Here is a 54,688-nt window from a genome sequence, read left to right on the forward strand (position 1 = left end):
GCACCACATCGACCCGCGCCATCCTTCTCGTGGATCACCTCGCCAAACGAGAAACAGAATGAGCCGGATTGGGCGCGACACGCTCTGGCCGGCGCCTGCGGGCCTCACGCCTTGTAGACCACCTGCCGCACGTCGATGTACTCGGCCCGGAAGCCGGCTTCGCAATAGTGCAGGTAGAACTCCCACAGCTTGCGGAAGCGGTCGTCGAAGCCGAGCGGCACGAGCTTTTCCCATGAGGCCCAGAAGCGCTCGCGCCAGTCTGCCAGCGTCCTTGCATAGTCCTGCGCGAAGACGCGTTCCTTGAGGAAGGACAGGCCCTGGTCGGAACCGAGCGTCTTCAGGAGGCTCGGCGTCGGCAGCATGCCGCCGGGAAACACGTAGCGCTGGATGAAGTCCGGCCTGCGGCGATAGGCGTCGAATGCGGCCTCGTTGATGGTGATGATCTGCATCGCCGCCGTACCGCCCGGCTTCAGGCTGTCCTTCACCTTGCGGAAGAACACCGGCCAGTATTTTTCGCCGACCGCCTCGAACATCTCGATCGAGGCGATGTTGTCGTAGCGGCCGGTCTCGTCGCGATAATCCTGCAGCTTGATTTCGACCTTGTCGGAGAGGCCGGCCTTGTGGATACGCTCGCGCGCGAAATCATGCTGCTCGCGGCTGATCGTCAGGCCGGTCACCTTGCAGCCGATCTCGCGCGCGGCGAACTCGGCGAACCCGCCCCAGCCGCAGCCGATCTCGAGCACGCTGCTCGACGGTCCGATGCCGCCGTCGCGCGCCAGCGCGCGATACTTCGCCGCTTGTGCCGATTCCAGGTCGTTGGCGCCGGTGTCGTAGAGCGCCGACGAATAGGTCATGCTCGGGTCGAGCCATTCGCGATAGAAGGCGTTGCCGAGGTCGTAATGCGCGGTGATGTTGCGCTTCGAGCCCGTCCGCGTGTTCTCGTTCAGCCAGTGGCGGATGCGCTGGATGGTGGTCAGCAGCCAGTTGGCGCCGCCGGCCACCTCCTCGCCCGTCTCCTGGTTGACCACGAAGAGCTCGAGGAAGGTCGTGACGTCGCGGCTGTCCCAGTCGCCGTCCATGTAGGATTCGGCCACCCCGATGGTTCCGCCGGCGAAGGCCCGGCCCGGCAGTCGCCAGTTGCGCAGTTCCACATGCGCGTCCGGTCCCGGGCCGTTGCCGCCGACGAAAATGGTCCGGCCATCGGGCAACTGGGCCGTCAGCGTGCCCTTCGGCAGGCGGATCGCCGCCGAGAGCACCAGCCGGACCTTCGCGGGAAGCCCCCTGGTGAACTCGCCGATGTTGGCGTCCGTGAGCCGGATCGGCCTCTGTTCCTGCGTGGTGATCGTCGTGTGTTCGTTCATCGGTGCCCGCCTCCTGTGCCCGCTTGGCGGCGACTGCGTCTCACTCCCCCGGCTCGATCGCCGGACCGTCACGATAGCTCGCCGTCCGGGGCGCGGGGGGACTCGTGTTGAACCGCGCGCCCTTCAGCCAGAGCTTCAAGGCCTCCCAGTGGATGCCGGCCACGATTTTCCATGTGAGGAGCGGAAACCGCAAGAGGCAGGCGCCAAGAGTCAATGAATCCAGTGGGCGCGAGGTTCCAGCAAACGTCGCCGCGAGCAGCGGCTCCCCGCCTTCGGTCTCGTGGATCCGGACCCGTACGGACCGGCCGGGCGGGAGAATGCGGAAATGATAGCGTGCGTCCATGCCGACGAAGGGCGAGACATGGAAGAGCTTGCGCCTTGTCTGCCGCACGCCGGCAGCGCTCACGTCGCCCGGCTCGATCAGCGCGACGTAGGAATGGCGCTGGCCGAACGTGTTGCGCACGCCGTAGATCAGCGCGACGAGTTCGCCCCCCGCGTCATAGGCGAAGTAGACCGATATCGGATTGAACACGTAGCCGAGAATGCGCGGGTAACACAAAAGCAGGATGCGGGCCGCCCGCTGCTCCAGCCCCGCCTCGGCCAGAAGCCGGTCGGCATAGGCCCGCGCCGTTTCGCCTGGCCTTTCGCCATGGTCCGAGTCGCGAAACGACACCACGTTCGGCCTGTTCACCGACAGCAGCGGGGTCATGCGCCCCACCTCGTCGAGGCGATCCAGGTCGACCAGCAGCGAGAACACCGAATAGGCGAAACGATGCCCGAACGGCTTCAGGCGCTGGTGCATCACCTCGCCACGGTAGAGCACGGCCGCGGCCTGCGGCGGCGCGCCGTTTCCAGCCATGGTCGTGGCTCGTTCTGTCCTTGGCATCTGCTTCAACTATTCAGCCGCCAGCGGCAGGTTCGCATCGGCTGCCTCCACTCGGCGCCACGGTATCACACCGCCGAGCGCTTCGGCGACCTTCAGGCCGGACCGCAGGCCGTCCTCGTGGAAGCCATGGCCGGTCCAGGCGCCGGCGAACCAGGTGTGCCGCACGCCCTGGATGTCGTCGAGACGCGCCTGCGCCGACAGCGCCCGCGAATCGAACTGCGGGTGCGAGAAGCTCCACTCGCCGAACACGGTTCCCTCGGCCGGCTCGACCACCGGGTTCAGCGACACGAACAGCGGCTTTGCGGGATCGATGCCCTGGAGCGCGTTCATCCAGTAGGTGACGCACACCTCCTTTTCCATGTCCATCCCGCTCGAGCGGATGTAGTTCCAGGCCGACCAGGCCGCGCGCCGCTTGGGCATCAGGCGCGCGTCCCTGTGCAGGATCACCCGGTTCGGTCGGTAGGCCACGGCGCCAAGGATTCTGTGCTCCATCGGCGAGGCGTCGCCGAGCATCGCGAGCGCCTGGTCCGAGTGGCTGGCGATGACGACGTCGTCGAAGCGCTCCGGCGCGGCGCCGCGGGCCGTCACCGTCACCCCGTGCTCGTCGCGGAGCACGCGCTCGACCGGCGCCCCGACCCGAAGCCGTTCGCCGAGGGGTGCCAGCAGCTTGTCCAGATAGGTTCGTGAACCGCCCGTCACGGTGCGCCACATCGGCCGCTCATTGTGGATGAGACGGTGGTTCTCGAAGAAGGAGACGAAGGTCGCGGCGGGAAAGTCCAGCATCTTGACGCGCGGCGTCGACCAGATCGCCGCCGCCATGGGAATCAGGTAGTCGTCGCGGAATTCGGCCGAGAAGCGGCGGGTCTCCAGGTATTGCCCGATGGAGACCCCGCCCAGAAGGCCGGCCTCGCGATCCTGGATGCATTGCCGGTTGAAGCGCAGGATCTCGCGCAGCATCCACAGGAACGAAGGCGAGAACATGTTGCGCCGCTGGGCGAAGATGGAGCGGTAGGTCTGGCCGCTCCATTCGCGCCGTCCGCCGTCGAGCGAGAGCGAGAAACCCATGTTGCTCTCGTGGGTGGCGACGCCGAGATGCGAAAACAGCGCCTTGAGCTCGGGATAGTTCAGCTCGTTGTAGACGATGAAGCCGGTGTCGACCGCAATCCTGGTTCCGTCATAGTCGACGTCGACCGTCGCGGTATGGCCGCCGGGTCGCGCCTCCGCCTCGAAGAGCGTCACGTCATGGCTTGCGTGCAGCGCCCAAGCCGCCGACGCGCCCGAAACGCCGGATCCGACCACGGCGATTCTCTTCCGGCCGCGGTCGTTCGTGCGGTCCAGTTTGACGATGCTCATGCGGATCCTTTCATCGCATTGTAGGCGCTCATGGCCCTGTCGCGGGCATGGGCATGCTCGATCACAGGTACGGGATATTCGCGGCCGAGTTTCACGCCGGCCTCCTCGAGCACCAGCGCGGGCGCTTCGTTCGGCTTGTGCAGGAAACGGTTCGGCAGGCGCGACAGCTCGGGCACGTATCGGCGGACATAGTCGCCATCGCCGTCGAACTTCTCGCCTTGCAGGATGGGGTTGAAGATGCGGAAATAGGGTGCGGCATCCGCGCCGGAACCCGCCACCCATTGCCAGCTGGCGGCATTGCTGGCCGGGTCGGCATCCACCAGCGTGTCCCAGAACCAGCGTTCGCCTTCGCGCCAGTCCTGCAGCAGATGCTTGATGAGGAAGGAGGCGCAGACCATCCGCACCCGGTTGTGCATCCACCCGGTCTGCCACAGCTCCCGCATGCCGGCATCGACGATCGGATACCCGGTGCGGCCCCGGCGCCAGGCCTCCAGCAGGTCCTCCGACCGGCGCCATGCAAAACCGTCGAAGTCGCTGTTGTAGTTCTTCTCCGCAAGGTCGGGATTGTGGAACAGCAGGTGGTAGGAAAACTCGCGCCAGACCACCTCCTTGAGGAACTTCTCCGCATCGTGCCCGGGAGCGCTGTCTGCGGCATCCTTCACCGCCTGCCAGATCTGGAACGGCGTGATTTCGCCATGGGCCAGGTGGGGCGAAAGCCGCGACGTCGATTCGAGCCCCGGGCGATCCCGGTTTTCGCCGTAGCCGTCGATCGCGTTCTCCAGAAACATCCGCAGCCGGGCGGTCGCCCCGGCCTCGCCGGGCGTCCATTCGTTGCGCAGTCCACCGGTCCAGTCCGGTTTCGTCGGCAAAAGCGCCCAGCTGGCGAGACTGTCGCTCGCCAGCGCGCCGTCATGGCCGCGGATCGATTTCGGTGCCTCGAGCGGCGGCCTCGGCGCCGGCTCGGCGACGAGCGCGCGCCAGAAGGGGGAATAGACCCGGTACGGCCCGCCGGAACCCGTCTTCAGCCGTGTCGGTTCATGCAGGAGCTGTCCCTCGAAGCTTTCGCAATCGATGCCGCGCCCGCGCAGATGGTCCTTCAGCGCTGCGTCTGTCGCGGCGCCCGCCGGATCGTAGCGCCGGTTCCAGAGCACGCGCCCGGCACCCGTTTCCGCGACCACCGAATCGACGATCGCGCGGGTCGGTCCGCGACGGAAGAGAAGGCTGGCCCCCCTGTCGGCCATGTCGCGGCTGAGCGCGGTCAGCGAATGGTGCAGCCACCAGCGGCGCGCGGCGCCGATGGGCCGCACGCCCTTGCTCTCCTCGTCGAGGATGAAGACCGGAATGACGGCCCGGCCCGATTGCACGGCGGCATCGAGCGCGCGATTGTCGGCCAGCCGCAGGTCATGCCTGAAGAGAACGAGGACGGGATCGTCGCCGTCCCCGGATCGCGAGGCTGTCATCTGGAATTCCGCAGGCTGGCACGAAGGATATCGATCATTGCTGGCGATACGCAGTATTGCCGCCACTGGATTAGGCAATCGGTCGTCTTCTCGGCGAATGTCCGTGAAAAAACGGCGGCGACAGGCCGTCGCCTCGCGTGTTGGACAAGCCGGCCGGGGATGATACCATTCAGGACGTGCAGCGAAACCGTGGAGGAACACATGAAACGCATTCTTTCCGCCTGCCTCGCATTTGCCCTTTCCCTGTCCGTCACCGCAGTTGCGGTCGTTCCGGCGACGTCGGCGCCGCTCCGGCTTTCGACCCCGGCGACGGCCGAGGTGCCGAACGATGTGGTCCAGGCTGGATATCGGCATCGCAGGTACCACCGGCACCATCATCACCGACCGCATGCCAGATATCATCACCGGCGCAACCATGCAGGTCCGATCGTCGGTGGTCTCGTCGCCGGCGCCGTCATCGGCGGCATCATCGCCACCCAGCCGGCCTATCGCTACCGCAGCGTGCCCAGCGCCCACATCGCCTGGTGCCATAGCCGCTACCGGTCCTACGATTCCCGTTCGAACACCTTCCAGCCCTACAACGGTCCGCGACGCATCTGCCGGTCGCCTTACGCCTACTGAAGCGCACCCGCTTCCCGTCGCCGGTCCCGCATCGAGGGCCGGCGTCGACGTGTGCGCCCGCGCATGTTGTGCGCAGGGCGTGCAAATCCGTCGCCTGTTGTCGCGTGCTTGCGCTATAAGCGGCCAGATGAGGGGTGACGGGACAATCGCAAGTGACGCATGAAGTGACGAACCAGGCCCCCCCGCTCGCAGGTTCGAATGCATGGCGGGGCGATCCTCTCCTCGTTCAGTTGTCGGAAGAGTTTTCGCCGGTCGTCCGCAAGGATCTGGATACGGCCGGCCGGTTCGCTTTTTCGGCGGAAGCCCAGGAACTGGCCCGGCTGGCGAACTCCGAAATGCCGAGACTGCGCACCCACGACCGTCATGGCCGGCGCATCGATCAGGTGGAGTTCCATCCCGCCTACCACGCCTTGCTGCGCCGGTCGGTGGCCACTGGCCTCCACTCCTCGGTGTGGGAGAACGACGAGGCCGAGACAGGCCGCCGTCACCAGATTCGCGCCACGCGATTCTACATGATGGCGCAACTCGAGAGCGCGCATCTCTCTGCCCTGTCGACGACCAGTGGGGCGCTGGCCGCGCTCATGGCCTCGCCCAAGCTCTTTCGGGAATGGGCGCCGCGAGTCACCACCCGGAAGTATGATCCCGCCCAGAAGCCGCCGGTGGAAAAGACCGGCCTGCTGATCGGCATGGGCCTGACCGAGAAGCAGGGCGGGAGCGACGTCGAAAGCATTTCCAGCCGCGCCGAGCCCGCCGAGAACGGCTTCTTTCGCCTGACCGGACACAAGTGGTTCCTGTCGGCCCCGATGTGCGACGCCTTCCTGATGCTTGCCCAGGCGCCGGAGGGCCTGTCCTGTTTCCTCGTGCCGCGAATCCTCAGTTCGGCACAGGCCAACGGCCTGCGCATTCAGAGGTTGAAGGACAAGCTCGGCAACCGGTCGACCGCGACCGCCGAGGTCGAGTTCAGCGGCGCGATCGCCGAGCGGGTTGGCGCGCCGGGCGCCGGACAGAAGACGATCATGGACATGGTGACGCTGTCGAGGCTCGACGGCGCGCTGTCGTCGGCCGGCATCATGCGCGCCGCACTCGCCGAGGCGATCCACCATGCCCGCCATCGGCGGTCCCAGGGGCACAAGCTCATCGACAAGCCGATCATGCAGCGCGTGCTCGCCGATCTGGCGCTCGACGTGGCGGCGGCAACCGCGCTTTCCTTGCGCCTCGCGCGGTCGTTCGACCGCGCGGCCGGCGATCGGAGCGAGGCCGCCTTCGCCAGGGCGATGACACCCGTCGTCAAGTACTGGGTCTGCAAGCTCGCCCCGAGCGTCGTCGCCGAAGCGATGGAATGCTATGGCGGCAACGGTTACGTGGACGAAAGCCCGATGGCGCGCCTGTTTCGCGACTCCCCGGCCAGCGCCAACTGGGAAGGGCCGGGCAACACGCTGGCGCTCGACATGCTGCGGGTCTTTAGGCAAGCGCCCTCGCTGTTTGCCGACGTCATGGGAATCGTCGAGCGCGACCTCGGGCCGGGAGGCAAGGGAACCGTCGGGGTGCTGCGCGCCGCACTGGAGGTGGCGCTGTCGGACGAGGGGTCGGCCCGCATCCTTGCCGAGCAGCTGGCCTTGTCGACGGCGGCCGCGGAGCTGAAGCGGCTGGGGGCAGGGCGGATCGCCGACGCCTTCATCGAGACACGGCTGGCGGGGCAGTGGCGCAGCACCTACGGGATGCTGGACACGCGCCACGATTCCAGGCTGATCCTCGATACGCTCTACCCGGAAACGACGTAGCCGGTGATCGCCAGAACGGCCGGGATCGTGAAGAACGCTGCGGCGGTCTGGACCGTCGTGACGGCGGCATAGAGTTCGGCGTCGCCGCCGAGCTGGCGCGCCAGAAGATATCCGTTCATGGCCGTCGGCACGGCGGCGCAAAGGGCGAGATACTCGAGCTGGGGACCGGTGACGCCGAGGCTCCAGGCCAGGCTGATCAGCAGCGCCGGAAAGGCGACCAGCTTGATCGCGACCGGCAGGAGGACGGGCAGGCGCGGCCGCAGCGTATCCGACAGCCGCAGCCCCGCGCCGATGGTGAGCAATCCCATTCCCAGGGCCGCGCGGCCGATGAGGCCGAGAGTCTCGTTGAGCGGTTCGTAGAGGCCTAGGGGGAAAAAGCGCAAGATCACGCCAGCCAGCGATGCGATGATGAGGGGATTGAGCGCAATCGTTCGAAGAATGCGGCCCCAGTTGGCGTCGCGATTGGCGAACCGGCTGACGACGATCACCGATTCGATGTTGATCGGCACGATGATGAACGCCATGACCAGGGCCACCACCGCCGCGCCTTCCTGCGGGAAGATCTTGTCGGCGATCGCCAGCGCCATGAAGCCGTTCCAGCGCACGCTGGTCTGGAAGATCGACGAGAACTCACCCGCCGTCGCCAGGCCGTATCGACGCAATGGCAGCCAGAGGAGGGCGGTCAGGACCCCCGTCACCGCGACCGCGATGGCCAGCGCGGCGAGCATCCCGTTCCATTCCAGCCCCGAGAAGTCCGCGTTGTAGATCGTGACGAAGAGCAGCGCGGGGTAGAGAAACCAGTAGCCGAGCTGCTCGAGGCCGGGCCAGGCGGCGTCGTCGACCAGCCGGATACGGCGCAGCAGATGGCCGGCCGCGATGAGCAGGAAGATCGGCAGGATGCTTTCGAACGTCGCGATCATGGGCTGGCAAGGGTCCGGCGGGAATGAGGCCGGCTTAGTGCCTTTGTCGTCCGGATGGAAGCCGTGGCCTGTCGATCGCGATGGCCGGACGGCTGCATCCCCGTGACGCCTGCGGCTCAGGGTTCGTTAACCTTAACGAATGGTTTCCGTTGATCGGGGGCAGCCATGCCCCCATCGTTGGGGTTGAGGTGGGACAGTGGTTCCGGCCCCCCGAGATTCGTGCCTGGAATAGAGGTTCCGATGCGTTACATCATCCTGTTCTGGGCGTTGCCGATGGGACTGTTCTGGTCCTGGTTCGGATTGTCGTACCACGACATCCATTTCGGCCAGCTGTTCTTCAGCCGCGTGCTGCACGACGAGGTGTTCCGGCTTTACGGCGACATCCTGGGGCTCGATCCGTCGATTCTGCCGGGGATGGTGGCGCGGGCCTGCATCGTGGACACCGTGCTCATCTTCGGCATCCTGGCCTTCCGCCGCCGCAAGTCGATCGGCGCCTGGATGCGCGAAAGACGGCGCGGCCCGGCCGTTCAGGACGTCGCGTCGCCGAGCGCCTGAAGCCGGTCGAGCGCGCCCTGGAGGATGAAGGCGGCCGCCGCCGAATCGATCCGCCCGCTGCGCTTCTTGCGCGACACGTCCATCTCGATCAGCGCCCGCTCGGCCGCCACCGTCGACAGCCGTTCGTCCCAGAAGGCGAAGGGCAGGGCGGTGAGCCGCTGCATGTTGCGCACGAAGGCGCGGCTGGCCTGCGCGCGCGGCCCCTCGGATCCGTCCATGTTGATCGGCAGGCCCATCACGAAGGCGCCGACGCCGTCCCTGGCCGCCTGAGCCAGGAGCGCCTCGGCGTCGAGGGTGAATTTCCGCCGCATGATCACCGGACGGGGATTGGCGAAGCTCAGACCCTTGTCGGACACGGCCAGGCCGATCGTCTTGTCGCCGAGGTCGAGCCCCGCCAGCGTATGGCCGCCGGCAAGCACGGCCGGCAGGTCTTCCATCGAAATTACGGGCATGGCCAGACGGGGCCTTTCTTCCAGGTCAGGCCGCGTTCTATCTTCCCGCCGACCAATAGCAAGGAGAACCATCCATGAAGATCACCTGGCTCGGCCATTCGGCCTTCCGCATCGAGGTCGGCGACGCCCGGATCCTGATCGACCCGTTCCTGACCGGCAATCCGTCCTGGGGCCAGGGCTGGGAGGAGATCGCGGAGGGGGTGACCCACGTGCTGCTGACCCATGGCCACAACGACCATGTCGGCGACACGGTGGCGATCCACAAGGCGACCGGCGCCATGGTGGTCGGCAATTACGAGCTCTGCATGTTCCTGGTCGGCCAGGGCGTCGACCCGAACCGCATCAACCCCGGCAATGCCGGCGGAACGGTCGATTGCGGCGGCTTCACCACCACCTTCGTGCAGGCCCTGCATTCCTCGTCCTTCGGCGGCGAGGGCGGCCAGAACACCTATCTGGGCAATCCGCTCGGCCTCGTCCTGCATTTCCCCGGCGACAGGACGCTCTACCACATGGGCGACACCGACATCTTCTCCGACATGGCGCTGATCGACGAGTTGCACGAGCCGAAGATCGGCCTGGTGCCGGTCGGCGACCGCTTCACCATGGGCGGCGCGGTGGCCGCGCTCGCCTGCCGCCGCTTCTTCAAGTTCGAGACCGTGATCCCCTGCCATTTCGGCACCTTCCCGATGCTCGATCAGAACGCGGAGAAATTCGTCGCCGGGATGGATGGCTCGGGCGTCGCCGTGAAGACGCCGACGGTCGGCGAGGCGATCGCCCTCTGACGGCGCTCGTATGGAGGCGCGGCGGGCGGGCGGCAGCGGACCGCGCCCGTTGCGCCTTCGGCATCCGACCGCTATAGCCGCAAACGGCCCCGGGCGAGCCGCGGGGCCGGTCCAATCCCGGAGAAGTGAATGTCCGTCGATCTCGCCACCGTCAAGCGCGTCGCGCATCTCGCCCGCATCGCCGTCACCGAGGACGACGCCGAGCGGATGACCGGCGAACTCAACGCCATCCTCGGCTTCGTCGAGCAACTGGACGAGGTGGACGTGGCCGGCGTCGAGCCGATGACCTCGGTGATCCCGATGGCGATGCGCAAGCGCGACGATGTGGTGACCGACGGCGGCAAGGCCGCCGACGTGGTCGCCAACGCGCCGGCTTCGGCGGAAAACTTCTTCCTGGTCCCGAAGGTGGTGGAGTAGGCCGTGGCCGTGACCATCGCCGCCGAGACGCCGTTGCAGGACGAGGTGCGCCGGCTGGTCGCCGAGCTCAACGCCTACATGATGCCGCTGACCCCGCGCGAATTCCAGTTCCAGCTCACCGTCGAGCAGATGGCCGAGCCCTCGGTGACGTGCTTCGTCGCCCGCGACGAGGCGGGCAGGGCCGTCGGCATGGGCTCGCTCAAGGACCATGGCGACGGGCTGGGCGAGGTGAAACGCATGTACACGCTGGCGGAGGTGCGCGGCCAGCGGGTCGGCTCCCGGCTGTTGCAGCGGATCGAACGGCTCGCGCGCGAAAAAGGCCTGACGCGGCTGGTGCTCGAAACCGGCGAGGCGCCAGGCTTCGAGGAGGCCTGGCGCGTCTACGAGCGCGGCGGCTTCACCGTCTGCGGCGCCGTGCTCGACTATCCCGATTCAGGCTATTCGCGCTTTTACGAAAAGAAGATGCTTCCATGACCGACCTGACGAAACTCACGATCTCGCAGGCCCGCGACCAGCTCGCCGGCAAGGAGATCACGGCAACAGAACTGACGGACGCCTATCTGTCGGCGATCGATGCGGCCAACGGCGCCTTGAACGCCTATGTGAAAGTCACCCATGACAAGGCGCGCGCCATGGCGGCGGCATCCGACGCGAAGCTGTCGAAGGGCGAGGGCGGCGCGCTGGAGGGCATTCCGCTCGGCATCAAGGACCTGTTCGGCACCGAAGGTGTCCACACCCAGGCCTGCAGCCACGTGCTGGACGGCTTCGAGCCGCGCTACGAATCCACCGTCACGGCCAATCTCTGGGCAGACGGCGCCGTGATGCTGGGCAAGCTCAACATGGACGAGTTCGCCATGGGCTCGTCCAACGAGACGTCCTACTACGGCCCGGTCAGGAATCCCTGGCGCAGTTCGCGCGAGATGATCATGACCGGCAAGCCGGTGACGCATGCCGGCGAGGGCGGTTTTGCCGGCGAGGGCAGCAGCGTGCGCCGCGAGCGCGTGCTCGACAATGTCGACCTGGTGCCGGGCGGGTCGTCCGGCGGTTCGGCGGCGGCCGTTTCCGCCTGGCTGTGCGCCGGCGCGACCGCCACCGACACCGGCGGCTCGATCCGCCAGCCGGCCGCCTTCACCGGCACCGTCGGCATCAAGCCGACCTATGGCCGCTGCTCGCGCTGGGGCATCGTGGCCTTCGCCTCCTCGCTCGACCAGGCCGGCCCGATCGCCCGCGACGTGCGCGACGCGGCGATCCTGCTCAGGTCGATGGCCTCCGTCGACCGCAAGGACACGACCTCCGTCGATCTGCCGGTGCCGGACTACGAAGCTGCGCTCGGCCGATCCGTCCGCGGCATGAAGATCGGCATTCCGAAGGAGTATCGGGTCGACGGCATGCCGGCCGAGATCGAGGCGTTGTGGCAGCAGGGCATCGACTGGATGCGCGACGCCGGGGCCGAGATCGTCGACATATCGCTGCCGCACACCAAATACGCGCAGCCCGCCTATTACATCGTCGCGCCGGCCGAGGCCTCGTCCAATCTCGCGCGCTATGACGGGGTTCGCTACGGCCTGCGGGTGCCCGGCAAGGACATTGCCGAGATGTACGAGAAGACCCGTGCCGCCGGCTTCGGCCGCGAGGTCAAGCGCCGCATCATGATCGGCACCTACGTCCTGTCCGCCGGCTATTACGACGCCTACTACCTGAAGGCGCAGAAGGTGCGCACGCTGATCAAGAAGGACTTCGAGGACGTCTTCGCAGCCGGCGTCGACGCCATCCTGACCCCGGCCACGCCATCGGCCGCCTTCGGCATCGCCGACCAGGACATGGCCAGCGATCCGGTGAAGATGTACCTGAACGATATCTTCACGGTGACGGTGAACATGGCCGGCCTGCCCGGCATCGCCGTTCCGGCCGGTCTCGACGGCCGCGGCCTGCCGCTCGGCCTGCAACTGATCGGCAAGCCCTTCGAGGAAGAGACGCTGTTCCGCACCGCCCATGTCATCGAGCAGGCGGCGGGACGGTTCGAGCCGACGAAATGGTGGTAGCGGTGCCGGTGCGTAACAGGGGCCGATGAAAGGCATCCACTCCGATATCGTGCGCGACCGGCGCGATGGGGCGCCGTGGCGCGTCACCTTCCGCAAGACGCAGGACGGGATCGGCGTCTACAATCCGACACGTCGCAACATCGGCCTGGTGATCTTCATGCTGGTCTGGCTCTGCGGCTGGGCCATGGGCGAGTGGTTCGCGCTGGCGCAGCTTTTCGGCTCCGGCGGCCCGTTCGCCGTCGACCTGTTCCTGCTGGTCTGGGTCTCGTTCTGGACGCTCGGTGGTCTCGCCGCGCTTGCGGTCCTCGCCTGGAACCTCGTCGGCGTGGAGAAGCTGTTCCTGATCGAGGGGGGCGGCATCGTCACCGAGCGTGGCTTCGGGGCGATCACCCGGCGCAAGGTCTTCCGCGTGGACCAGTTGTCGGGCGTGGAACTTGCGGAACAGCAGGGCAGGCATGCCGCGAACGGCGCCTTTAGCGGCGGTGCGGTCCGTTTCGTCGCCGATGGCAAGCCGCAGTCCTTCGGCATTGGTCTGGACGACGAAGAGGCTGACCGGGTCGTGACGCTGATGCAGGCGTTCCTCGAGCGGCACCAGCCCGAGCGGGACCGCGCGACGTCAGGAGCCCGCATCGATCGGCCGGGAGACGCTGCCCCGGATGCCGCGCCCGTCTGACCGGCCCGCGCAGGCGCCGGCCATGGCCTGAAACAGGGGAACGACCACGCCTTGTTCTTCATTGCTTCCAAAATCTTCTGGATGTTCGCCAACCCGCTGACCCTGGCGGCGATCCTGGCTCTTGCCTCGTTCCTGCTGATCCTCGCCGGCTGGCGGCGGCTGGCCGCATCGGCGGCAGGGCTCGGCTTTCTGGTGCTGGCCGTCTCCGGCTGGACCACGGCGGGCGCGCTTCTGCTGCATCCGTTGGAGGACCGCTTCCAGCGGCCGTCGGACATGCCGGCGCGCGTCGACGGCATCGTCGTGCTCGGCGGCGGCTTCGAGGGCGGGGTCAACCGCGTGCGCGGCGGCTACGAACTCAATTCGTCCGGCGACCGGTTCGTGGAAACGGCCGCGCTGGCCTTGCGCTATCCCGAGGCGCGGGTTCTTGTTTCGGGAGGGGCCGGCGCGCTGCTCCTCGAAGGCGAGGGAGACGGGGAAACCGCGCCGCGGCTGCTCGAGGCGCTGGGCGTCGATCGCAGCCGCCTGCTGCTCGACAACGAGGCCCGCAACACGCAGGAAAATGCGCTCTTCTCGAAACGGCTGGCGGATCCCCAGGAAGGCGAAACCTGGCTGCTGGTGACGTCGGCCTTTCACATGCCGCGCTCGGTCGGCCTGTTCCGCAAGGCCGATTTCGCCGTCGTGCCCTGGCCGTCCGACTACCGGACGTCGGGGGTTGAACGGATAGGTCCGGCCGAAGACAACGTCTTCGATTCGACGCAGAACACGGCGCTCGCGATCCGCGAGTGGATCGGGCTCCTGGTCTACTGGCTGACGGGCCGGATCGACACGCTGCTGCCCGGCCCGGACGGGCAGGGCACACCCGTCATCCGTTGAGCAGGGCTGCCCGCGCGGTCGAGAAGAACTGCCGGCGCACCAGCACGATCAGCACGAGCAGCGTCGTCATCACCAGGACCGCCGGACCGACGAACCAGCCGAGATAGCCGATGGAGAAGAACAGTCCGCGCAGGCCGGAATTGAAATGGCCGCCCGCGATCACGTTCATGTTGGCCGCGCGCAGGACGGCCGTCTCGATCGTCGCCTCGTCGCCGTCCTTGGCCATCGGCACCGCGCCGACCAGGATCGAGCAGTAGTTGAACAGGCGATAGGCCCAGCCGAACTTGAAGAAGGCGTAGGCGAGCACGGTCATCAGGCCGAGCACCTTGACCTCGTAGACCGCGCGGTCGGGCGTGCCGGCCAGCGGCAGGTCCGCCAGCAGCATCAGCACCTTGTCCGACGACTGGAGCAGCGCGAAGCAGCCGCCGAGCGCCAGGAGCGCGCTGGAGGCGAAGAAGGCCGTGCCCTGCTGCAGGCCGAGCATGATGCCGGTGTCGATCATGCGCAGTTCGCGCCGCGCCATGGTGCGCATCCACGCCTCGCGGTGCGCATTCATCAGCTGCGTCAGCGACTTGCGGCGGACGAAACGGCCAGACGTCGCCTGCGAGAACAGCACCCAGAACAGGATGAAGGCCGCCAGCGCCGAAGCGTCCGTCCAGTGGAAGGAATCGATGTCCATCGCGCCAGCATAGCCTCGTCCGCGCCGGGAAGGCAGGGTGTGCCATTGGTGGCCATGATTTGGACAAAACGATTTAAATTGCGTTGAGAAAGGCGTCGATCTAACCCGTTGAAAACATTGTACCGGCTCGAACAAAGTGCGTTTCGTCCCGGGGAAGTGCCGCTGGAAAGCCTTTTTTGCGGTTGCGAAGGGGCGCCCGAAGCCTTACAGGGAAGCCGTGAATTGGAGCGTCCTGGCCTTGCGCCGCGCGCTCCGGGGCAACCAAAACACGGAAGATCATGGACAATACGGTACCGAAATCGTGCTGGGGCGTCACCGCCAAGGCGATCGTGGGTTTTGCAGGTCTCATTCTTCTGGCGTGGCTGGTCGGCGGCGCCGAACACGCAACGGTCCTCGCCTCGAGCTGAGGGCAACGGCCAGTCGGACAATGACAAGGGCGCGGCGCGATTGCCGCGCCCTTCGTGTTTTGCAGGGGCCGTCTTCGCGCCGGGGTCGGTGCGTCGATCATGTCGCGGCAGGATCAGCCGACGTCGGCCCGCGCGCAGCGAAACGCCGACGAACGGCGGAAACTCCAGCAGCATTCCGGAGACCGTCCCGTGTTCCTTTCCGTGTTCGACCTCTTCAAGATCGGCATCGGGCCGTCGAGTTCCCACACGATGGGGCCGATGACCGCCGCCGCGCGCTTCCTCGACGAGATCGCCTCGGGCGACTGGCCCCGACCGGCGGGCGCCAGGGTGGCGCGCATCGCCGTCAGCCTGCACGGGTCGCTGGCCTATACCGGCATCGGCCACGGCACCGACCGGGCCGTCGTCCTGGGCCTTGCCGGGAACACGCCGACGACGGTCGATCCGGACACGGTCGACGCCATCCTCGCCGACATCGCCGCCGAAAAGCGGGTGCGGCCCGACGGGCATGGTCCCTATCGCTTCGATCCGGCGGTCGATCTGGTCATGGACCGCAAGACGCCGCTCGCGGGCCACGCCAACGGCATGGCTTTCAACGCGCTCGACGCCGACGACCGGGTGCTCCTGCGCCGCATCTACTATTCGATCGGCGGCGGCTTCGTCGTGTCGGACGAGGAGTTGCAGCGGATGCAGTCGCGCAGCGAGCCGGAGGCTGGCCCGGCCGTGCCCTACCCGTTCCGAAACGCCGCCGAGATGCTGGCGATGGCGGCAACGAGCGGCCTGTCGATCGCCGAGATGAAGCGCGCCAACGAGGAGACGCAGTCGAGCCCGGCCGAACTGGACGAGCGGCTGGACGCGATCTGGGACGCGATGCGTTCCTGCATCGACCGGGGCCTGTCGCAGGACGGCGTCATGCCGGGCGGGCTGAAGGTGCGCCGGCGCGCGAAGATGCTCAACGAGCGCATGCAGAACGACTGGAAGGAGAACCGCCCGAACCCGCTTCTCGCCAACGACTGGCTGTCGGTCTATGCGATGGCGGTCAACGAGGAGAACGCGGCCGGCGGGCGCGTGGTCACGGCGCCGACCAACGGCGCGGCCGGCGTCGTGCCGGCGGTGATCCGCTACTGGACGCACTTCTTCCCGGAGGCGGGGCGGGAGGACATCCGCACCTTCCTTCTGACGGCCGCGGCCGTCGGCGGCATCATCAAGCACAACGCCTCGATCTCGGGCGCCGAGGTCGGCTGCCAGGGCGAGGTCGGCTCGGCCTCGGCGATGGCGGCGGCCGGTCTCGCCGCCGTCATGGGCGGCACGCCCGAGCAGATCGAGAACGCGGCCGAGATCGCGCTCGAGCATCATCTCGGCATGACCTGCGACCCCGTCGGCGGACTGGTCCAGGTGCCCTGCATCGAGCGCAACGCGCTCGGCGCGGTCAAGGCGGTGACGGCGGCCTCGCTCGCCATCAAGGGCGACGGCCAGCATTTCGTGCCGCTCGACGCCGCCATCGAGACCATGCGCCAGACCGGGCTCGACATGAACGAGAAGTACAAGGAGACCAGCCTCGGCGGGCTGGCGGTCAACGTGGTGGAATGCTGAGGCCGCGACACCGCGCCCTGTGGAGAACCGCCGGGATCGATTGACCGCCGGTCTCCCGGCGCTACACCTGCCGGCATGTCGCTCAACCTGATCAAGCTCTGCGTCGGCGCCGAGAGCATCGAGGACCTCGAGACCTGGATCGCGTTCCGGCTGGGCGAGATGCGCCGGGCGGGCGAGCCGGCGGAGCAGTTCCACACCACGCGCATGGTGCCCAAGCGCGCCGAGGCGCTTCTCGACGGCGGCTCGCTCTATTGGGTCATCAAGGGCAACGTCCAGTGCCGGCAGCGGCTGGTCGACATCCGCCCGTTCACCGACGCCGACGGCATCGGCCGCTGCCACCTCGTGCTCGATCCCAGGGTGGTGCCGACCGACTGGCAGCCGCGCCGCGCCTTCCAGGGCTGGCGCTACCTCGAGCCGAAGGACGCCCCCCGCGACCTCGGCGAAGGGCGCGCCGGATGGACGGCCCTGCCGACCGAACTGCGCCGCGAGCTCGCCGACCTCGGCCTCATCTGAGCGCCGCCTCGTCCGACCCCCGACGCGCGCGGCGCGCCGTTCCATAAACATTTGATCGGCTTGTACAAAGGCCCGAAAGGGAGCATTCTTCGCGCAGGGCGCGGATGGTGGAACAATGCTTGTAACGGGATTGGCCGGTCCCCCGGAAAGCCGCACGCGCGAGAGCGCGCACGTGATCGTCTGCGGGAACGAGAAGGGCGGGTCGGGCAAGTCGACGACCGCGGCCCACATCGCCGTCGCCCTGCTGCGCGCCGGCCATTCGGTTGCGACGATCGATCTCGACGGGCGCCAGCTCACCCTGACGCGCTATTTCGAGAACCGTCGCCGCTGGTCGGCCAAGGCGCGACTGTCGCTGCCGATCCCGCACCACTTCCATGTCCCCCCGGCCTACAAGGAAACGGTCTCCGCCGCCGAAAGCGAGGAGTTCCGCCGGCTGACCGACGGCCTGGCCGACATCGAGAACAGCCACGACTTCGTCGTCATCGACACGCCGGGATCCGACACGTTCCTCAACCGGCTCGCCCATCGCATCGCCGACACGCTGGTCACCCCGATGAACGACAGCTTCATCGACTTCGACGTGCTGGCGCGCATCGATCCGATCAGCAACGAGATCCTCGAGACGTCGCAATATGCCAATGCCGTGCGAGAGGCGCGGCGCGAGCGGCGCAGCGCCGACAATTCCATCCTCGACTGGGTGGTGGTGCGCAATCGCCTCTCCAGCATCGCCTCGCGAAACGCGCACAGGATGGATGCCTGCCTCAGGAACCTGTCGGCCAGGATCGGCTTCCGAATCGCCGAGGGAATCTCGGAGCGCGTGATCTTCCGCGAGTTCTTCCCGATCGGACTGACCGCCCTCGACGATTTCGAGGCGCATGTCCTGGGCACCCGGCCGACGCTTTCGCACCTGGCGGCCCGCCAGGAAATCCGGCAACTGATCACGGCGCTGCGGCTGCCCACCGACGCCGTGGGCCGCCGCCGCGCCGACATCCGGCGCCAGTTCCTGGAAACGTCCGGCCGGCCGCTGCTGCTGCCCGACATCTTCGCCAAGTGATCGCTGCGCGGGCGCGACGTCATGGGGCTTGCATACCGGCCCTGACCGCCACATCTTCATCGCCATGAGCGACAAACGGCTACAGAAGACCGACGATCCGCTCGCGCCCAGGGAGGGCACGAACGCGAAGGGCAACGACGTGGAAGCGTTCGTGCGGCAGGTGCGCGCGCTCGGCGCCATGAAGGGCGCCACCGCGAAGGGCCGCCTCGTGCTGGCGCTCGACGCCACGATGAGCCGCCAGCCGAGCTGGGATCTTGCCTGCCGCCTCCAGGCCGAGATGTTCGACGCAGTCGGCCGCACCGCGCTCAACGTCCAGCTCGTCTATTTCCGCGGCTTCGGCGAATGCCGCGCGTCGAAGTTCGTGAACGACACGGGCGAACTGACGCGGCTGATGACCGGGATCCACTGCCAGGGCGGTCACACCCAGATCGGGAAGGTGCTCTCGCACGCCTTGAAGGAGAATGCGCGCGAGAAGGTCGATGCGCTGGTCTATATCGGCGATGCCATGGAGGAGGACGTCGACGACCTCGCGGACAAGGCAGGCCAGCTCGGCCTTCGTGGCGTGCCGGTCTTCGTCTTCCAGGAAGGGCGGAACGCGGCCGTGGAAACCGCCTTCCGCGAGATTGCGCGGCTGTCCAGGGGAGCCTGGTTCCGCTTCGACCACCAGTCGGCCGCGACGCTCGCGCGCCTCCTGTCGTCCATTGCGGTCTTCGCGACGGGCGGGCTGCGCGCGCTCGAAGCCCGAGGCAGCGCCAGCGACCGGCTTCTTCTGGAAAATCTCGGCGGGACGGGGCAGGGCGGGTCCGCGCGATGACGGTTCTGTTCTACGCGACCGGCATTCTCCTGGTCGCGCTCTTGCTGGCCTTCGCCTTCGTTCGCGCCGATGCGGCCACCGTGGCCCGAACCATCGGCTTGCTCGGTCCGGCGCTGCTCGCCCTAGCCAGTCTCGGCCTGTTGGCGGTCGGCCGGGTCGGCCTTGCGGGCGCGGCTTTCTCCGGCGCCGCCGCCTGGTATCTGTCCGGACGGCAGCGGCGGGCGGCGCAGCCGAGCCCGGGCAAGCGTTCGACCGTGCGCACGGCGGCCCTGGAAATGGAACTCGACCACGACAGCGGCGTGCTTGCCGGCCTGGTGCTGGCCGGCCATTTCGAAGGTCGCGAACTTGCCGGCCTGTCGCGCGAGGATCTGCTTTCCCTGCATGCCGAGCTGTCGAGCGACGCCGACAGCCTACAGCTTCTGGAAGCTTATCTTGACGGCCGTTTCCCCGGTTGGCGTGACGGCATGGACGCGCACGTTGGCGGGGGGGAGAGACGCGCGCCAGGCTCTGGCGCCATGACTGAGCAGGAGGCCTACCAGATCCTTGGTCTTGAAGCGGGCGCCAGTACGGCGGACATCCGCAAGGCGCATCGCCGCCTGATGCAGCGCGTGCACCCCGACCTCGGCGGCTCGTCCTTTCTTGCGGCGCGTATCAACGAGGCCAAGGACGTTCTGCTGAATGGTCATGACTAACTCTCCGTCGACTCACTGACATACCCGGGAGGCCGGGGCCGACATGGCCCCGCGTTAAGACTGGCTGCAGCTCACTGCTGCACGGCGTAGCAATCGATCTTCTTTCGCTTGAGGGCCGAACAGGCATCGAAGGCGGCCGTCTTGGTGGTGAAACCGCCATAGCGCGCGCGGTGGAACACCGTGCCCTTCAGTTCGAAGAGCTCGGTGAACGGCAACGCGTTGGACAGGATGTTGCCGGCGCGCGACGAGGTCGATTCCAGCACGGCGAGCGCCTGTTCCTTCGACGGCGTCGAGGCAACCTGCACGACCCAGCCGCCGGTGGCGATGATGGACGCGGTCCGCACCGGATCGACGCCGACACCGGGCGACACCGTTTCGATTGCGGCTCCGGCGACTGCCGCGGTGGCCATGGCCGCCGGCTCCGGCGCGTAGGCTGCGACGGCTTCGCCGTCGGGCCGGAAATCCGGGGTCGGAATGGCGACCTTCGGCAGGGAGATGGCGGCGGTAGCCACCGGCGCGCCACGGTTGATCACCCGGCTGGCGATCAGCGGGCCGCTGCTGCGGGTCGAGGCCTTGGGGAGATATTCGCGGATCAGCTTGGTCATCTGTTCGTCGCGGCTGGCGCCCGTGCGGCCGCCGATCACCACCGCGACGATGCTGCGGCCATCCGTCTTGACGGAAGACACGAGGTTGAAGCCCGACGCGCGGATGTAGCCGGTCTTGATGCCGTCGACGCCCTTCACCCGGCCAAGCAGCTTGTTGTGGTTGCCCATGCGCGTGGTTCCGAGCGTATAGGACCGGGTGGAAAAATAGTCGTAGTGGTGCGGGAAATGCTCGCGCAGCGCGATGCCGAGGATGGCCATGTCGCGGGCCGTCGTGCGCTGGTTCGGATCGGGCAGGCCCGAGGCGTTCTGGAAGGTCGTGTTGGCCATGCCGAGCTGGCGCGCCTTGGCAGTCATCTGCCTGGCGAAGCCGGCCTCGGTGCCGCCGAGGAGTTCGGCGACGGCGGAGGCGGCGTCGTTGGCCGATTTGGTGACCAGCGAGTAGATCACGGTCTCGACGGTGACGGAATTGCCGGCGCGCACGCCGATCTTGGTGGGCGGGCGGGCCGCCGCGTGCGCGGAGAAGGGAACGCGCGTGTCCTTGCGGATCCGGCCGCCGTCGAGCGCTTCGAAGATCATGTAGAGGGTCATCATCTTGGTCAGCGAGGCCGGATAGCGCGCGGCGTCGGCCGATGCCGCGTAGAGGGTCTTGCCGGTATGCGCGTCGATGACGATGCCGGCATATTCGACCGCGCGTGCTGGAACGGTCGACAGGGCGGTGATGGCTGCCAGAGCTGCAACCAGGATAAATTTCGGGACAAGGGAAAGGGATCTGGGGAGACCGTTCGACTGACGCATGCTGCACCTTCGAATTCTTGTTGTTCGATTTCAGCGACACGCGTGCCGCCACGACATGGGGTCAGACGGTAGGTCAGCGTCGTTACCAATCCGTTTAAGGTAACCGGAATATTGCCCGATCCATGACCATTCGGTTCGAGTTTTAGGAAATGCGCGGTCACGCAACGTCAGGATCGAGGCGCCGGTTGAGATTGCGTTCGAGCCGCGAGCGCACTAGAAGCCGGGGATGACAAAACGCGTCGCCATCTATGCCGGTTCGTTCGATCCCCTGACAAACGGGCATCTGGACGTGCTGAAAGGCGCGCTGGCGGTTGCCGACGAGATCATCGTCGCGATCGGGGTCCAGCACGGCAAGACACCCGTCTTCACCTTCGACGAGCGCGTCGCCCTGATCAAGGAAGTGGCCTCCACCGAATTGCGTGCCGACGAAGGCAGGGTGCGGATCATCGCGTTCAGCGGCCTGCTGATCGACGTCGCGCGCGCGAACGGCGCCACGATCATGATCCGTGGCCTGCGCGACGGCACGGACCTCGACTACGAGATGCAGATGGCCGGCATGAACGAGACCATGGCGCCGGAGTTGCAGACCGTGTTCATTCCGGCGAGCCCTTCGGTCAGAACCATTACCGCCACACTCGTCAGGCAGATCGCGGCCATGGGCGGCGAGATCCGCCCCTTCGTCCCGGCGGCCGTGGCGCAAGCGCTGGCCGCCAAGTTCAAAGCCTGACACTTTCCAGGGAGAAAAACGCAATGCTGCTCAAACAGCTGGTCTCGACCTGCCTCATTTCGGCCGGTCTCGTCTTCGGAGCGCTGGCCGCCGAGCCGGAGGATACGCTGATCCTCACACTGAAGGATGGCGACGTGACGATCGCGTTGCGCCCCGACCTCGCGCCCAGGCATGTGGAGCGGATCAAGACGCTGGTTCGCGAAGGCGCTTACGACAACGTCGCCTTCCACCGCGTCATCGAGGGCTTCATGGCCCAGACCGGCGACGTCGAGTTCGGCGACATGTCCGACGGCTACAATGCGCGTCGCGCCGGTACCGGCGGGTCGTCGTTGCCGGACCTGCCGGCCGAGTTCTCCCGCACGCCTTTCGTGCGCGGCGTGGTCGGTATGGCCCGCGCGCAGGACCCCAACTCCGCCAATTCACAGTTCTTCATCATGTTCGCGCCCGCGCCGAACCTCGACGGCGCCTACACGGTGGTCGGCCAGGTGGAGAGCGGCATGGACGCCGTCGACAAGATCAAGCGCGGCGCGCGCAACGCCAATGGCGTCGTTCAGGATCCGGACCGCATCATCGACGCGCGGATCGCGGCCGACCCGCAGTAAAGCAGGCAAGCGGGCACGCAAGCCCGCCCCGCACCAAAACCAAACGAAGGGAGCCCAGAGATGGCTGAAATCAAGGATCCGGAAAACACCCTGCTGATGGAGACGACCAAGGGCAGTGTCGTCATCGAGCTGTTTCCCGACCTGGCACCCGGCCATGTCGGCCGGATCAAGGAACTCGCCCGCGAAGGCGCCTATGACGGCGTGGTGTTCCACCGCGTCATCGAGGGCTTCATGGCCCAGACCGGCGACGTGAAGTTCGGCAAGTCGGGCGGCGCCTCGTTCAACCCGGCGCGCGCCGGCATGGGCGGCTCCGACAAGCCGGACCTGAAGGCGGAGTTCTCCAACATGAACCACGCCCGCGGCACCTGCTCGATGGCGCGGGCGCAGAACCCGAACTCGGCCAACTCGCAGTTCTTCATCTGCTTCGGCGATGCCGGCTTCCTCAATCGTCAGTACACGGTCTGGGGCCAGGTCATCGAAGGCATGGACAATGTCGACAAGATCAAGCGCGGCGAGCCGGTGCAGGATCCCGACATGATCGTTTCGATGAAAGTTGCGGCCGACGCGTGATGCGTTCCATGGCGGGCGTGATCTGGCCGCTCGTCGGCATCATGGCCGGTGCGGCGCTCGCGCTGCAGGCGCCCGTCAACTCCGCGCTGGCGCGCGGCCTTGGCCAGCCGGTCGCGGCCGCCGCCTTCTCCTTCCTGTCGGGGGCGATCGTGCTCGGCCTCGTTTCCGCCGGCTGGGCCAGGATGCAGGGCACGGTGATCGACTTCGGCGCGCCCGCGCTTTGGCTCTTCGTCGTCGGCGGCTGCCTCGGCGGCTTCTATGTCACCTGCGTGGTGGTGTTGGTGCCGAAGCTCGGCGCCGCCGCGCTAATCGCCTTCGTCGTGGCGGGCCAGCTTCTCGCGGGCCTTCTGATCGATCGCGTCGGCCTGCTTGGCGTCGCCGTGCGCGAACTGACGCTCGGCCGCGTGGCCGGCGCCGTGCTGCTGATCGTCGGCGCACTGATGATCCGCCGGTTCTGAAGCGCTGCGATGAAGGTCGACCTCTTCGATTTCGAACTGCCCGAGGCCAGCATCGCGCTGCGCCCGGCCGAACCGCGCGATGCGGCGCGTCTGCTCGTCGTGCGGCCGGGCGAGGGTCTTCGCGACGCGGTGGTGCGCGACCTTCCGGACTTCCTGCGGGAAGGCGACGCGCTGGTCTTCAACGACACGCGGGTGATCCCCGCCCAGCTGTCGGGCACCCGGCGGCGCGGCGAGGCGGTGGCGCATGTCGACGCGACGCTGCACATGCGCACCGGCCCGGATCGCTGGAAGGCCTTCCTGCGGCCGGCCAAGCGGGTGGCCGTGGGCGACCGCATCGTCTTCGGCCATGACGGCAACGCCTGCATGCTCGGCGCGCTGGAGGCCACGGTCGAGGACAAGGGCGAGGCCGGCGAGGCGCTGCTCGTCTTCGACCTCTCCGGGCCGCTGCTCGACGAGGCGCTGCACGCCGTCGGCCACATGCCGCTGCCGCCCTACATCGCCTCCAAGCGGCCGCAGGACGCACGCGATCTCGTCGACTACCAGACCATCTACGCCCGCGAGGAAGGCGCGGTGGCCGCGCCGACCGCGGGCCTCCACTTCACGCCGGGCCTTTTCGCCAGGCTGGACGCCATGGGCGTCGAGCGCCACTTCGTCACGCTTCATGTGGGGGCGGGGACCTTCCTGCCGGTCAAGGCCGACGACACCGACGACCACCGCATGCATGCCGAGATCGGCCATGTGGACCAGGCGACGGCGGAGGCGCTGAACGCGGCGCGCGCGCGGGGCGGGCGCATCATCGCCGTTGGCACCACGTCGCTGCGCCTGCTCGAGAGCGCAGCCGCCGCGGACGGCACGCTGTCGGCCTGGTCGGACGCCACTTCGATCTTCATCACGCCGGGCTACCGCTTTCGTGCGGTCGACGGGCTGATGACCAATTTCCACCTGCCGCGCTCGACGCTGTTCATGCTGGTCTCGGCCTTCAGCGGGCTGGAAACCATGCGCGCCGCCTATGCCCATGCGATCGGCAATGGCTACCGCTTCTATTCCTATGGCGATGCATCGCTGCTATGGCGCGCCGACGACTGATTTCGCCGACCCGGGACGATCCCATGACCGACCAGTTCACCTTTCGCGTGCTCGCGACCGACGGCAAGGCGCGCCGCGGCGAGATATCGATGCCGCGCGGGACGGTGCGCACCCCCGCCTTCATGCCGGTCGGCACCGCGGGCACGGTCAAGGCGATGTATCTCGACCAGGTGCGCGACCTCGGCTCCGACATCATCCTCGGCAACACCTATCACCTGATGCTGCGGCCGGGCGCCGAGCGCATGGCCAGGCTCGGAGGCCTGCACGAATTCGCCCGCTGGCCGCATCCGATCCTGACCGACAGCGGCGGCTTCCAGGTCATGTCGCTGGCGCAGTTGAGGAAGCTGACCGAGAAGGGCGTCACCTTCAAGTCGCATGTCGACGGCGCCGCCTACGAGATGACGCCCGAGCGCTCCATCGAGATCCAGGGCCTGCTCGACTCCGACATCCAGATGCAGCTCGACGAATGCGTGGCGCTGCCGGCCGAGCCTTCAGAGATCGAACGCGCGATGGAACTGTCGCTGCGCTGGGCCGAGCGCTGCAAGACCGCCTTCGGCCAGCAGCCCGGCAAGGCGATGTTCGGGATCGTGCAGGGCGGCGACATCGGCAGCCTGCGGGAGCGCTCGGCCTCGGCGCTGAAGGCCATGGACTTGAAGGGCTACGCCGTCGGCGGCCTTGCGGTCGGCGAGCCGCAGGCGGTGATGCTCGACATGCTGGACGTGACCTGTCCCGTTCTGCCGGCGGACAAGCCACGCTACCTGATGGGGGTCGGCACGCCCGACGACATCGTCAAGTCGGTGATGCGCGGCGTCGACATGTTCGATTGCGTGATGCCGACGCGGGCCGGCCGCCACGGGCTCGCCTACACGCGGCGCGGCAAGATCAACCTGCGCAACGCCCGCCACGCCGAAGACCATCGCCCGCTCGACGAGGAAAGCGACTGCCCGGCGTCGCGGGACTATTCGCGCGCCTACCTGCACCATCTCGTTCGATCGCAGGAGGCGCTGGCCGGCATGCTGCTCACCTGGAACAACCTCGCCTACTACCAGAGCCTGATGCAAGGCATCCGCGACGCGATCTCGCAGGCCCGGATGGACGATTTCGCCGCCGAAACGTCGGAACGATGGGCCAGGGGTGATCTTCCGGCGCTCTGAGGACGTAACAGCTTTCGACCCGCGCGCTCGACGCGCCTCCCAGGGAGGAAGCCCGCCATGAAATACGTCACCGCCTACGGCATCGCGGTCGTCATCTTCCTGATCGTCGATGCCATCTGGCTCGGCATCGTCGCCCGCGGCTTCTATTCGTCGCGCATGGGCGAGCTCCTGCTCGACCAGCCGCGCTGGGGCGTGGCGGCCATCTTCTATCTCGTCTATGTCGCCGGGCTGGTGTATTTCGCCATCAGCGTCGGCATGGCGCAGGACAGCATCGCGGCCGCCGCGCTGAACGGGGCCTTGTTCGGCTTCTTCTGCTACCTCACCTACGACGCCACGAACCTGGCGGTGCTGAAGGGATACGATCCGGTCGTGGCGCTGGTGGACGTCGTCTGGGGCACCGTGCTCAGCGCCACGGTCGCCGGCGGCACCCTGTTTGCGATGCGCACTTTCGGCCTCTTGCCCCAAACATCCGTGGGGTGAGGCTTCAGGTGCTGAGCGCGTTCGATGCCCGCATGCTGACCCCGGTGATCAGCCACGTTCCGTCCCCCTGGCTTTCCAGCGTGTAGACAGCCTCGTAGGTCTTGCCGTCGGGGCCGACCAGCAGCACCTGCTGGACGATCGAACTCGCGTTCATCTCCTGCGACTTGCCGAAGGCATAGCTCTGCGGGCGGCGCACCGGCATGTAGCCGCTTTCCACCATCGACATGAACGACTGCTGCGTGGGGAAGATGCGCTTGATGTTCGGTGCGGCGAAGGAATAGGCCAGCGCCGCGTCATCGGCCAGGAAGGCTTCGATCTGGCTCTGGATCACCTGCTGGGCAGCCTTCACCTCGGTTTCGCCGGCCGTTGCCGGTCCAGCCGAAAGGAAGGCGGCGAGAACGGCGGATGCGATCAGTCTCTTCATGGCAAAACCTCCTCGGCCACGATCCGTCCGTCGGCGCGGACGTCAGCAGATACGGCGGCTGCGTCTTTTCGGTTTCATCCGGCCAAGGAACCTCGCTGGAAACGGGGCGTTGCGCAACGCAAATGCAGTCGGCGAGGCAGAGTGCCACTTTGTTCGGCAAACGCCGGGAATCGACGCTTTCGCAGGCGGCCGCGGGCGATTGCGCTTGATTTCCGCAGGCGAACACTCTGAAATGGCTGCCATAGGGGAGTATCTCAGTGAAAGCGTTCGACGAGATGCGGCCGGACGGTTCGACCGTACGAGATCCGTACCAGGCCTATGACGGTTGGTTGCAGTCGCAGGACAAGGCCCGACTGACCGAGAAGACCGGAGACGCCGAGCGCGTCTTTCGGAAGACCGGCATCACGTTCAACGTCTATGGCGAGACCGATGCCGCCGAACGTCTGATTCCGTTCGACATCGTGCCGCGCATCATCTCGGGCCGGGAATGGCGCCGGCTCACCCAGGGCATCGAACAGCGCGTCGTGGCGTTGAACGCCTTTCTGGACGACATTTACCATCGCCAGGAAATCCTGCGCGCCGGCCGCATCCCCAAGGAACTGATCGCCGGCAACGAGGCCTTCCTGCCCGAGATGATCGGCGTGAAGCCGCCGGGCGGGGTCTACACCCACATCATCGGCGTCGACATCGTGCGCACCGGCGAGGACGAGTTCTACGTCCTGGAGGACAATGCCCGCACGCCGTCAGGCGTGTCCTACATGCTGGAAAACCGCGAGACGATGATGCAGCTCTTCCCGGAGCTGTTCCAGCAGGTCAAGGTGCGGCCGGTCGAAAACTATCCGCAGTTGCTGCGCCAGTCGCTGTCGCGGGTCCGGCCGGAAGGTTGCCGCACGGAGCTGCCGCGCGTGGCGGTGCTCACTCCGGGCATCTACAATTCCGCCTATTTCGAGCATGCCTTCCTCGCCGACCAGATGGGGGTCGAGCTTGTCGAGGGCTCGGACCTGCGCGTCATCGACGGGCGCGTGGCGATGCGCACGACCGAGGGCTACAAGGCGATCGACGTGCTGTATCGTCGGGTCGACGACGATTTCCTCGATCCGCTGACCTTCCGTCCCGACTCTGCACTGGGCATCGCCGGGATCATGGACGTCTACCGCGCCGGCAAGATCACCATCGCCAATGCGCCCGGCACCGGCATCTCCGACGACAAGGCGATCTATTCCTACATGCCGGAGATCGTCGAGTTCTACACCGGCCGCAAGGCGCTGCTCGGCAACGTGCCGACCTGGCGTTGCTCGGAAGAAGACAGCCTGAAATACGTGCTGGAGCACCTGGAAGAGCTGGTCGTGAAGGAAGTCCACGGCTCCGGCGGCTACGGCATGCTGGTCGGCCCGGCGTCCTCGAAGAAGGAGCGCGAGGCTTTCGCGGCCAAGCTCAAGGCGCGGCCCAAGAACTACATCGCCCAGCCGACCCTGTCGCTGTCGACCTGCCCGATCCTGACGGAAGCCGGCCTGTCGCCCCGCCACGTCGACCTTCGCCCCTTCGTGCTGGTGTCCGACAAGATCCAGATCGTGCCCGGCGGCCTGACGCGCGTCGCGCTCAAGGAAGGATCGCTGGTGGTCAATTCCTCGCAGGGCGGCGGGACGAAGGATACGTGGGTGCTGGATGACTAGCGGGGAGGGGCAGTCGGCAGTCGGCAGTCGGGAATGGCGAATAGCGAATAGCGAGTGAGCTTGACAAAGGGAGGGATACACGGCGGTCAATTCGTTCAAGGATCTGCGGGTCTGGCAGGCTTCGGTCGATCTTTCGGTCGATTGCTATGCCGTGACCAAGTTGTTCCCACAAAACGAAATGTTCGGGATCACGTCGCAGATCCGGAAGGCCTGCGTTTCGGTCGCTGCAAACATCGCCGAAGGGCATGGGCGGGAGCAGACGGGATCATTCATTCAGTTTCTCCGTATAGCTCAGGGATCGCTCAAGGAACTGGAGACACATTTCATCATCGCACAACGCGTTGGTCTGATCGAAGAGCGGGAAGTCGTTCGTATTTTCGGTCAATGCGAACAGGTAGGACGAATGCTGCGCAGCCTCATCAGGACACTGCAGGATAAGACATGAGCAATACCCCAAGGCTGCATGTGAAGATGGCAACTATGCTGACAGAGATCCGGGTAATGCGGGGTTCTTTGTTCCGTATGCGTGCGCTTTCCGGCGTTAGCCACTTCCTATTCGCCATTCGCCATTCGCCATTCGCCACGCGTTCCGCGGGAGCCGCCTGACATGCTTCTCGGACGCACCACCAACGGCCTCTACTGGATGAACCGCTACATCGAGCGCAGCGAAAACACCGCGCGCCTGGTCGATGCGGGCCTGCGGCTGGCACTGACCCGCAGCGCCGATCCCAGCGAGGAATGGGCCTCGATCGTGGCGAGCGCCGGTGCGTCGATCGCGTTCAAGGAACGACACACCGAGTTCACGGCCGAGAACGTCTCCGACTTCCTGCTGCGCGACACGTCCAACCCGGGCAGCGTGATGTCTGTGATGGAAACGGCCCGCAACAATGGCCGGATGGTGCGCACAGCGCTGACGCGTGAGACGTGGGAAAGCCTCAACGAAGCCTGGATGTCGATGAAGCGCATGCTGGCCCAGCCGATCGACGGACGCGACCTGCCGAAGGTGCTCGACGCCATCAAGCGGGAGACGGCCCTGATCCGAGGATCGTTCCATGGCACCATGCTGCGCAACGAAATCTTCGACTTCTCGCAGATCGGCGCCTTCGTCGAGCGGGCCGACAACACCGCCCGCATTCTCGACGTGAAATACTACGTGCTGCTGCCGTCGGTGTCCTGGGTCGGATCGACGCTCGACAACTACCAGTGGGAATCGATCCTGCGGTCGGTCTCGGCGCACAGGTCGTATCGCTGGGTCTACGACGCCGAATACAAGCCGTCGCTGATCGCCGACTATCTCATCCTGAATGGGCGCATGCCGCGTTCGCTCGCCTTCTGCTACCGCAACATCGCCGAAAGCCTCGGCTTTCTGGCGACCGAATACGGCATTCGCCACCCGTGCCATGATACCGCCGAGGCCATCCTGGGCCGGCTGCGGGTCAGTTCGGTCAAGGAAATCTTCGACCAGGGACTGCACGAGTTCCTCACCGACTTCATCGGCGACAACAACCGTCTGGGCAGCGAGATCGCCCAGAACTACCGCTTCTACTGAAGCCGGAAGGATCCATGCGGCTCAAGATCACCCATCGGACCGAGTACAGCTACGTCGCGCCGCTCGGTTATGCGCTGCAGCGGCTGCGCCTGACGCCCTACAGCGGCGGAGCCCAGACCGTTCGCTCCTGGTCGCTGGCCATCGAAGGCGCGCGCGAGGAAGTGCGCTTCGTCGACCAGTTCGGCAACGAAACCATTCTCATCAGTGCCGAGGGCGGGCCGCACGCCATCGTCGTGGAGGTGCGCGGCGAAGTCGACGTGCAGGACACGACGGGCGTGACCGGCCTTCATCGCGGCTTCGCGCCCCTCTGGCTGTTCACGGCCGCAACGCCGCTGACCATGCCGGGCGAGGGGATCGCCGCGCTGGCGGCCTCGATCGGCGAGGGAAGCGAACTCGAGCGTCTTCATGGGCTGATGGCCGCGGTGGCCAAGGAGGTTGCCTACGTCAAGGGAACGACCGATGCGGCCACCGCCGCCGAGGACGCCCTGCTGCGGAAGTCCGGTGTCTGCCAGGACCATGCCCACGTGTTCATTTCGGCCGCGCGTGCGTTGGGCTTCCCGGCGCGCTACATCAGCGGCTACCTCTATTCCGGCGATGCGCCGCAACAGGCCGCGAGCCATGCCTGGGCCGAGGCGCATGTGTCGCAACTCGGCTGGGTGGGCTTCGATCCCTCGAACGACATGTGCCCCGACGACCGATACGTGCGTCTGGCGACCGGCCGCGACTATCGCGACGCCGTGCCAGTTTCCGGAATCCGTCATGGCAGCGGCGAGGAACTGCTTGCGGTGTCGGTCACCGTCGAGCAGTAGTTGCGCCCGGGGAAATTCTGGCCGAATCGCTGTCATGACCTATTGCGTTGGCATCAAGTTCGATCGCGGACTCGCGTTCATGTCCGATACGCGGACGAATGCGGGCATCGACAGCATTTCCACCTTTCGCAAGATGTTCACCTGGTCGAAGTCCGGCGAGCGCGTGATCGTGCTCATGGCCGCGGGCAACCTGGCCACGACGCAGGCCGTTGTCAGCCTGCTCGACGAACGCTCCAAGGCGCCGTCGGAGCGCATGCCGTCGCTGCTCGAGACGCCGTCGATGTTCCAGACGGCCCGCGTTGTCGGCAATCTGGTCAAGGAAGTCATCGCCAATTCCGTGCCGGTCGGGCAGAGCCAGGACGCCTTCGGCGCGTCCTTCATTCTCGGCGGGCAGATCAAGGGCTCCGAGCCCCGTCTCTTCATGATCTATCCGGAAGGCAATTTCATTGAGGCCGGTTCGGACACGCCGTTCTTCCAGATCGGCGAGGCCAAGTACGGCAAGCCGATCCTGATCCGCGCCTACGACCCGAAGATGAGCTTCGAGGAGGCGGCCAAGCTCCTGATGGTCTCGTTCGATTCGACGCTGAAGTCGAACCTGTCGGTCGGCATGCCTCTCGACATGCTGTTCTACGAACGCGACAGCTTCGAGATCGGGTTCCGGAAGCGGATCACCTCGGATGATCCTTATTTCAGGACGATTTCCGATGGCTGGTCGAATGCGCTGCGGTCAGCCTTCGGCAGCCTGCCCGATTTCACCCTGTCGTGAGCCGTCGCGGGCGCCGAGCGAGTTGAGCTCCTGAAGCATGTCGAGCAGCGCCTCGATCCGCTCGCGGCCGAGTTTTGCTTCCATCTCTGCATAGATCGCCCGGCTGGCCGGCGTGACGTCGCGGATGAACTCCAGCCCCTTGGCCGTGATGCGCAGGACGACGCGGCGGGCGTCCACCTCGTCGCGGCCGCGGGTCACGAAGCCGCGATCCTCCAGCGTCCGCACGATGCGGGTCAGGCTCGGCGCCAGCAGGCAGGCGCGCGACGCGAGTTCGGTCGCGTCGAGCGCGCCCGTCTCGCCCAGCGTGCGCACGACGCGCCATTGCTGCTCGGTGATGTCGTGGGCTGCGAGCAGCGGGCGGAAATGCGACATCACCGCCTCTCGCGCCCGCAACAGGGCGATCGGCAGCGAGCGGTTGGTGTCGCGCGGGATCAGGAGGTCGTCTGGACAGGTCTGTTTGGGCGTCATCCGTCGCGTTGCAATCCCTGGCTGGCGCCGCCGACCGGGCTGGCGGCATGTCGTCCATGAGAGGGATAGTCGATCGCGACGGGGTTGGGAAATGGCCCAGGGAGCACTTTCGGGTGACAGCCGCGCCCTTGCCGCGATAGGTAGGCCGGTCACGTCGTTTTGGGGGAGAGAACATGGACAGCGAGGCGTTCCGGCACTGGTCGGTCAAGGCGGCGGAGTGGGGCGCGGACTATCGCGAAGGCCTGCGCGACCGCCCGGTCCGCGCGCAGACGGCGCCCGGCGAGATCGCGGCGGCGATCCCCGCTTCGCCCCCGGAGGAGGCGGAGGCGATGGAGGCCATCTTCGCCGATTTCGAGACAACCATCGTGCCGGGCATGACGCACTGGCAGCACCCGCGCTTCTTCGCCTATTTTCCGGCCAACGCGGCGCCGGTCTCGGTGGTGGCCGAGTATCTCGTCACCGCCATGGCCGCGCAGTGCATGCTGTGGCAGACCTCGCCGGCCGCGACCGAGCTCGAGACCAGGGTCCTCGACTGGCTGCGCCAGGCGCTCGGCCTGCCCGAGGGCTTTGCCGGCGTGATCCAGGACTCGGCCTCGTCGGCGACGCTCTCGGCGGTCCTCGTCATGCGCGAGCGCGCGCTCGACTGGACGGGCAACGGCCAGGGCCTGCCCGGCCAGAAGCGGCTGCGGGTCTATTCCTCCGATCAGGTCCACACCTCCATCGACCGCGCCATCTGGGTCTCCGGCATCGGCCAGGAGAACCTCGTGCGAATCGAGACCGAAGGCCCGTCGCGGCGCATGAACGCGAAGGCGCTGGAGCGCGCGATCGAGGCCGACCGGGCGGCCGGCCACCTGCCGGCCGGCATCGTCGCCTGCGTCGGCGGCACCAGCGTCGGCGGCACGGACGACGTCGCCGCGGTCTGCGCGGTGGCGAAGCGCCACCGGCTCTACGTGCACGTCGACGCGGCCTGGGCCGGCTCGGCCATGATCTGCCCGGAGTTCCGCACGCTCTGGACGGGCATCGAGGGTGCCGATTCGATCGTGCTCAACCCGCACAAATGGCTCGGCGCCCAGTTCGATTGCTCGACCCATTATGTGCGCGATCCCGACAGCCTGGTGAAGACGCTGGCGATCCAGCCCGAATTCCTCAAGACGCACGGCCGTGACGGCATCATCAACTACTCGGAATGGACCATCCCGCTCGGGCGCCGGTTCCGGGCGCTGAAGCTGTGGTTCCTGATGCGCGCGCACGGCCTGGAGGGGCTGCGCGGCATGATCCGCAACCATGTCGCCTGGGCGCAGGCGCTGGCGCTGCGGATCGGCGCCGAGGCGGATTTCGAGCTGGTCTCGGAGCCGATGCTGTCGCTGTTCAGCTTCCGCCATTGCCCGAAAGACGTCGCGGATCTCGATCGTCACAACATCGACCTGGTCAACCGCATCAACGACCTCGGCCGCATCTACCTGACCCAGACGCGGGTCGACGGCGCGGTGGCCATCCGCTTCCAGGCCGGACAGTTCGACGCCACCGAGGCCGACCTGGCCGAGGCCTTCGACGCCATCCTGTCGGCCGCCCGATCGATGCCCGGCTCGGCCTGACGCGTCGCCCGGGGATGCCGTGAAATATCGCTTGCCATGGCACGTCTTTCGTTTCTCTCTATGGGAAAGCAAAACGAAAGGGGGGCGCCATGTTCCTGTCGCCGCGGCATTCCGCCATCATCGAGATGGCGAAGGACAAGGGGCGCGTGCTGGTCGAAGACCTCGCACAGCATTTCGCGGTCACGCCGCAGACCATCCGCAAGGACCTGAACGACCTGTGCGACCAGCGGCTGCTCACCCGCATCCATGGCGGGGCGCTGTTTCCCTCGGGCATCGAGAACCTGGAATACGAGGCGCGGCGCAAGATCGCCGCCGACGAGAAGGATGCGATCGGCGACGCGGCGGCGCGGCTGATCCCCGACAACGCATCCCTGTTCGTCAACATCGGCACCACCACCGAGGCCGTGTCGAAGGCGCTCCTCGACCACAACGGGCTGATGGTCATCACCAACAACATCAACGTCGCGAACCGGATGCGCATCTATCCCTCGATCGAGGTGGTGATCGCGGGTGGCGTCGTGCGCGGCTCCGATGGCGGCATCGTCGGAGAGGCGGCCGTCGACTTCATCCGCCAGTTCAAGGTCGACTATGCCGTCATCGGCGCGTCGGCGATCGATCATGACGGCGCGCTTCTCGATTTCGACTTCCGCGAGGTGAAGGTCGCGCAGGCCATCATCGCCAATGCGCGGCATGTCATCCTCGTGGCCGACGGCACCAAGTTCGAGCGCACCGCGCCGGTGCGGATCGGCCACCTGTCGCAGGTGAACACCTTCATCACCGACCGCTGCGACGTGGAGGCGATCCGCGCGATCTGTGTGGAATCGGAGGTGCGGTTGATCGAGACCGGCCGCTGAGCGGCGCCTCAGGTTTCCTTTGCGCGCGTTTGACATTCGAATGAATTTCACTTTAGTCATTTGCCAGGGAGGAGCGGTTGGTGCGCGCATGGCGCGCCGGGCGTTGCACCCGGGGCAGGGGAAGGCGCCGCAGCTTCCCGAACGTGTCAGGGAGGCATGACGAAATGGGTTCCTTCATTCTGGCGATCGACCAGGGCACGACATCGTCGCGCGCGATCGTCTTCGACGCCGACATGACGGTCATGGCCGTCGGACAGCAGGAATTCCCGCAGATCTATCCGGCGTCCGGCTGGGTCGAGCATGACCCGGAAGCCATCTGGCATAGCGTCGTCGCCACCGTGAAGACCGCGTTGAAGAAGGCGAAGCTCAAGGCCGCCGACATCGCCGCCATCGGCATCACCAACCAGCGCGAAACCGTCGTCGTCTGGGACAGGGAAACCGGCGAGCCGATCCACAACGCCATCGTCTGGCAGGACCGGCGCACCGCGCAGATGTGCCAGAAGCTTGCGAAGGCTGGCCACGAGCCGGCGTTCGCAAAGAAGACCGGCCTGCTGCTCGATCCCTATTTTTCCGGCACCAAGCTCGCCTGGCTCCTCGACACGGTGAAGGGCGCCCGCAAGCGCGCCGAAAAGGGCGAGTTGCTCGCCGGCACGATCGACAGTTTTCTCATCTGGCGCCTGACGGCTGGCGCAAGCCATGTCACGGACGCCACCAATGCGTCGCGCACGCTGGTCTACAACATCGCGAAGAACCGCTGGGATGCCGAACTGCTCGACATTCTCGACATCCCGGCCGCCATGCTGCCGCAGGTGAAGGACTGCGCCGACGATTTCGGCGCCACCGACCCGGCGCTGTTCGGCGCGGCGATCCCTATCCTCGGCGTCGCCGGCGACCAGCAGGCGGCCACCATCGGCCAGGCCTGCTTCGAGCCGGGTATGATCAAGTCGACCTACGGCACGGGGTGCTTCGCCGTGCTCAACACTGGCGAGGAACTCGTCCGCTCCAAGAACCGGCTGCTCTCGACCATCGCCTACAGGCTCGACGGCAAGACGACCTATGCGCTGGAGGGATCGATCTTCGTGGCGGGCGCCGCCGTGCAGTGGCTGCGGGACGGCATCAAGGTCATCGGCAAGGCCGAGCACAGCGGCGAACTGGCGGCCCAGGCCGACGATGGCCAGGAGGTCTATCTCGTGCCGGCCTTCGTGGGGCTCGGCGCGCCGCACTGGGATCCCGACGCGCGCGGCGCGATGTTTGGCCTGACCCGCAACACCGGTCCGGCCGAATTTGCCCGTGCGGCGCTCGAATCGGTCGCCTTCCAGACGCGCGATCTTCTGGATGCCATGGACAAGGACGCGAAGGGCGTCGCGGCAAGCACGGTGCTCAGGGTCGATGGCGGCATGGTCGCCTCGGATTGGGCCATGCAGCGTCTGGCCGACATCATCGACGCGCCGGTCGACCGGCCGAAGATCCTGGAGACGACCGCGCTCGGCGCGGCCTGGCTCGCGGGCTCGAAGGCCGGGGTCTGGCCCGACGCGACCGAGTTCTCGCGCAAATGGGCGCTCGACCGCCGCTTCGAACCGGTCATGGAGGTCGTCGAACGCAAGCGCAAGGTCAAGGGCTGGAAGGACGCGGTACGCCGGACGCTGTCGTCCCGCTGATCGACGATTTGCGCGGGAAGAACGTCTGCACGGCCCCCGCAGTGCTTGCGGGGCGCGCGCCATGGCCCTATGAGACCCGCTTGAGATGACATCCGCTCCGGCCTTCCCGATCTATCCGCACCGCCACCTGCTTGGCATCAAGGACCTGTCGCCGGGCGACATCGAACTGCTGCTCGACCGGGCCGAAAAGGCCGTCGCGATCTCCCGCCAGCCGGAAAAGAAGACCTCGACGCTGCGCGGGCGCACGCAGATCAACCTCTTTTACGAATCCTCCACGCGCACGCAGTCCTCGTTCGAACTCGCCGGCAAGCGGCTGGGCGCCGACGTCATGAACATGTCGGTGGCAAGCTCTTCCGTGAAGAAGGGCGAGACGCTGATCGACACCGCCATGACGCTCAACGCCATGCGGCCCGACATTCTCATCATCCGCCATTCGTCGGCCGGAGCGGCCGCTCTGCTTGCCCAGAAGGTTGGCTGCGCGGTGGTCAATGCCGGCGACGGCGCTCACGAACACCCCACCCAGGCGCTGCTCGACGCGCTGACGATCCGCCGCGCCAAGGGGCGTATTGGCCGGCTCACCGTGGCGATCTGCGGCGACATCCTGCATTCGCGCGTGGCGCGTTCGAACATCATCCTGCTCAATGCGCTCGGCGCAGCCGTCAGGGTCGTGGCGCCGTCGACGCTGCTGCCCTCCGGCATCCGCGACATGGGCGTGACCGTCTACAACTCGATGGCCGAGGGTTTGAAAGGCGTCGACGTGGTCATGATGCTGCGCCTGCAGCGCGAGCGGATGGCCGGCGCCATGGTGCCCTCGGTGCGCGAATACTTCCGCTATTTCGGGCTCGATTCCGAGAAGCTGAAGGCCGCCAACGACGGCGCGCTGGTGATGCATCCCGGCCCGATGAACCGGGGTGTCGAAATCGCGTCGGAGATTGCCGACGGGCCGCAAAGCGTCATTCAGGAACAGGTGGAAATGGGCGTGGCCGTTCGCATGGCCGTGATGGAGGCGCTGCTCGATCCGCGCCGCGATCCGGAGGGCCGGGCATGAGGACGCCAGCGGTCGGCACCACCGTCTTCGAGAATGCCCGCGTCGTCGATCCGTCGCGCGGGCTGGACGAGCGCGGCACGGTGATCGTCGTCGACGGCGTGATTGCAGCGGCGGGGGCTTCCGCGGCGAACCAGGGCATGCCGGAAGGCGCCACCGTGATCGACTGCCGGGGCAGGGCGGTGATGCCCGGCCTCGTCGACGGACGCGTCTTCATCGGCGAGCCGGGCGGCGAGCATCGCGAGACGATCGCCTCGGCGAGCGCGGCCGCCGCGGCCGGCGGCGTCACCTCGCTGGTGATGATGCCGGACACCAACCCGATCATCGACGAGGTGTCGCTGGTCGAGTTCGTGTTGCGCACGGCGCGCGACACGGCGATGATCAACATCCATCCGGCCGCAGCCGTCACCCGCCACCTCGAAGGCCAGGAACTGACCGAGTTCGGCCTGATGCGGGAGGCGGGTGCGGTGGCCTTCACCGACGGACGCAACTCGATCCGAAGCCCGCTCGTCATGCGCCGCGCGCTGACCTATGCGCGCGATTTCGGCGCGGTCGTCGCCAACGAGACGCAGGACGCGGATCTGGCGGGCGCGGGCGTCATGAACGAAGGGCTCTTCGCCAGTTGGCTCGGACTGCCAGGCATTCCGCGCGAGGCCGAGGCGATCCCGCTCGAGCGCGACCTGCTGCTCGCGCGCCTGACCGGCAGTGCCTACCACGCCGCCAAGATCTCGACGTCTCTGTCGGCTGGCGCCATCGCGCGCGCCAAGAACGATGGCGCCAAGGTCACGGCCGGCATCTCGATCAACCATCTGTCGCTCAACGAGAACGACGTCGGCGAGTACCGCACCTTCTTCCGGCTCTCCCCGCCGCTGCGCGCCGAGGACGACCGCCTGGCCATGGTGGAGGCGGTGCGCGACGGCACCATCGACATCATCGTTTCCTCGCACGATCCGCAGGACGTCGACACCAAGCGTCTGCCCTTCGCCGACGCCGCCGATGGCGCGATCGGGTTGGAGACGCTGCTTGGCGCGGCCCTTCGCCTGCACCACAATGGCGACGTACCGCTGCTGCGGCTGGTCGAACTGCTGTCCACCGCGCCAGCCCGCTTGTTTGGCCTGCCGGGCGGGACGCTGAAGCCCGGCAGCCCGGCCGACCTCATCCTCGTCGATCTCGACGAACCCTGGGTGGTGCGCGAGGCGGATATCCGTTCGCGGTCGAAAAACACCTGTTTCGAAGGCGCGCGCCTGCAGGGCAGGGTCTTGCAAACCCTGGTGGCGGGTCGCACAATATTCACCGCAGCATAGAAGGCCGTCGGGGGGACAGCCCGCGGCCGGCACAGGAATGCCGATGCCCGATCCCATCAGCTGGCAGCTTGCCTTGCCCACTCTCATCGCAGCGCTGGTTTTCGGCTATTTGCTCGGATCGATTCCCTTCGGGCTGCTGCTGACGCGCGCGGCCGGCCTCGGCGACGTGCGCAAGATCGGCTCCGGCAACATCGGCGCGACCAACGTGCTGCGGACCGGCAACAAGAAGCTCGCGGCGCTGACGCTGCTGCTCGACGCTCTGAAGGGCACCGCTGCCGTGCTCGTCGCCGGTCTCTATGGACCCGAGCATGCGCTGGTGGCCGGTCTCGGTGCCTTTCTTGGCCATCTGTTCCCGGTCTGGCTCGGCTTCAAGGGCGGCAAGGGCGTTGCGACCTACCTCGGCGTGCTCGTCGCGGTTGCCTGGCAGGGCGCCCTGGTCTTTGCAGTCGCCTGGCTCGCCATCGCCTTCATCACCCGGTACTCGTCGCTGGCGGCGCTGGTGGCGGCCGTCGCGGTGCCGGTGGCGCTCTATCTGCTGGGCTTCGTCCAGGCCGGTCAACTGTTCGTGCTGATGAGCCTGATCGTCTTCGTCAAGCATCGCGCCAATATCGGCAGGCTGCTCACCGGAACAGAATCCCGGATCGGAGCCAAGGGGTGACCTCGGGGCCGGTCTCTGGGCCCCGGCTGCTCGGAGACCGGCAGCGGCTCAACTGGCTGCGCCTGATCCGGACCGATAATGTCGGCCCGGCCACCTTCCGCGACCTGATCAACCGGTTCGGCTCTGCCGAAAAGGCGCTGGAACGCCTGCCCGACCTGATCCGCGCGGGCGGCGCCGCGCGCGTTCCGAAGATCTGCGGCATCGCGGAAGCGGAGGCCGAACTGGCCGCTCTGGCAAGCCTCGGCGCCCGGCTGATCGCTATGGGCGAGCCCGACTATCCGCCGCTTCTGAGGATGATGGACCACCCGCCACCGCTCGTGACGGTGCTGGGCGAACCGGCCGTGTTCGCCCTGCCGCCGGTGGCGATCGTCGGCGCCCGCAACGCCTCGCTGGCCGGCATCAAGCTCGCGCGGACATTCGCCGCCGAACTCGGCCGCGAGGGCTATGCCGTCGTCTCCGGGCTCGCACGCGGCATCGACACGGCCGCGCATGAAGGCAGTCTGTCGACCGGAACGGTCGCGGTGCTGGCCGGCGGCATCGACCGGCCCTATCCGCCCGAGAACCTGGCGCTGCTCGACGAGATCACGCGGCGCGGCGGGGCGGCCATTTCGGAAATGCCGCTCGGCTGGGAGCCGCGGGCACGCGATTTTCCGCGTCGCAACCGCATCATCGTCGGCTTGTCGCATGGGTTGGTGGTGGTGGAGGCGGCGCTTCGCTCCGGCTCGCTGATCTCGGCGCGGCTGGCGGCCGACATGGGCCGCCTCGTCTTCGCCGTTCCCGGCTCGCCGCTCGACCCGCGCGCGGCCGGCACCAACGGGTTGCTCAAGGACGGCGCCACCCTGGTGACGGAGGCGCGCGACATTCTCGAGCAGATCGCGCCGCTGATCGGCGCGCCCATTCCGCAGGTGTCGTCGCTGGAAGAGCCGCCTGACTTCGCCGCGACGCCGCAGCCCGACGACAGCGACCGCGCGCGGGTGGTGGAGTGCCTCAGCGCCACGCCGACGGGCATCGACGAGGTCATCCGCCACACCGGCCTGCATCCCGCGCAGGTGTTCATGATCCTGCTGGAGCTCGACCTCGCCGGCCGGCTGGAACGCCATGCCGGCGGCATGGTGTCGCTGCTGTTCCTTGATTGAGCGGCCGGGTCGGCTCCGCGCTCGGGTTCACGCGGGCAGCATGAAGCCGCCGAAGAAACCCGCCAGTTCGTCATGCGCGTCGATCGGCAGCACATGGGCGACATACTGGTCCGGGCGCACGACGACGATGCAGCCGCGATGGCGGTCGATTCCGCGCAGGTCGAAGATGTCGCGTCCGGGCTTCGGGTCGGCGCAAAACATCTTCTCGTAATCGATCAGGCCGAGCCGTCCCTTGCGGGGCTTGAGGAAGGCGGGCATGCGCTCGAGCGCCAGATCGCGCGGCGCCTGCTGGAAGATCGCGCGGAGGTCGAGCACGGTGTCCACGTTCTCCCCCCCGCGCGTGTACCGCCGGACGGGTGACTCCGGTGCGTCGAGGAGGAACCGGCCGAGTCCGACGATCGCCGAATCGTCGCGAGCGGGATCCCCGGAGGGGCAGAAGACGAACAGGCGCCAGCGCGTATCGGCCTCGACGACATGTCCGAGCTCCATCGGCCTGGCGTCCGCCAGGCGCACGACCGGCGCGGAATGGAAGCGGGAGCCGATGGCGAAACCGTCGGCAAGCGCCTGCCAGGCCGCCTTCGCGGTGAGGATCGAGGGCTTGTAGGTGACCGACAGTCCCGCCGTGTAGCGGCCATGCTCGATGAAATAGCGCTGGAACTTCGGCGCATCTTCCGTCGTCTCGCTCTCTGTCTTCGGCCTTTCGCTCATGATGCGCGACCATTCCCGGTCGAACTCGATCAGGTCGCGGGCCACCGCCTGCCGCTCCGCCGAATAGCTGTGCAGGACATCGGGCGGGCATAGGCCCTGGAGTACCGACACCAGCTTCCAGCCGAGGTTGAAGGCGTCGCCCATCGAGACGTTCATCCCCTGTCCGGCTTTCGGGCTGTGGGTGTGGCAGGCGTCGCCGCAGATGAAGACATGCGGCAGGCGGGACGCAACGTCTCCGTCTGGCACGTCGTCGAACCTGTCGGTCAGACGTTGGCCGATCTCGTAGACGGACCACCAGACGACGTCCTTGACGTCGATCGTGTAGGGTCGGAAGGTTCGCTGCGCGGTCGCGATCAATTGTTCGACCGTGATGTTGCGGGCCGCGACCCGTTCGCCCTCGGCCAGCTTGTCGAGTTCCACGTAGAAGCGCACGAGGTAGCCGCCTTCGCGCGGGATGATGACGATGTTGCCGCCGCTGGCCGACTGGATCAGCGATTTGCAGCGGATGTCGGGAAAGTCCGTCACGGCGAGGACGTCCATGACACCCCAGGCCTGATTGGCGGCATCGCCAACGAGTTCACGGCCGATCGCCTTGCGGACCCTGCTGCGCGCGCCGTCGCAACCCACCACATAGCGCGCCCGGACGGTGACCATCTCGCCCTCGTGGTCCGGGTCCAACCGTTCAAGTCGAACCGTGGCTGGATGGTTCGGCTCGCGAGGATCGACGTACAGATCGACGAACCGCATCGAGTAGTCGGGCGCGAGCCGCGACGGCGAATTGCGCATGATGTCGAGATACATGTCGTGCACGCGGGCCTGGTTGAGAATCTTGTGCGGCATTTCCGACAGGCTGTCCTCGACATCCTGGATGCGACCGGTGCGGATGATGAGGTCCGGCCGCGCCGTGTCGGGCTTCCAGAAGGTGGTCTCGTTGACCTGGTAGCCCTGCCGTATCACCTTTTCGGCGAAGCCGAAGGCGTTGAACATTTCCATCGAACGGCAGGAAATGCCGTCCGCCTGTCCTTTCTCGATTGGGCCGGATCGCTGTTCGACGATGCGGGTCCTGATCCCCGGAAAGCCGGAGAGCAACGCCGCCAGCGTTAGGCCGGCGGGACCGCAGCCGACGATGAGCACGTCGACGGGCTCCTCGAAATCCCGGTCAGGCGCCGGGCGACCGGGCGCGGCTTCGGCGATGTCCGGATCGCCAGGCCGGAAGCCTTCGAGGTGGTACTGCATCCGCGGTCTCTCCGGGAAAATGATATGTCAACTTATGATACCGTGAGCGGGGTTGTCCAGTGAAGTAGTGAGTGTAATTATCAATTCTCGTTGGTGGACCGTTCGCATGTCTGCGGAGTTTCGGGGCCCAGAGAGATGCGGGAGACGATCGTTGACACCGTTGTCCAGAAAGCCCGGCCATCTCATCCGGCGCCTGCACCAAATCTCGACGCACGTGTTCACCGAGCGTGTCCGGGAAGCCGGTTTCGACCTCACCTCGGTGCAATATGCGGCGCTTGACGCGCTCGGCTCGAATCTGGGTGTCGATCAGGCGCGCCTCGCCGACATGGTGGCCAAGGATCGCGCGACGACCGGGGCCGTGGTGGAACGGCTGGAGCAGAAGGGGCTGGTGTCACGAACCGTGAACGATCGCGACAAGCGCGCACGCATCCTAATGCTCACGCCCGAAGGCGTGGACCTGCTCGCCCGCGTGACCCCGGTCGTGGAGGAACTGCAGCGGGAAATCCTGCGGGGGCTAGACGATCACGAATACAACCGGTTCATCGAACTGGCGGCCAAGGCGGCGGCGTCGACCGGCTCGGGCGACAAAGCCTGATCCAGTTCCAGCTCCTGTCGCACCGGGAGAATCAGTTCCAGCCGCGTTCCAGGAGCCTCATCGCCTGGGCAACCGTCTGCGTGGCCCCGTGCAGGACCATGTCCGGCGCCAACTCGATTGCCGCGATGAAACTGCTCTGAAAAAGGATGTCGTCCTCGACGATCGCGACTTTGATCTGCACGACGTCGTCTCGCATCATGGCCTCCCGCATGAGCAACCATTCTAAGGCTTTGTCACACGATCCTTGTCGCTATTTCTAGCGATATGTGGACTTGCGCGCCTGCCCAATAATGCCGGTCATGTTTGGGCAGCGCGGAATGCCGCGCCTGCCCCGATTTCGCATTGGGATGGGTTCGATCCATGATCTTACGGAAACTCGCCGCTGCATCGGTCTTTCGAGCACTGTCGCTGACGCGCGGCGTTTCCCTGCTGGCTCTTTCGGCCGGCATGGCCATTGGGCTCGCTGAGCGTGGTTCGGCTTGCGTTGCTGGCGGGCAGCCGCGAAGCACGATGGACAGATTCCTGCTCGGGACCTATGGCACCCTGAACGAAGGCGCGACCACGCTCGCCGCTGCCCTGTCCCTTGGCGCCAGCCGCGTTTCGACATGTCGCGCGATCTCGGTCGGCGCCGTGACCAACCAAGGCGCAGGCGAAATACTGGACGAATTCGATAGGTCTGTCGCTCGAAGCGACCCACGACCTCGACGCTTCGACGACCCTGTTCCCCTAGGCGAGCCTGGGGCTCGGCTCGCACAGACTTCCTAAGGGGATATGCCCATCCCGGCAGGCCTTTGCTCCCCGCTGATCGAGGCATTCCTTTCAAACTAGCGATGTTCTTGCCAAGGTTCACCATATCCGCGATACGCAGATCAGTGAGGCCGCATCTGCCGCGCGCCTGCCCGATGGGTGATTGGTCCAGAATCCGAACAGTACGAGTAGATGGCTTGAAATATCACGCACACAGATTCGCCGTCGCCCCGATGATGGACTGGACGGATCGTCATTGCCGCTTTCTGCACCGGCAATTGAGCGGCCGCGCGCTTCTCTATACCGAAATGGTTGTCGCCGACGCGGTCATTCACGGGGATCGGCAACGGCTGCTCGGATTTGACGCCTGTGAGCATCCTGTCGCGTTGCAGCTCGGCGGCAGCGACCCGGCGAAACTTGCCGACGCGGCACGGATCGGCGCGGCGTTTGGTTACGACGAGATCAACCTGAATGTAGGCTGCCCATCCGACCGGGTGCAGTCCGGCACCTTCGGCGCCTGCCTGATGAAGTCTCCGGCGCTCGTCTCCGATTGCGTCGACGCGATGAAGCAAGTCGTCGAGATTCCCGTGACCGTCAAGTGCCGGCTGGGCGTCGACGACCAGGACATCGAAACCGCGCTCGACGAGTTGGCCGACGGTGTTTTCACGCGGGGCGCGGATGCCCTGTGGGTCCATGCGCGCAAGGCGTGGCTGGAAGGGCTCAGTCCGAAGGAAAACCGGGACATCCCGCCACTCGACTATGAGCGTGTGTACCGATTGAAGGCGAGATATCCGCACTGGTTCATAGGATTGAACGGTGGAATCAATACATTGCATGAAGCAGAACTGCATCTTGGTCATGTCGATGGCGTCATGCTTGGTCGCGCCGCCTACCACACGCCGGCGTTGCTGGCCGGCGTCGACAGGCTTTTGTCGCATGGCAAGGCGTCGCAGGCGGATTTGACCACCGTCATCGATGCCATGGCCGAATATGCCGGGCAACACATTGCAGCCGGTGGACGGCTCTCACACGTGACGCGACATATGGTCGGCCTCTTCCACGGACGCCCCGGCGCACGAAGGTACCGCCAGATCCTTTCCACAGAAGCGACCCACGCGAACGCCGGACCCGAGGTTCTGCACGAGGCCTTTTCTGTCGTTGCGGTAGCCTCCGACGCGCAAGCGGCGTGACACGCTGCATCTGTCTTCCTGGTTGAGAATAGCCGATCGGGAGACGCGATCTGCGCGAAGAAAAACCAGTCGTTAAGGAAAATCGGCAACCTTAGAGCGACGGAGCAAATTACTTTGGGCTCTCGAGGGGAATCGATGGCATCGCTGAATATGAAGATCACGGGCGGCGTTGCTCTGTCCGGACTTGTATGCGTCTTGACGGCCGGAACGGGCCTCTATGTCGCGAGGAATCTCGGCAACGAACTGAACGGCGCGCTCCAGTCCGCCGAAGTGCTGCGCCATCACATGCAGGCCGACATGATGCATGATGCCCTTCGCGGCGACGTCGTTTCCGCCATCCAGGCGGCGTCGATCAGCATTGGGTTCGATGCCAAGCAGATCAGGGAGGAGTTCGTCGAGCATTCAGCCAGTTTCACCGATTCGATCAACGCCGCCCGGGGCATGGCAACCGACGCGGAGGCCATCGCGGCGCTCGATCAGGTTGCAGAGCCGCTCAAGGCCTATCAGGAACTCGCAGCCAGGATCATCGAGGAAACCGGGCGCTCCAACTTTGGAGCTCAGGAAATGTATCCGGCATTCAAGGCCCAGTTCGACACGCTCGAAGATGCCATGAGCGAGGCCTACGCGAAGATTCAGGCGGCCGCGAGCCGTGAGGCGGAGGCCGCGCTCGCGGGCGCATCGCTCGGACAGTACACAATGCTCGGTCTTTTAGCGCTCGGAGTTCTCTTGTGCGGCGCCCTTACGTTGATCTCGCGCCGACAGGTGGTGAAGCCCCTTCAGGACGTGACCGGAGTGCTGGAGCGCCTGTCGAAAGGCGATTTGTCGGCGCAGCCGCCGAGCGTCGAGCGCAGCGACGAGATTGGCAAGATGAACCATGCCCTCCAGGCATTCCACAAGGCCGTCGTGGCACGACAGGCCGAGCTTCAGGCCGCCGACCAGCGCGAGGCGCTGGAAGCGGAACGACAGCGCAATGAGCAATTGCGAGCCGATGCCGAACAAGCGCAAACGCAGGTCGTCTCCTCCATCGCCGACGGACTCTCCAGCCTCTCTCGCGGCGACTTCACCGTTCGGCTCGAACATGCCTTTCCGACGTCCTACGAAAAGCTTCGCCACGATTTCAACGCGACGGTCGGATCCCTGTCGGAAACAATCGCCGCAATCCTGTCGTCCGTGGCCGCGATCCGCAGCAGTTCGGGCGAGATATCGCGAGCAGCCGACGATCTGTCACTTCGCACGCAACAACAGGCGAGCGGCCTCGAAGAGGCGGCTGCCGCCATCGGCGAGATCACCGATACCGTCAACCGCACGTCGGCGGGCGCACAGGATGCTAATGATTCCGTCCGCAGTGCCAACAGCGAGGTCGATCGCGGCGGCGAGGTCGTTCGCCAGGCCATCGACGCGATGAGCGGCATCGAGAAATCCTCCGGCTCGATCGGTCAGATCATTGGCGTGATCGACGAGATTGCCTTCCAGACCAACCTTCTGGCGCTCAATGCCGGTGTCGAAGCGGCGCGCGCAGGGGAAGCCGGCCGAGGCTTTGCGGTGGTTGCACAGGAGGTGCGTGCTCTTGCGCAGCGTTCGGCCGAAGCGGCCAAGGAAATCAAGTCCCTGATCTCCAGCTCGACCGATCAGGTCAATCGGGGAGTGGATTACGTCGGCGAGACCGGCGCGGCGCTGACGCGCATCGCCGAACAGGTCCGCAAGGTCAACGGCATCGTCTCGGATATCGCCTCCTCGGCTCGCGAACAGGCAACCGGCATCGCCGAGATCAACACGACCGTCGACCAGATGGATAAGGTAACGCAACAGAACGCGGCCATGGTGGAGCAGACGACGGCGGCGAGTCATCAACTCGCCCGCGAGGCAGAGCAACTTGCCGCGCTGGTGGGCCGCTTCCGGATTTCGGGCCAAGCATCCAGCGGCGCCGGCGCCTTCGCTCCGCGCGCGACCAAGCCAGCGGTCAGCGTCTCCTACACGTCCGAGGGCAACGCCGCCCGCAAGCTCCAGGTCACTCAGGAGCCTGACGGGTGGGAAGAATTCTGACTTCAGGAAACTGACGAAAGCAACGATCGACCAAGACCGGACCATTCGCCCGGGCATTTTCTTGCGCCCGTGAAGGCAAGTTGCTCCGTTCGCCGCCGCGGGTCGACGTGGGCGTGATTTACTTCCATGGCCTGAACCGGTAGCGAACGGGTCGAGAGGGCCCGCATGTTGCCGATCGAGATGCCGATAACCGAGATCGCGACGTTCGCGGCCGGTGTAGCCTTTGCGGGCGCTGTCTCCGGCGTCCTTGCGGGCGTGTTCGGAATTGGCGGCGGCGCGGTGCTCGTCCCCGTCTTCTACCAGGTGATGACCGCGCTCGGCGTCGACGAGGGCGTGCGCATGCACGTCGCCGTCGGCTCCTCTCTCGCCATCATCGTACCGACATCGCTACGCTCTTTCCAAGGCCACCACGCCCGCGGCGTGGTCGACATGGAACTTCTGCGAAACTTTCTGGTGCCGGTGCCGCTCGGGGTTCTGGTGGCCACGTTGATCGCCGCCTCGATTTCCAGCGAAGGGCTGCGGCTGATCTTCGCGCTGATCGCGCTTGCTGTCGGCCTGCGGCTCGCGTTCAATCGCGGCTCATGGCGGCTGGGAAGCGAGATTCCTGGCAATCCCTGGCGCGCGGCGATCGGGTTCGTCATCGGGCTGCTTTCAACCTTGATGGGAATTGGTGGCGGCGTCATGAACAACACCTTCATGTCGTTGTTCGGCCGACCCATGCACCAGGCGGTTGCCACGTCGGCTGGGGTCGGCGTGCTGATCGCGATTCCGGGAACGATTGGCTACATCTGGGCAGGCTGGGGTGATGCGCGGTTGCCAATAGCGTCGACCGGTTACGTCAATTGGATTGCTGTCGCTCTGATTCTGCCGATCACCCTTCTGGTCACGCCTTTCGGGGTGCGGATCGCGCATGCGATGAAGAAGCGGCACCTAGAAACCGCCTTCGGCACGTTCCTTCTTTTGGTCTCCGGCAGGTTCTTCTGGAGCCTCTACGGCTGAAACACTCAGTCGCGCAGGATCATGACGTCGCGACGAACATCGAACCCTGAGAGGGTGCCGATGAAATTCATGCCGAGCAGACTCTGGCCGAGGGTACCGGGTGCTGCGACAAGAACCGGCAGACGGCGACGTTCGATCGAGCCGACGCCGATCATGTCGACGGTTGCGCGCGCTGCACGCGTCACGCCGTTGGCTGTTGAAATGGGCACACCATAGTCGAGTGTCGACGGGTCTATGCCGACGCGCCTTGCGTCCTCCGCCGAAAGCACGGTCGATGTGGCCCCGGTGTCGACGATGAAATCGACTGAAACGCCGTCGACCAAAGCCCGAGCGCCAAAATGGCCATTCGCCAGCATGTCGAGCCGCACCACCGCGTCATCACCGGAAAACGACATCGAAAGCGGACTTCCAGGCACCAAGCCGACGGTGACGCGGTTGGCGACGTCCTGAAGTTCGTAGCGGTATTGATAGCCGCCGATGAACACGAGGAAGACCAAGAGCCAGCCTCCGATCATCTTGGCACCGTGTCCCCAAGAGGTTCGCGAGAAGACCACGCCCGCGCCGACAACCAGCGCAAGTGCGCCAAGCTGGATCATGCTGGCAAAGGAGTCATGGCCGACGCCCATCACCGTGCCGGCATCGTGGTTGACAACCAGCAGCACGAGCCCGCCGGCCAACACGAGCATGGTGATCCAGAAAAGCCGCATCAATCTGGCTCCGTCATTCCGCCCTCGCGAGCCATGCGCGCCCGGCGCGTTTCGCGGCGCGGGCGACGTTCGACGGTTTCAAGCCGAGCGGGGAGTTCGGCCATGATCGCCCTGCGTTCCGATGGCGCCATGGCAATCCATGTGCCGATTTCCCCTTGCGTGCGACCGCATCCGAAACAGTATCCGGTTTTGATGTCCATCGAGCAGACCAGGATGCAGGGAGATTCGATTGCGTTCATGTCTTGCCCTTCGAGGATGTTTTCACATGGTGGGAAACAGCCCTGTACGCAAGGGAAAGAGCTCTGCGTCTTCATGACAAGATCGTAACCGTTGTCGCGGCTGTCGCATCGGTCTATTCCCGCCGATGATCGGCCCCGCACACGGGTGAGCCCCTGCAATGGATGATGCCATGACGACCGGATTGCCCTTCGATGACTACCGATCGCTGCTGACGAAGCTCCCGGGACCTGATGAGGCTGCGGGCGCGGCGGCGCGGCGGCGGATCGAGCGCATCGCGCCGGCCGACCGGCTCGGACTGCTTGGCGCACTTGCCGTCTGGCTCGCCGAGTGGAGCGGCCGGACGCCCCCGACCGTGAACCGACCGCAGCTGGCCGTCTTTGCCGGCAATCACGGCGTCGCGCCGCATGGGGCGATGGTGCAACCGGTTTCGACAACGGCCGCAATCGTCGAGCACTGCGCCGCCGGCGGCAGGCCCGTGAACCAGATCTGTGTGGCGAGTGACGTGGGCTTCAAGGTCTACGATCTCGCGATCGACATGCCGACGGGCGACATCGGTGCGGAAGCGGCGATGGACGAGAAGGGTTGCGCGGCAACCATGGCTTTTGGAATGGAAGCGACGGCCGGCGGAATGGACCTGCTCTGCGTCGGGTCGGTGGGCGTCGGTGGAGAGATCGCCGCAGCTGCGGTTTTCGCGGCCATTTGTGGTGGTTCGGGCGTCGACTGGGCGATCGGCTCCGATGGAGCCGCCACGCAGCGTGCCGCTCTGGTGGATCAAGCGCTGGCCACCCATCGCGGGCATCTATCGGATCCGCTCGAGGTCCTGCGGCGTCTCGGCGGGCGGGAAATGGCAGCGATCGCCGGTGCGATCCTGGCTGCGCGCGCGCAGAAGATTCCGGTTCTGCTCGACGGCGACCAGGCGATTGCGGCCGCGCGCTTGCTTCAGGCAGCAAATCCGGCGGCTCTCGATCACTGCCGGCTCGCCACGATGCCGGTGGACGCGGCGCTAGCGAAAGCAGCACGACAGCTTGGTCTGCCGACGGTTCTCACGCTTGACGTCGACCTTCCGGAAGGGGCAGCGGCAGCGCTGGCCGTCAGCACGGTTCGGGCAGCTGCACTTTGCCTGGCGAACGTGCAGCCGCTGATCATCCTGGAGCAATAACGGGTCCGCCAGAAGAGTGAAGCGCCCATTCAACTCGCGGCGGCGAGTTGAATGGGCGCTTCGGCGCTGCGGTTGGTCCCGAGCACTCTCGATGCCGGGAAGATTGCGAAAACCTCCGTGCCTTCGCGCAGCTTCGACCGGAGATCGAACTTGCCACCGTGGAGCTCGAGCAGGCCCTGCACGATCGGCAGGCCAAGGCCGGTACCCTGCTCGGCGCTCTTGATGGCGATCGATCCCTGGCCAAACGCCGACAGGACAACCGGGATTTCGTCGGCCGGTATGCCGGGTCCGTTGTCCTTGACCGAGATGTACTGACCGCCTCCGGCCGTCCAGCCGACGCGCACCCGGACGGTACCTCCGGTCGGTGCGAATTTGAGTGCGTTGGAAAGGAGGTTGAGTGTGATCTGGCGCACGGCACGCTCGTCGGCCAGCAACTGCGGTAACTCCGGCTCGAAATCCTGAATGACGTGGATGTCCTTGTTGCGCGCCTTTAGCGCCACGAGATGGCAGCACTCTTCCACGATGTCGCAGAGGATCACAGGTTCCGGATTGATCTGGTAGCGCCCGGCCTCGATACGGGAAATGTCGAGGATTTCGTTGATCAAGTCGAGGAGATGCTCGCCAGAATCGTGGATGTCACGAGCATATTCCCTGTAGGTTGCGTTCTCCATCGGTCCCAGAACCTCGTCGGCCATCACCTCAGAAAATCCCAGAATGGCATTCAGGGGCGTTCGCAACTCGTGGCTCATCGATGCGAGGAAACGCGATTTGGCGAGGTTGGCCTCTTCCGCACGGCGGCGAGCCTCATCAGAGATCGCGTTCGCCGTCTCGAGTTCTGCGATCAGCCCGTCCTTCTCGGTGCGGAAGGAGAGCAGCATCACGGTCGAGCGGTTCAGATGCGAGGACACATAAGCGAAGAACGGGAGTGACATCGCCAGTAGGCCGCCCATCACGATCTGGACGGGCTCGCCGTTTTCGAACGCGAGATAGAGGTACACCATTACCGGCACGGCGAAGGTTGCCAGAAGCGCGCCCCGCAGCGCATAGGCAAGAATTGCGGTCGCGGCGATTGCAAGCAGCAGAATCACGGCCTTGATGATGGGAAACTGTTCGATCTGACAGGCCTCGCATCCGAGGCCGGAAAACCACGCCCACGCAAAGCCCGTTGCACCGTGCAGCATCAGGAAGCTGATGCGGACCGGTGTCTGCTCGTCCGGACCCGCCCGTCCGACATATTGTGCGAAGGCTGCAAGCGCCGCGTAGATGGCAGCCGAGGTCATCGCCCAGAGCACGACCACCACCCCCATGCCAGCAAAGAGACCAGCAAGGGCGACCGCAATTGCAAACAGCGGAACGACCACGGCACTGCCCGTTAGCGCGCGCGCATGCAGTCTCAGCATCTCGCGGTCGAACACGGGATTGCCTGGCTGCTGCGCCAAACGATCGCGCGCCTCGCGAACAGTCCGCGCCACGTCCGGGTTGCGGCGCGGCTTCGTACGGTCCACGATATTCTTGTCCGCCGAGGTCGAGCGTCTGGGAGCCATCCGGGCCAGGTTGATGTTGGAGCGACAGGTTCGTATGGAAAATTACTTTCGAATTGTTAAGAGACCATTCCGGCGGTCCTCTCGCCCGAAGTGGCGGGTCGACAAGATACGGGAGGCCGATCGTGAGGCTGTTCGACGGGGGCAAGGCCCCAAATCCGCGCCGCGTGCGCATTTTTCTGGCCGAGAAAGGCATCGAGGTCCCGCTCGTGCCGGTCGACATGACTTCGCTCGGGCACCGCGATCCCGAGATAACGCGCCGAAACCCCCTGCAACGGTTACCAGTGCTCGAACTTGACGATGGTACGATCCTGACGGAATCCGTCGCGATCTGCCGATACTTCGAGGAACTGCACCCCGAACCGGCCCTGTTCGGTGTCGGGGCGCTTGGACGGGCTCAGGTCGAGATGTGGCAGCGGCGCATGGAGCTGAACTTCTTGTTGCCCGTCGGGAACGCCTTTCGCCACATCCACCCCGCAATGAAGGAATGGGAAGTGCCGCAGATCGCCGAATGGGGCGAGGCCAACAAACCAAGGGCGATTGATTTCCTGGCAATCCTCGACAGGGTTCTCGCCGACCGGGAATTTGTGGCCGGCGACAGCTACTCGGTCGCGGATATTACCGGAATGATTGGGGTCGACTTCATGAAGCCCGCTCGCATCGCCTTGCCGGAGGATCTGGTCAACGTGAAGCGCTGGTACGCTGCCGTGTCCACGCGACCCAGCGCTGGCGCCTGAACAGTCCCTTGATCGAAACGGATCTCGAGAGCCTCGTTTCCAGGATCCGCGCTTGCCGGATCTGTCGCGATGCGCCCGGCGGCATGCCGTTGCCGCACGAACCGCGGCCGGTCGTCGTCGCGTGGAAAATGGCGCGCATCCTGATCGCGGGGCAGGCGCCGGGCCTGCGTGTGCACGAGACGGGCATTCCCTTCAACGACCGCTCCGGCGACCGACTGCGCGAGTGGCTGGGCGTTACGCGCGAGACGTTCTACGATCCCGCGAACTTCGCCATCGTGCCGATGGGGTTCTGCTTTCCGGGCTATGATTCCAAGGGGTCTGATCTACCACCGAGGAACGAGTGCGCGCAGGTCTGGCGCTCGACGCTGTTGGCGGCCATGCCGCAGGTCGAGTTGGTGGTGACGATCGGACAATACGCGCAGGCCTGGCATCTCGGCGCGTCGCGCAAAGCGTCGCTAACCGACACCGTCGCCGGCTGGCGTGATGTCCTTGCTGCGCCTGGCAAGCCACGCCACTTACCACTTCCGCATCCGTCATGGCGCAATTCCGGATGGCTGAAGCGCCATCCCTGGTTCGAAGCCGAATTGCTGCCAGTGCTGCGACGTGAAATCGCCATGCGTGTTCATCAGTCAGGTTAGGATGGTTCCAGCTGCTTGCGGCGTGTCGAGAGAAAATGTTTCTTGCAAGCTGTAGGGAGGCGGGTAGATTCCGCAAAACCATTCCGGAGCCAGCTTCCATGGACCGCCTCGACAAGAAAATCCTGCGTCTCATGCAGGAGGACGCTACGCTCGCCGTTGCGGACATCGCCAAGAAGGTCGGTCTGTCGACCACCCCCTGCTGGCGTCGGATCCAGAAGCTGGAGGAGGAGGGCGTCATTCAACGCCGCGTGGCGGTTCTCAATCCGGAAAAGGTCAATACGCGGGTAAACGTATTCATCTCGATCCGTACGAGCGCACACAGCCTCGAATGGCTGAAGCGATTCTCGGAAGTGGTGCAGGAGTTTCCCGAAGTCGTCGAGTTCTACCGCATGAGCGGCGACGTCGACTACCTGATCCGTGTGGTGGTTCCGGACATCGCAGCCTATGACGCGTTCTACAAAAAGCTTATCGCCAAAATCGAGATTCGTGACGTGTCCTCGGCCTTTGCCATGGAGCAGATCAAGTACACCACCCAGCTCCCACTCGATTACATGGTGCTTGAGAAAGACGGCAATGCCAGTGCGGCGGGCTGATATCGCTCAACATAAAGTGAGCCGCAAGGCTTGATCGCTTTCGGCGGTATGAAACCACAGGGAAGCAGTTGAAGCTCAACGTCTGATCTTCCTCGACCCTTTTTCGGCCTGCCTTACCTCTATCCGTGCCAGCGTCCTTGCAGCGGTCAACTCCCGAATAGCATCATTCCCGATCCAGCGGGCGGTACGGTCGGAGCTTTCGGCAAGCCGTCGCGAGGACGCGAGCGCTGCCGCGTGAAGGCTCGTGGATCGCTTGCCGATTTGGCGCAGGGCCCAGTTCACGGCTTTGCGGACGAAGTTTCGCGGATCATTTGCATGGCGTTCGATCAGAACAAGCCATTCGATGAAGGTCGCATCGGGTTCGTTTTTTCGGTGAACGGCGGCCCCGGCCATCATGGCGAAGGCCGCGCGTAGGACGAACTCGCGTTCGTCGGCGGCGAACGCGGGGACCAGATCGAAGTGACCGGCCTCTACGAAGAGGGTAGAGGCGCTGTCGACGATCTCCCAAGAGTCGAACCCGTCCGCCCAACGGCGTACTTGTTCCGCCGTCACCTGTTTTGGGTCGTCTGTGAAGACGGCAAGCAGCCGCGCCTCGCGCCAGCCGGTTTCCCAAAGTGCAAGCGCCCGCTCGTGATCGCGTTTCAGCGCGCGGGCGAGTGAACGCAGTGCGGTGTTGCGGACCCCGAGGGAGCGGTCGGTGACGATGCCGAACCGCGCCATGCCGGCGCGGTTCTCGTCGCTGCCAAGTGCGCGAAGATGGTCGATGATTTCGTCGACGACCCAGTTGGGCGAGGGCGCCGGCACGCGATGGCCTAATTGCCGAGGCGGGCGAGCAGCGAGGACGTGTCCCAGCGCCTGCCGCCCATCGACTGGACGTCCTTGTAGAACTGGTCGACGAGTGCAGTGACAGGCAGTTTCGCGCCGTTGCGGTCGCTCTCGTCGAGGACGATGCCAAGATCCTTGCGCATCCAGTCGACCGCGAAACCGAAATCGTACTTGCCGGCGATCATCGTCTTGTGCCGGTTTTCCATCTGCCACGAACCGGCCGCCCCCTTGGAAATGACATCGATAACCTTGTCCATGTCGAGCCCGGCCTTCATGCCGAAATGGATGCCTTCGGCAAGTCCCTGGACGAGACCGGCGATGCAGATCTGGTTCACCATCTTGGTCAACTGACCGCTGCCGGCCGGCCCCATGAGGCCGACCATGCGTGC

General features: G+C 65.9%; 57 protein-coding genes and 2 pseudogenes (1 of these 59 cut by a window edge). 42 read left to right on the forward strand and 17 right to left on the reverse strand.

The features are described from left to right. Nucleotides 1–104: 104 nt before the first annotated feature. From EJC49_RS09180 to EJC49_RS09195, 4 genes are read right to left on the reverse strand one after another with little or no spacing between them, the layout of a single operon-like run. Nucleotides 105–1,361 (reverse strand): SAM-dependent methyltransferase, encoded by a 1,257-nt coding sequence (locus EJC49_RS09180; RefSeq protein ID WP_126699514.1) that lies wholly within the window; start codon nt 1,359–1,361, stop codon nt 105–107. Nucleotides 1,362–1,401: 40 nt separating this feature from the next. After that, nucleotides 1,402–2,220 carry a DUF1365 domain-containing protein gene (locus EJC49_RS09185; RefSeq protein WP_245453329.1) on the reverse strand — a complete coding sequence of 273 codons (819 nt, stop codon included), beginning with the start codon at nt 2,218–2,220 and terminating at the stop codon, nt 1,402–1,404. 36 nt (nt 2,221–2,256) lie between these two features. Next, nucleotides 2,257–3,600 carry an NAD(P)/FAD-dependent oxidoreductase gene (locus EJC49_RS09190; protein ID WP_126699518.1) on the reverse strand — a complete coding sequence of 448 codons (1,344 nt, stop codon included), beginning with the start codon at nt 3,598–3,600 and terminating at the stop codon, nt 2,257–2,259. Next, nucleotides 3,597–5,060, reverse strand: coding sequence for a cryptochrome/photolyase family protein (locus EJC49_RS09195; RefSeq protein ID WP_126699520.1), 1,464 nt, complete (start codon nt 5,058–5,060; stop codon nt 3,597–3,599). The genes EJC49_RS09190 and EJC49_RS09195 overlap by 4 nt, the downstream gene beginning before the upstream one ends. A 201-nt stretch (nt 5,061–5,261) precedes the next feature. Between EJC49_RS09195 and EJC49_RS09200 the strand changes: the two genes are divergently transcribed. Together EJC49_RS09200 and EJC49_RS09205 are read left to right on the forward strand one after the other, a co-directional pair. After that, nucleotides 5,262–5,681, forward strand: coding sequence for a BA14K family protein (locus tag EJC49_RS09200; protein WP_126699522.1), 420 nt, complete (start codon nt 5,262–5,264; stop codon nt 5,679–5,681). A 152-nt stretch (nt 5,682–5,833) separates the two neighbouring features. Next, nucleotides 5,834–7,462, forward strand: a complete 1,629-nt coding sequence (locus EJC49_RS09205; protein ID WP_126699524.1) for an acyl-CoA dehydrogenase family protein — start codon at nt 5,834–5,836, stop codon at nt 7,460–7,462. Here EJC49_RS09205 and EJC49_RS09210 read toward each other — a convergent pair. Continuing rightward, entirely contained in the window at nt 7,444–8,382 is a 939-nt protein-coding gene (locus tag EJC49_RS09210) for an AEC family transporter (protein ID WP_126699526.1), read from the reverse strand. The two genes, EJC49_RS09205 and EJC49_RS09210, sit on opposite strands and share 19 nt — an antisense overlap. 240 nt (nt 8,383–8,622) lie before the next feature. Here EJC49_RS09210 and EJC49_RS09215 point away from each other — a divergent pair, with 240 nt between their 5' ends. Then, nucleotides 8,623–8,937, forward strand: a complete 315-nt coding sequence (locus EJC49_RS09215; RefSeq protein ID WP_126699528.1) for a DUF6105 family protein — start codon at nt 8,623–8,625, stop codon at nt 8,935–8,937. Here the strand turns inward: EJC49_RS09215 and ruvX are convergent. Beyond that, a complete protein-coding gene (ruvX, locus tag EJC49_RS09220; RefSeq protein ID WP_126699530.1) occupies nt 8,910–9,389 on the reverse strand; it encodes a Holliday junction resolvase RuvX in 480 nt (159 codons plus the stop codon). The two genes, EJC49_RS09215 and ruvX, sit on opposite strands and share 28 nt — an antisense overlap. Nucleotides 9,390–9,463: 74 nt before the next feature. Here ruvX and EJC49_RS09225 point away from each other — a divergent pair, with 74 nt between their 5' ends. From EJC49_RS09225 to EJC49_RS09250, 6 genes are all read left to right on the forward strand, one after another. After that, nucleotides 9,464–10,171, forward strand: a complete 708-nt coding sequence (locus tag EJC49_RS09225; protein WP_126699532.1) for a metal-dependent hydrolase — start codon at nt 9,464–9,466, stop codon at nt 10,169–10,171. A gap of 129 nt (nt 10,172–10,300) precedes the next feature. After that, entirely contained in the window at nt 10,301–10,588 is a 288-nt protein-coding gene (gene gatC / locus EJC49_RS09230) for an Asp-tRNA(Asn)/Glu-tRNA(Gln) amidotransferase subunit GatC (RefSeq protein WP_126699534.1), read from the forward strand. 3 nt (nt 10,589–10,591) lie between these two features. Next, nucleotides 10,592–11,062 carry a GNAT family N-acetyltransferase gene (locus EJC49_RS09235; RefSeq protein WP_126699536.1) on the forward strand — a complete coding sequence of 157 codons (471 nt, stop codon included), beginning with the start codon at nt 10,592–10,594 and terminating at the stop codon, nt 11,060–11,062. Continuing rightward, entirely contained in the window at nt 11,059–12,630 is a 1,572-nt protein-coding gene (locus EJC49_RS09240) for an amidase family protein (RefSeq protein WP_126699538.1), read from the forward strand. Before EJC49_RS09235 ends, EJC49_RS09240 begins: the two co-directional genes overlap by 4 nt. Before the next feature lie 25 nt (nt 12,631–12,655). Next, nucleotides 12,656–13,303 carry a hypothetical protein gene (locus tag EJC49_RS09245; RefSeq protein WP_126699540.1) on the forward strand — a complete coding sequence of 216 codons (648 nt, stop codon included), beginning with the start codon at nt 12,656–12,658 and terminating at the stop codon, nt 13,301–13,303. Nucleotides 13,304–13,354: 51 nt separating this feature from the next. Beyond that, nucleotides 13,355–14,176, forward strand: a complete 822-nt coding sequence (locus EJC49_RS09250; RefSeq protein WP_126699542.1) for a YdcF family protein — start codon at nt 13,355–13,357, stop codon at nt 14,174–14,176. Here EJC49_RS09250 and EJC49_RS09255 read toward each other — a convergent pair. After that, nucleotides 14,166–14,855 (reverse strand): DUF599 domain-containing protein, encoded by a 690-nt coding sequence (locus EJC49_RS09255; RefSeq protein WP_126699544.1) that lies wholly within the window; start codon nt 14,853–14,855, stop codon nt 14,166–14,168. The genes EJC49_RS09250 and EJC49_RS09255 overlap by 11 nt on opposite strands. 278 nt (nt 14,856–15,133) lie before the next feature. Here EJC49_RS09255 and EJC49_RS26200 point away from each other — a divergent pair, with 278 nt between their 5' ends. The 6 genes from EJC49_RS26200 to EJC49_RS09280 all read left to right on the forward strand — a co-directional run bounded on the left by EJC49_RS26200 (nt 15,134) and on the right by EJC49_RS09280 (nt 19,925). Continuing rightward, on the forward strand, nt 15,134–15,262 hold the full coding sequence (locus EJC49_RS26200) for a hypothetical protein (RefSeq protein WP_280960019.1): 129 nt from the start codon (nt 15,134–15,136) through the stop codon (nt 15,260–15,262). 189 nt (nt 15,263–15,451) lie between these two features. Next, a complete protein-coding gene (locus EJC49_RS09260; RefSeq protein ID WP_126699546.1) occupies nt 15,452–16,852 on the forward strand; it encodes an L-serine ammonia-lyase in 1,401 nt (466 codons plus the stop codon). Between the two features lie 75 nt (nt 16,853–16,927). Then, nucleotides 16,928–17,365: a DUF1489 family protein gene (locus tag EJC49_RS09265; RefSeq protein WP_126699548.1), complete on the forward strand. Its 438-nt coding sequence runs from the start codon at nt 16,928–16,930 to the stop codon at nt 17,363–17,365. Between the two features lie 115 nt (nt 17,366–17,480). After that, nucleotides 17,481–18,419, forward strand: coding sequence for a division plane positioning ATPase MipZ (locus tag EJC49_RS09270; protein ID WP_126699550.1), 939 nt, complete (start codon nt 17,481–17,483; stop codon nt 18,417–18,419). Nucleotides 18,420–18,483: 64 nt separating this feature from the next. Continuing rightward, nucleotides 18,484–19,233, forward strand: coding sequence for a vWA domain-containing protein (locus tag EJC49_RS09275; protein WP_126699552.1), 750 nt, complete (start codon nt 18,484–18,486; stop codon nt 19,231–19,233). Further along, the gene (locus EJC49_RS09280) at nt 19,230–19,925 is read left to right on the forward strand and encodes a DnaJ domain-containing protein (RefSeq protein ID WP_126699554.1); all 696 of its coding nucleotides are present in this window, start codon (nt 19,230–19,232) and stop codon (nt 19,923–19,925) included. The genes EJC49_RS09275 and EJC49_RS09280 overlap by 4 nt, the downstream gene beginning before the upstream one ends. A gap of 71 nt (nt 19,926–19,996) precedes the next feature. Here EJC49_RS09280 and EJC49_RS09285 read toward each other — a convergent pair whose 3' ends face one another. Further along, complete coding sequence (locus EJC49_RS09285; RefSeq protein ID WP_126699556.1) at nt 19,997–21,325, reverse strand: D-alanyl-D-alanine carboxypeptidase; 1,329 nt, start codon at nt 21,323–21,325, stop codon at nt 19,997–19,999. 226 nt (nt 21,326–21,551) lie between these two features. Between EJC49_RS09285 and coaD the strand changes: the two genes are divergently transcribed. Genes coaD through EJC49_RS09320 form a run of 7 tightly spaced genes read left to right on the forward strand, consistent with a single transcriptional unit; the run spans nt 21,552 to nt 26,402 of the window. Then, entirely contained in the window at nt 21,552–22,052 is a 501-nt protein-coding gene (gene coaD / locus EJC49_RS09290; protein ID WP_126699558.1) for a pantetheine-phosphate adenylyltransferase, read from the forward strand. A gap of 23 nt (nt 22,053–22,075) precedes the next feature. Further along, nucleotides 22,076–22,654 (forward strand): peptidylprolyl isomerase, encoded by a 579-nt coding sequence (locus tag EJC49_RS09295; protein WP_126699560.1) that lies wholly within the window; start codon nt 22,076–22,078, stop codon nt 22,652–22,654. Between the two features lie 60 nt (nt 22,655–22,714). After that, nucleotides 22,715–23,224, forward strand: coding sequence for a peptidylprolyl isomerase (locus EJC49_RS09300; protein WP_126699562.1), 510 nt, complete (start codon nt 22,715–22,717; stop codon nt 23,222–23,224). Between the two features lie 8 nt (nt 23,225–23,232). Beyond that, nucleotides 23,233–23,682, forward strand: a complete 450-nt coding sequence (locus tag EJC49_RS09305; RefSeq protein WP_126699564.1) for a DMT family transporter — start codon at nt 23,233–23,235, stop codon at nt 23,680–23,682. A 9-nt stretch (nt 23,683–23,691) separates the two neighbouring features. After that, nucleotides 23,692–24,768 carry a tRNA preQ1(34) S-adenosylmethionine ribosyltransferase-isomerase QueA gene (gene queA, locus EJC49_RS09310; RefSeq protein WP_126699566.1) on the forward strand — a complete coding sequence of 359 codons (1,077 nt, stop codon included), beginning with the start codon at nt 23,692–23,694 and terminating at the stop codon, nt 24,766–24,768. A 23-nt stretch (nt 24,769–24,791) separates the two neighbouring features. Then, a complete protein-coding gene (gene tgt / locus EJC49_RS09315) occupies nt 24,792–25,922 on the forward strand; it encodes a tRNA guanosine(34) transglycosylase Tgt (protein ID WP_126699568.1) in 1,131 nt (376 codons plus the stop codon). Nucleotides 25,923–25,979: 57 nt separating this feature from the next. Then, the gene (locus EJC49_RS09320) at nt 25,980–26,402 is read left to right on the forward strand and encodes a DUF2177 family protein (RefSeq protein ID WP_126699570.1); all 423 of its coding nucleotides are present in this window, start codon (nt 25,980–25,982) and stop codon (nt 26,400–26,402) included. 4 nt (nt 26,403–26,406) lie between these two features. On the opposite strand, the gene EJC49_RS09325 is transcribed toward EJC49_RS09320, so the two are convergent. Beyond that, complete coding sequence (locus EJC49_RS09325; RefSeq protein WP_126699572.1) at nt 26,407–26,826, reverse strand: DUF4864 domain-containing protein; 420 nt, start codon at nt 26,824–26,826, stop codon at nt 26,407–26,409. A 257-nt stretch (nt 26,827–27,083) separates the two neighbouring features. Between EJC49_RS09325 and EJC49_RS09330 the strand changes: the two genes are divergently transcribed. From EJC49_RS09330 to EJC49_RS09350, 5 genes and pseudogenes are all read left to right on the forward strand, one after another. Then, nucleotides 27,084–28,499 carry a circularly permuted type 2 ATP-grasp protein gene (locus tag EJC49_RS09330; RefSeq protein ID WP_170314667.1) on the forward strand — a complete coding sequence of 472 codons (1,416 nt, stop codon included), beginning with the start codon at nt 27,084–27,086 and terminating at the stop codon, nt 28,497–28,499. A 97-nt stretch (nt 28,500–28,596) separates the two neighbouring features. Continuing rightward, a pseudogene (locus EJC49_RS09335) lies at nt 28,597–28,944 on the forward strand (four helix bundle protein); the annotation flags it as partial. A gap of 162 nt (nt 28,945–29,106) precedes the next feature. Further along, complete coding sequence (locus EJC49_RS09340; RefSeq protein ID WP_126699578.1) at nt 29,107–30,048, forward strand: alpha-E domain-containing protein; 942 nt, start codon at nt 29,107–29,109, stop codon at nt 30,046–30,048. A gap of 14 nt (nt 30,049–30,062) precedes the next feature. Beyond that, on the forward strand, nt 30,063–30,857 hold the full coding sequence (locus tag EJC49_RS09345) for a transglutaminase family protein (RefSeq protein WP_126699580.1): 795 nt from the start codon (nt 30,063–30,065) through the stop codon (nt 30,855–30,857). 34 nt (nt 30,858–30,891) lie between these two features. Further along, nucleotides 30,892–31,623: a proteasome-type protease gene (locus tag EJC49_RS09350; protein WP_126699582.1), complete on the forward strand. Its 732-nt coding sequence runs from the start codon at nt 30,892–30,894 to the stop codon at nt 31,621–31,623. On the opposite strand, the gene hpaR is transcribed toward EJC49_RS09350, so the two are convergent. Further along, nucleotides 31,585–32,091 carry a homoprotocatechuate degradation operon regulator HpaR gene (gene hpaR, locus EJC49_RS09355; RefSeq protein ID WP_126699584.1) on the reverse strand — a complete coding sequence of 169 codons (507 nt, stop codon included), beginning with the start codon at nt 32,089–32,091 and terminating at the stop codon, nt 31,585–31,587. The genes EJC49_RS09350 and hpaR overlap by 39 nt on opposite strands. A gap of 173 nt (nt 32,092–32,264) precedes the next feature. Between hpaR and EJC49_RS09360 the strand changes: the two genes are divergently transcribed. The 7 genes from EJC49_RS09360 (at nt 32,265) to dprA (ending at nt 40,341) form a co-directional block, all read left to right on the forward strand. Further along, entirely contained in the window at nt 32,265–33,686 is a 1,422-nt protein-coding gene (locus tag EJC49_RS09360) for a pyridoxal phosphate-dependent decarboxylase family protein (protein ID WP_126699586.1), read from the forward strand. Between the two features lie 89 nt (nt 33,687–33,775). Beyond that, entirely contained in the window at nt 33,776–34,540 is a 765-nt protein-coding gene (locus tag EJC49_RS09365) for a DeoR/GlpR family DNA-binding transcription regulator (RefSeq protein ID WP_126699588.1), read from the forward strand. Nucleotides 34,541–34,704: 164 nt separating this feature from the next. Then, nucleotides 34,705–36,198 carry a glycerol kinase GlpK gene (gene glpK, locus EJC49_RS09370; protein WP_126699590.1) on the forward strand — a complete coding sequence of 498 codons (1,494 nt, stop codon included), beginning with the start codon at nt 34,705–34,707 and terminating at the stop codon, nt 36,196–36,198. An 85-nt stretch (nt 36,199–36,283) separates the two neighbouring features. Further along, nucleotides 36,284–37,246, forward strand: a complete 963-nt coding sequence (locus EJC49_RS09375) for an aspartate carbamoyltransferase catalytic subunit (protein ID WP_126699592.1) — start codon at nt 36,284–36,286, stop codon at nt 37,244–37,246. Further along, on the forward strand, nt 37,243–38,547 hold the full coding sequence (locus EJC49_RS09380; RefSeq protein WP_126699594.1) for a dihydroorotase: 1,305 nt from the start codon (nt 37,243–37,245) through the stop codon (nt 38,545–38,547). The genes EJC49_RS09375 and EJC49_RS09380 overlap by 4 nt, the downstream gene beginning before the upstream one ends. 43 nt (nt 38,548–38,590) lie before the next feature. Continuing rightward, entirely contained in the window at nt 38,591–39,205 is a 615-nt protein-coding gene (plsY, locus tag EJC49_RS09385) for a glycerol-3-phosphate 1-O-acyltransferase PlsY (protein ID WP_126699595.1), read from the forward strand. Further along, a complete protein-coding gene (dprA, locus tag EJC49_RS09390) occupies nt 39,202–40,341 on the forward strand; it encodes a DNA-processing protein DprA (protein WP_126699597.1) in 1,140 nt (379 codons plus the stop codon). The genes plsY and dprA overlap by 4 nt, the downstream gene beginning before the upstream one ends. 27 nt (nt 40,342–40,368) lie before the next feature. Here the strand turns inward: dprA and EJC49_RS09395 are convergent, their stop codons facing one another. After that, nucleotides 40,369–42,285, reverse strand: a complete 1,917-nt coding sequence (locus tag EJC49_RS09395) for an FAD-binding monooxygenase (RefSeq protein WP_126699600.1) — start codon at nt 42,283–42,285, stop codon at nt 40,369–40,371. 151 nt (nt 42,286–42,436) lie between these two features. Between EJC49_RS09395 and EJC49_RS09400 the strand changes: the two genes are divergently transcribed. Continuing rightward, nucleotides 42,437–42,880 (forward strand): MarR family winged helix-turn-helix transcriptional regulator, encoded by a 444-nt coding sequence (locus EJC49_RS09400; RefSeq protein WP_210211780.1) that lies wholly within the window; start codon nt 42,437–42,439, stop codon nt 42,878–42,880. A gap of 31 nt (nt 42,881–42,911) precedes the next feature. On the opposite strand, the gene EJC49_RS09405 is transcribed toward EJC49_RS09400, so the two are convergent. Continuing rightward, nucleotides 42,912–43,091, reverse strand: coding sequence for a helix-turn-helix domain-containing protein (locus tag EJC49_RS09405; protein WP_126699602.1), 180 nt, complete (start codon nt 43,089–43,091; stop codon nt 42,912–42,914). Nucleotides 43,092–43,782: 691 nt separating this feature from the next. On the opposite strand from EJC49_RS09405, the gene dusA reads away from it, so the two are divergent. The 3 genes from dusA (at nt 43,783) to EJC49_RS09420 (ending at nt 47,859) form a co-directional block, all read left to right on the forward strand. Next, entirely contained in the window at nt 43,783–44,817 is a 1,035-nt protein-coding gene (gene dusA / locus EJC49_RS09410; RefSeq protein ID WP_126699659.1) for a tRNA dihydrouridine(20/20a) synthase DusA, read from the forward strand. Between the two features lie 135 nt (nt 44,818–44,952). Continuing rightward, on the forward strand, nt 44,953–46,860 hold the full coding sequence (locus EJC49_RS09415) for a methyl-accepting chemotaxis protein (protein ID WP_126699604.1): 1,908 nt from the start codon (nt 44,953–44,955) through the stop codon (nt 46,858–46,860). A gap of 165 nt (nt 46,861–47,025) precedes the next feature. Further along, nucleotides 47,026–47,859, forward strand: coding sequence for a sulfite exporter TauE/SafE family protein (locus EJC49_RS09420; RefSeq protein WP_126699606.1), 834 nt, complete (start codon nt 47,026–47,028; stop codon nt 47,857–47,859). A gap of 5 nt (nt 47,860–47,864) precedes the next feature. Here EJC49_RS09420 and EJC49_RS09425 read toward each other — a convergent pair whose 3' ends face one another. Both EJC49_RS09425 and EJC49_RS09430 read right to left on the reverse strand, forming a co-directional pair. Then, nucleotides 47,865–48,566, reverse strand: coding sequence for a TIGR02281 family clan AA aspartic protease (locus EJC49_RS09425; protein WP_170314668.1), 702 nt, complete (start codon nt 48,564–48,566; stop codon nt 47,865–47,867). Further along, nucleotides 48,566–48,805 (reverse strand): DUF1289 domain-containing protein, encoded by a 240-nt coding sequence (locus EJC49_RS09430; RefSeq protein WP_126699661.1) that lies wholly within the window; start codon nt 48,803–48,805, stop codon nt 48,566–48,568. Before EJC49_RS09430 ends, EJC49_RS09425 begins: the two co-directional genes overlap by 1 nt. Before the next feature lie 170 nt (nt 48,806–48,975). Between EJC49_RS09430 and EJC49_RS09435 the strand changes: the two genes are divergently transcribed. Beyond that, nucleotides 48,976–49,965: a nicotinate-nucleotide--dimethylbenzimidazole phosphoribosyltransferase gene (locus tag EJC49_RS09435; protein ID WP_126699610.1), complete on the forward strand. Its 990-nt coding sequence runs from the start codon at nt 48,976–48,978 to the stop codon at nt 49,963–49,965. A gap of 29 nt (nt 49,966–49,994) precedes the next feature. On the opposite strand, the gene EJC49_RS09440 is transcribed toward EJC49_RS09435, so the two are convergent. Beyond that, nucleotides 49,995–51,509 (reverse strand): sensor histidine kinase, encoded by a 1,515-nt coding sequence (locus EJC49_RS09440; protein ID WP_126699612.1) that lies wholly within the window; start codon nt 51,507–51,509, stop codon nt 49,995–49,997. Between the two features lie 122 nt (nt 51,510–51,631). Here EJC49_RS09440 and EJC49_RS09445 point away from each other — a divergent pair, with 122 nt between their 5' ends. The 3 genes from EJC49_RS09445 to EJC49_RS09455 all read left to right on the forward strand — a co-directional run bounded on the left by EJC49_RS09445 (nt 51,632) and on the right by EJC49_RS09455 (nt 53,474). Continuing rightward, complete coding sequence (locus EJC49_RS09445; protein ID WP_126699614.1) at nt 51,632–52,243, forward strand: glutathione S-transferase; 612 nt, start codon at nt 51,632–51,634, stop codon at nt 52,241–52,243. An 8-nt stretch (nt 52,244–52,251) separates the two neighbouring features. Next, nucleotides 52,252–52,881, forward strand: coding sequence for a uracil-DNA glycosylase family protein (locus EJC49_RS09450; RefSeq protein WP_245453330.1), 630 nt, complete (start codon nt 52,252–52,254; stop codon nt 52,879–52,881). 98 nt (nt 52,882–52,979) lie between these two features. After that, nucleotides 52,980–53,474: an Lrp/AsnC family transcriptional regulator gene (locus EJC49_RS09455; RefSeq protein WP_126699616.1), complete on the forward strand. Its 495-nt coding sequence runs from the start codon at nt 52,980–52,982 to the stop codon at nt 53,472–53,474. Nucleotides 53,475–53,549: 75 nt separating this feature from the next. Here the strand turns inward: EJC49_RS09455 and EJC49_RS09460 are convergent, their stop codons facing one another. Both EJC49_RS09460 and EJC49_RS09465 read right to left on the reverse strand, forming a co-directional pair. After that, a complete protein-coding gene (locus EJC49_RS09460) occupies nt 53,550–54,278 on the reverse strand; it encodes a DNA alkylation repair protein (RefSeq protein WP_126699618.1) in 729 nt (242 codons plus the stop codon). Between the two features lie 8 nt (nt 54,279–54,286). After that, nucleotides 54,287–54,688 (reverse strand): annotated as a pseudogene (locus EJC49_RS09465) (NAD(P)-dependent oxidoreductase) (its annotated part continues 486 nt past the right edge of the window); the annotation flags it as partial.

This window comes from Aquibium carbonis (genome assembly GCF_003970795.1).
Classification (GTDB): Bacteria; Pseudomonadota; Alphaproteobacteria; order Rhizobiales; family Rhizobiaceae; genus Aquibium; species Aquibium carbonis.

Excerpts from the sequence above, each read along its gene's own strand:
- EJC49_RS09180 (WP_126699514.1), bottom strand. The coding sequence starts at position 1,361 with ATGAACGAACACACGACGATCACCACGCAGGAACAGAGGCCGATCCGG.
- EJC49_RS09185 (WP_245453329.1), bottom strand. The coding sequence starts at position 2,220 with ATGGCTGGAAACGGCGCGCCGCCGCAGGCCGCGGCCGTGCTCTACCGT.
- EJC49_RS09190 (WP_126699518.1), bottom strand. The coding sequence starts at position 3,600 with ATGAGCATCGTCAAACTGGACCGCACGAACGACCGCGGCCGGAAGAGA.
- EJC49_RS09195 (WP_126699520.1), bottom strand. The coding sequence starts at position 5,060 with ATGACAGCCTCGCGATCCGGGGACGGCGACGATCCCGTCCTCGTTCTC.
- EJC49_RS09200 (WP_126699522.1), top strand. The coding sequence starts at position 5,262 with ATGAAACGCATTCTTTCCGCCTGCCTCGCATTTGCCCTTTCCCTGTCC.
- EJC49_RS09210 (WP_126699526.1), bottom strand. The coding sequence starts at position 8,382 with ATGATCGCGACGTTCGAAAGCATCCTGCCGATCTTCCTGCTCATCGCG.
- EJC49_RS09215 (WP_126699528.1), top strand. The coding sequence starts at position 8,623 with ATGCGTTACATCATCCTGTTCTGGGCGTTGCCGATGGGACTGTTCTGG.
- ruvX (WP_126699530.1), bottom strand. The coding sequence starts at position 9,389 with ATGCCCGTAATTTCGATGGAAGACCTGCCGGCCGTGCTTGCCGGCGGC.
- EJC49_RS09225 (WP_126699532.1), top strand. The coding sequence starts at position 9,464 with ATGAAGATCACCTGGCTCGGCCATTCGGCCTTCCGCATCGAGGTCGGC.
- gatC (WP_126699534.1), top strand. The coding sequence starts at position 10,301 with ATGTCCGTCGATCTCGCCACCGTCAAGCGCGTCGCGCATCTCGCCCGC.
- EJC49_RS09240 (WP_126699538.1), top strand. The coding sequence starts at position 11,059 with ATGACCGACCTGACGAAACTCACGATCTCGCAGGCCCGCGACCAGCTC.
- EJC49_RS09245 (WP_126699540.1), top strand. The coding sequence starts at position 12,656 with ATGAAAGGCATCCACTCCGATATCGTGCGCGACCGGCGCGATGGGGCG.
- EJC49_RS09255 (WP_126699544.1), bottom strand. The coding sequence starts at position 14,855 with ATGGACATCGATTCCTTCCACTGGACGGACGCTTCGGCGCTGGCGGCC.
- EJC49_RS26200 (WP_280960019.1), top strand. The coding sequence starts at position 15,134 with ATGGACAATACGGTACCGAAATCGTGCTGGGGCGTCACCGCCAAGGCG.
- EJC49_RS09265 (WP_126699548.1), top strand. The coding sequence starts at position 16,928 with ATGTCGCTCAACCTGATCAAGCTCTGCGTCGGCGCCGAGAGCATCGAG.
- EJC49_RS09270 (WP_126699550.1), top strand. The coding sequence starts at position 17,481 with ATGCTTGTAACGGGATTGGCCGGTCCCCCGGAAAGCCGCACGCGCGAG.
- EJC49_RS09275 (WP_126699552.1), top strand. The coding sequence starts at position 18,484 with ATGAGCGACAAACGGCTACAGAAGACCGACGATCCGCTCGCGCCCAGG.
- EJC49_RS09280 (WP_126699554.1), top strand. The coding sequence starts at position 19,230 with ATGACGGTTCTGTTCTACGCGACCGGCATTCTCCTGGTCGCGCTCTTG.
- EJC49_RS09285 (WP_126699556.1), bottom strand. The coding sequence starts at position 21,325 with ATGCGTCAGTCGAACGGTCTCCCCAGATCCCTTTCCCTTGTCCCGAAA.
- coaD (WP_126699558.1), top strand. The coding sequence starts at position 21,552 with ATGACAAAACGCGTCGCCATCTATGCCGGTTCGTTCGATCCCCTGACA.
- EJC49_RS09295 (WP_126699560.1), top strand. The coding sequence starts at position 22,076 with ATGCTGCTCAAACAGCTGGTCTCGACCTGCCTCATTTCGGCCGGTCTC.
- EJC49_RS09300 (WP_126699562.1), top strand. The coding sequence starts at position 22,715 with ATGGCTGAAATCAAGGATCCGGAAAACACCCTGCTGATGGAGACGACC.
- EJC49_RS09305 (WP_126699564.1), top strand. The coding sequence starts at position 23,233 with ATGGCGGGCGTGATCTGGCCGCTCGTCGGCATCATGGCCGGTGCGGCG.
- queA (WP_126699566.1), top strand. The coding sequence starts at position 23,692 with ATGAAGGTCGACCTCTTCGATTTCGAACTGCCCGAGGCCAGCATCGCG.
- tgt (WP_126699568.1), top strand. The coding sequence starts at position 24,792 with ATGACCGACCAGTTCACCTTTCGCGTGCTCGCGACCGACGGCAAGGCG.
- EJC49_RS09320 (WP_126699570.1), top strand. The coding sequence starts at position 25,980 with ATGAAATACGTCACCGCCTACGGCATCGCGGTCGTCATCTTCCTGATC.
- EJC49_RS09325 (WP_126699572.1), bottom strand. The coding sequence starts at position 26,826 with ATGAAGAGACTGATCGCATCCGCCGTTCTCGCCGCCTTCCTTTCGGCT.
- EJC49_RS09340 (WP_126699578.1), top strand. The coding sequence starts at position 29,107 with ATGCTTCTCGGACGCACCACCAACGGCCTCTACTGGATGAACCGCTAC.
- EJC49_RS09345 (WP_126699580.1), top strand. The coding sequence starts at position 30,063 with ATGCGGCTCAAGATCACCCATCGGACCGAGTACAGCTACGTCGCGCCG.
- EJC49_RS09350 (WP_126699582.1), top strand. The coding sequence starts at position 30,892 with ATGACCTATTGCGTTGGCATCAAGTTCGATCGCGGACTCGCGTTCATG.
- hpaR (WP_126699584.1), bottom strand. The coding sequence starts at position 32,091 with ATGACGCCCAAACAGACCTGTCCAGACGACCTCCTGATCCCGCGCGAC.
- EJC49_RS09360 (WP_126699586.1), top strand. The coding sequence starts at position 32,265 with ATGGACAGCGAGGCGTTCCGGCACTGGTCGGTCAAGGCGGCGGAGTGG.
- EJC49_RS09365 (WP_126699588.1), top strand. The coding sequence starts at position 33,776 with ATGTTCCTGTCGCCGCGGCATTCCGCCATCATCGAGATGGCGAAGGAC.
- glpK (WP_126699590.1), top strand. The coding sequence starts at position 34,705 with ATGGGTTCCTTCATTCTGGCGATCGACCAGGGCACGACATCGTCGCGC.
- EJC49_RS09375 (WP_126699592.1), top strand. The coding sequence starts at position 36,284 with ATGACATCCGCTCCGGCCTTCCCGATCTATCCGCACCGCCACCTGCTT.
- EJC49_RS09380 (WP_126699594.1), top strand. The coding sequence starts at position 37,243 with ATGAGGACGCCAGCGGTCGGCACCACCGTCTTCGAGAATGCCCGCGTC.
- plsY (WP_126699595.1), top strand. The coding sequence starts at position 38,591 with ATGCCCGATCCCATCAGCTGGCAGCTTGCCTTGCCCACTCTCATCGCA.
- EJC49_RS09395 (WP_126699600.1), bottom strand. The coding sequence starts at position 42,285 with ATGCAGTACCACCTCGAAGGCTTCCGGCCTGGCGATCCGGACATCGCC.
- EJC49_RS09405 (WP_126699602.1), bottom strand. The coding sequence starts at position 43,091 with ATGCGGGAGGCCATGATGCGAGACGACGTCGTGCAGATCAAAGTCGCG.
- dusA (WP_126699659.1), top strand. The coding sequence starts at position 43,783 with ATGGGTGATTGGTCCAGAATCCGAACAGTACGAGTAGATGGCTTGAAA.
- EJC49_RS09415 (WP_126699604.1), top strand. The coding sequence starts at position 44,953 with ATGGCATCGCTGAATATGAAGATCACGGGCGGCGTTGCTCTGTCCGGA.
- EJC49_RS09420 (WP_126699606.1), top strand. The coding sequence starts at position 47,026 with ATGTTGCCGATCGAGATGCCGATAACCGAGATCGCGACGTTCGCGGCC.
- EJC49_RS09425 (WP_170314668.1), bottom strand. The coding sequence starts at position 48,566 with ATGCGGCTTTTCTGGATCACCATGCTCGTGTTGGCCGGCGGGCTCGTG.
- EJC49_RS09430 (WP_126699661.1), bottom strand. The coding sequence starts at position 48,805 with ATGAACGCAATCGAATCTCCCTGCATCCTGGTCTGCTCGATGGACATC.
- EJC49_RS09435 (WP_126699610.1), top strand. The coding sequence starts at position 48,976 with ATGACGACCGGATTGCCCTTCGATGACTACCGATCGCTGCTGACGAAG.
- EJC49_RS09440 (WP_126699612.1), bottom strand. The coding sequence starts at position 51,509 with ATGGCTCCCAGACGCTCGACCTCGGCGGACAAGAATATCGTGGACCGT.
- EJC49_RS09455 (WP_126699616.1), top strand. The coding sequence starts at position 52,980 with ATGGACCGCCTCGACAAGAAAATCCTGCGTCTCATGCAGGAGGACGCT.